Consider the following 57,249-nt stretch of genomic DNA (forward strand, 5'->3'; position numbering starts at 1 on the left):
TCCCGGCATCCCGCTGCACACCAACGCATCGGAAAATGACCTGCGGACTTTCGTCACGAAACGAAAAATCTCCGGCGGTACGATGAGCCGCGACGGCCGGGTCGCGCGAGACATCATGCTCGGTCTGATGAAGACCTGCCAGAAGCTCGGGCTTTCTTTCTACCGCTATCTGGGAGACCGGCTTGGCCTGGGTAATGGAGATCGTCCCATCCCGCCTCTCTCGGCCACCATCCTCGCTCGGGCTTGAATGCTGTAACCGCCAGGGCTCACCAGCATTCAACGCTTTTGCCTGTCAAACCGGCAACGCCACCGAATGTGCCCCACTTACCCCGTTCACTCGCCAGCATTTCGTTTTTTTAATTTATTAACCATATGAATTAATGATGTTCTTGGGCCAAGATGAATTGATTTCGTCTTTAGCTTCCGTTGTCCGTACAGCATTTAGCCGCATGTCTAACCATCGATAAGTATCAAGTATCGATAGTGATGGTTTTGGAGTCGCAAAACCGGTAAAGTCGGGGCAATTCACAGCGCCAGAGAGCGCCATGCCAAAACCCAAAGCCCTGCCCTCCCCCGCCGATCCGGTGCTGCGCGGCTGAGATGAGGTTATTCAGGTATCGATAGTCAGCCATCTCTTGGCACCTTTCTTGCCATCTCAGGCTGGAATCGCTATATTTGGCAGTATCTCGATAGAGGAAAGCCGATGTCTGAAACACAACTCTCCGTCCGCAGCACAAAGGCGAGGGACCTGGCCCATGCGATGGCGCGCCGCACCGGTCAGCCAATCAATAAACTCGTCGAGCAAGCGCTCGAGCGCTACGATCTGGAGCTGCGCCAACAGTCTACCCGGACGCCGATCGATGTCCTATCGGACTTGATGGCCGAGGGCCGGCGTGCTGTACCAACCGGCACGACATCCGCGCATGACGATTTCTACGACGAATATGGTTTGCCACGATGATCGCTGTCGATACGTCGGTCATTCTGGCGATGGCCTTGGGAGAGCCGGAGGCCGAACGGTTCATATCGTTGGTGGGTCGGGAGGCACTTGCGATCGGCTGGCCGACCCTGCTCGAGGCTCGAATGGTGCTGACAGGAAGAGGGTTTTCAAACGCTTCGGACATAGTTGATCAGTTTGTCCGGCTGCCGAACGTAACCACGATTGCTTTCGATGAGAAGCATTATCGCGAAGCGGAACGAGCGTTCGATCGATTCGGTAAAGGTCGCCATCCAGCCACGCTTAATATGGGCGACTGCTTTTCCTACGCCGTTGCCGCGGTCGGCAAGGCCCCTCTCCTCTTCAAGGGGAACGACTTCGGGCGGACCGACGTGAAATGCCATCCCGCGTCGGCAACCCAATGACACGCAAAGCCATCACCCGACCCGGCCCTACCGATCCGGTGCAGCGTCGTGCCGAAGAACTCGATGCGCTCGACGCGATCCTTCCCTTCGATCGCCGCGACCAGCTGGCAACGCTGCTAACTGACGACGATGTCGCCACACTCAAGCATCTGGCAAAAGAGGGCATGGGCGACAACACGCTCAGGGCACTCGCTTCCGATCTCGGCTATCTCGAGGCCTGGTGCGGGCTTGCTACTGGTGCTCCCCTCCCCTGGCCGGCGCCCGAAAGCTTGGCTCTCAAATTCGTCGCCCATCATCTCTGGGATCCGGGCGAGCGAGCCGAGGATCCGAACCATGGCATGCCGGCCGACGTCGAGGCGGTATTGCGCGCCAAGGGGCTGCTCAGAGTCGATGGCCCGCATGCGCCAGACACTGTGCGCAGGCGCCTGACCTCCTGGTCGATCCTGACGCGCTGGCGTGGCCTGACCGGCGCGTTCTCGACGCCATCGCTGAAGACCGCGTTGCGGCTGGCCGTGCGCGCTGCGCCGCGGCAACGTCGCCGCAAGAGCAAAAAGGCAGTGACCGGCGACATCCTGGCGAAACTGCTGGCAACCTGCGCCGGTGATCGTCTGGTCGACCTGCGCGATCGCGCCTTGCTGCTGACGGCCTTTGCCTCCGGTGGGCGTCGGCGCTCCGAAATTGCCGCCCTGCGGATCGAGGATTTGGTTGACGAGGAACCAGTGCATGCAGACCCAAGAAACGCCGCCTCCCCTCTCCTGCCGTGTCTGACCATCAATCTCGGCCGGACGAAAACAACGACCGTCGAAGACAGGGCCAATGCCGTCCTGATCGGGCGCCCGGTCGATGCTCTGAAGCGATGGATTGAGGAGGCCAAGATCGACATGGGACCGGTGTTCCGGCGCATCGATCAATGGGGCAATATCGACAAGTGGGCGTTGACGCCGCAATCGGTCAATCTCGTGCTGAAGACGCGTTGCAAGCAGGCTGGTCTGGATCCAGAGGCGTTTTCGGCGCATGGATTGCGCTCTGGCTATCTCACCGAAGCGGCCAATCGCGGCATACCGCTGCAGGAGGCGATGCAGCAATCCCTGCATAAGTCGGTGACGCAGGCGGCAAGCTATTACAACAATGCCGAACGGAAGAATGGGCGCGCGGCGCGGCTGGTAATTTAGATCAGAAAGTTGGAGAGTAAGAGAACTTTTCGGGTACTCATGCTGCAGAGCGCGTGTCGGCGGCGTCCTGATTGTCTTTCGCCATGCTGCCGTACCACTTCCCGAATGCCGACCGCAGGGGCCGTCCAGGGTCAGGGTGCTGGTTTGCAAAAGGAGATGCGCGCGGGTCCGGCTCCATTGCATCTGCTGCTGTCTTTCCGCGCAGCGCCTACTGATGACGGCGTTGACATGGCGCCGACGAAGGCCGAGGTTATCCGCTCTCCGGATTGGTGCCGGCCCCCCCGCGGTTGATCAGGCGCGGCGACACAAGCTGGAATTCGCCGATCGCCATCGGGAATTTGTGCATGTCTGGGTTGGACCGACTTCAAAACTGAATAAAACTTGGGTGCAAGGTCATTGCCAAGACTTATCGCGGCTCAGATCATGCGGGATAGCACTGTGATGCCGCGCATCAGCACCCTTTGCGAGGCCGCTAATTTATCGACCGGAGGGATATCAGGCGAGGACCAGATGCAAATCATGCGAGAAAATCCTCGCGTATCCTTTGATGAGTCATCAGGAAACACGAGGACTTGCTCAGTGGAAGCATCTATTTGTCGCTGGCTTTGATCCAAGACTTATCGGTCGGCGGGGGCAACGGTCCTCCAGGTTTGCCGGTTTGGCCCCAAGCGGTCATCTTGGGGTAGCTCGGACCGATTATTTTTTTGTAGGCTTCGATAAAGCTCAAACCGCCGACACCCGGATCCGCAGATTCACAGGCGTAAACATAAACGCCCCCCGAATAGCCATTCGGAAAGATATGCAGATTGGTGTTAAGATCACGCGCCGTGAGATAAAAAGCGTTAGCCTTGCTCCCGATGACCGGCTGTCTCTCATCCCCCACGGCCAAGCCGTGGGCGACGATAAATAGATCCTCCGTAACGCCCAAGGTGGGAAGTGGCTTGTGAAATACCTTGTACCAGTCGCCGAACACGCCGCCATGCCTTTCAGCTGCGGTGCGGGCAATGTCTTCGACCATAGGATCGTCTGTGCAGGCTGCAATAATCATTGGTAGGCTCCTTTTAGTTTGGAGGGTTGATGTTTGGCAGGACCGGTTCAGCGAATGACGCGCAGGTAGTAGGGTTGGTTTTTCGGAGGGCTGAAACGGTCAAAAACCTGCGCGAGCTCGGATAGCATCTGCTTCGTCGAAAGGTTCAACGATGCAGAAAACAGACTTGAGGTGATCCCGAAATTATCCGGTTCCGCTCCATTGGTGATGGAAAGACACGTCAAGCGCATGTGGATCTGGATGGGTTCTGCTTGATCCACGATAAGGCAATTGAACGACGACGGCCTGCCGTAGGTGTTCAGATAGGATGTGATCGACGTCGTCAGATCGATCGGTGCCTGTTCGCTGTTGTAGGGACCTGAGCAAATCTCAGCAATTGTGGTCGCGAGGCTATCGAGCCGCAAAGTTTGGTTCAGCTTTTGCGATGCGCTGGCGCCTGCCACTAGGTTGGGTACCATTTGTACCGCGTCTTGCCAGGCCTTGGCGTCAAGGATATGCGCCGGGCCTTGCTCTAGTTTCAGGATCAAACCAGCGCAAATCCTCTCTGCGATGAGGGCGCTATCGGACCTGGGGCCGACTACTATAAAAAGACCCGACGCTGTTTTCGCGAAAGGGTTCATATTGGTCTCCTTTTGGAAGAAGGGTTGATATCGGCAGCCACCGCAATGGAGCATCGCTCTTCAAAGTGAAATACAGCGCTGCTCCGTACATTGGTGGAGCGACGAATGCCGCTCCACGCCTTCTGGGGTGGCAATTTCACTTCCCGTGCTAATGGTTATGGTTTCAAACCTGCGGCTTGATGTCCTTTTCGGGCGTTGAGCCGCCGTTGAAGAAGTTTTTGGCCTTTTTGAATTGCTCGGTCGAATTCTTGTTCACGAGGCTCTGGAAATTTTCGTGGTCGGGTCCGCCCGCGCGGATGCGACGCGTCTGAACAAGGTTAGTGACTTCCGTATAGGCCATGTCGACATCGACGTATTTCGTTGATGAGCACGACGATTTCAGCTCGAGGAAATACTGCTTGAATTCGATCTGCCGCAAGACGATAGCGCCATAGTCGTAGTATCCACCCGCACCATTATCGACGAGGTAGCTTTGATACGTGCAGGTCAGAGCCTTGTACTGCTGTGCCTTGCTGTTTGCGCTGAAGGTCAGATCGCCCATCTGTGTGAGGAAGGCGCCGAAGTCGGTCAACAACGATGCGCCGTCCGTGATGATCGCCTTGGCGATCAAGGAGAGAAACGTGCCGGAGACAGAGGCGCCAACAAATTTATTCGAATAGGTTTTGTTTTTCTGCCCTCCGACCGACAGGTCCGGGATCTCACTCACGACATCCGACCAGGTGTTTATGTCGAGTTTTTTGGAGTCGATATCCGGGTAATTGGTGTGCATGTAGTCGTGAATGAGCCCCCCATGGCCAGCAGGTTGTCCTGATTTTCGTTCATGATGTTGCTGAAAACCGGATTATCGGTTTTCTGCCCAATGAGGTGGAACTGCACTGTACCTTCGCTGTTGGCGATGGTGTCGTTGCTAGGCGGCTCAGCATTGGCCTGTGCCAGGATGAGAGGCTTGGCTGCGAAAAAAGTATGCGCGAGGTCGTAGCTCTTGTTCGAATTGCTCTGTTCATATTCCTGGATATTCACTGCGGATGCGTTCGACATGCTATCCTCCTGCTCTAAGATATGAGCGTTGCTCCGAGAGCCGCTAGGCCCGAGGCGGAAAGCTTATAGGTGCGCATAGACAATTCCGCTCTCATAAGATGTATAACAGCAGCGTTCGCGCCGTACCTTTGCGTCAGACAGGCTTTTCTTTGCGCAATACCATTTTGCGATAGCCTAGCGGCGAATGACCATGAATCGCCTTAAACGCGGTCGAGAAATTATTGCTATTCTCGTAGCCTAGTGATTCCGCGATAGTCGCGACGCTTTCGTACCCGGCATGCAAGCGTTTTGCCGCCTCGGCCATTCGGTATTGCCGTAACCAAGTCATAGGCCCACAACCAAAGATGGCCTCGAAGCGATCGACAAGCGTCGTCCGGTTGGTGCCAACCATTCGTGCCAGCTCACTCAAAGTGGTCTGCTGATTTACCCGTCGCACCAGGAGACCGCATGACTTTTGTACGAGGGGATCGTTTGTGAAATACAACCCAGCGGAGTTTCGATCAATTTGAGCGAGGCAACCGGCGAGCCTACTCACCACTTCTTGCTCGATCAGCGGCCACAGCAAATAATCGAAATAGCCATTCGCGAAAATGGCGGCCCGGTAGAGGCTGCTTTCGGAGACGAGAGCCAGTTGCACGAGCTGGGGAGACAGTTTCTCAAAGAGCTTGCGTTTGTCGTACTCGGGAGATCGACAATCGACGATAACGATCCCCGCCGCATGGCCTGGCCGCAAGGATCGGTGGTCGAGAACATCGACCTGCTTCAGCGAAACTGCCATTCGTGCTAAGGATCTGGCCGCCGCCGCATCCGAACCGAGATAGGCAGCCAGAATTGGAGTATGCACCGCAGGAACACCCTAAGTGACGCTGGTGCCGGGATTTCCAAAACTCGCCCCGACGTCTCATCGAGGTGGCATAATTGCAATCAACGAATCCATAAAGAAATGCTAAATCAATCTAAGATGAATAAATGAATACACTCCCTTCCCTACTGCCCCACGTTGAATGACGGTGCTAGCCATAGTTGCCCGATTTGGGTCGGAACAATATCTGCTCGAAATCTTGCGCCAAGAAGAACAATGCGAAAGCAACGTGGCGGCCGCTTCCAATTTTCGTGCGCGGACTGCTACCGAGGCATGGCTCCAGCCTGCGCGATTGCGATCCATACAGAAGCCAAAAGCTGTATTTCGGAGGGATCGCCCAGGGTAGCCAGAGCCTCACGCAATAGAGGCTGAGCAATTATCGCCTGGCCCGATCAGTTAGCCACTTGCTCGACGTCATTGAAGACCTCGAGAAATGGGGCGAACATTTTCCGCTCCCTACGCGACCCGATCGACACGTACACGCCGCAGGGCATGTTTTCGCTGCGGGTGCTCAGCGCCGTCCCCCAACTCGAACGAGCCCTGATCGCGGAACGCACCAAGTCCGGCATGCAGGCCGCCAAGGCACGCGGCAGGCTTGCTGGCAATCGCGGGCTTCGGGAACGCCGGCCGGAGACGGTGCGTGCGGTCTCGGCCGCCCGTGGCCGCGTCTATCTGGATGAACTAATCTCGTCGGCGCAGACATAGCTGCAACCGTACGGCAGCTACGCCCACAGCATAGTTTGGACGATGTCGTGCGGATCCTCAATCGAAAAGGCCACGACTGGACAGTCAACCGATTGCGCCGGGCGGTCCAGCGGATGGTGCGCGAAAAACTCGTAGAGCCGGAGTTGATCAAGCCCTCCCCTCGCCGCCTGCCCGAGGATCATCTGATGCGGTTGGTTGCCGGCATTGCCATTGCCGATCCTGATCTGTCGCTTCGCGATATTGCGGCCCAATTGGACCAGATGCGTGAGCGACCGCCACGGGGTGGCGGTAAATGGCAGCCGTCTTCTGTCAGGGCGCTATTGGATGAAGCGCGGCACTTCGGGCTCATTCGCTCTTGAGAGCCTAAACATGAGGCAGCGGAGTTGCGAAGGTTCATTTGCTGGGCCCCCGCATTTGTACGAGCAACTTGCGAGACGCATAATGTGTCGATATATCTCGATTCTATCGACATGAATTGACGATGTGTCGATGCCGACGACATATCCACCGACATGTCGCTTACGCGAGGATCGATCGACATGCCGTTTCAGCCGAACCGCCCTTACAACGACCTCCCATCCTTACCTCCGCGAGAGGACGTGGAGACGAAAGCCGTGCTGAAAGCCTGCATCGCGGCGCGCGCAGCGGTGGCGGAGCTGCGCGTCTCCGGCCAGCTCATTCCCAACCAGGCGGTCCTGATCAATTCTATTCCGCTACTCGAGGCGCAGGCGAGCTCCGAGATCGAGAACATCGTCACCACGACCGACAGGTTGTTCCGCTTTGCGAACGAGGTCAGCAGCCAGGCTGATCCGGCAACCAAGGAAGCGCTGCGATATCGTACCGCGCTCAGTGAAGGCTTTCAGACGCTCAAACAGCGTCCGGTATCGACCTCCACGGCAATCGCCGTATGCAGGACCATCAAGGGCATCGAGCTGGATATCCGCGCAACGCCGGGAACAGCGCTGATGAACGATGCGACCGGCGCCGTTATCTACACCCCGCCAGAGGGCCAAGCATTACTGCGGGACAAGCTGTCGAACTGGGAACGATACATTCACGAGGAAGAGGATATCGATCCTCTGATCCGGCTTGCCGTGATGCACTACCAATTCGAAGCCATCCATCCTTTCATCGACGGCAACGGCCGAACGGGACGAGTGCTGAACCTGCTCTACCTCGTCGACAAGGGCCTGCTGGATATCCCAGTCCTCTATCTCAGCCGTTACATCATCGGCAACAAGCGTGCATACTATGATCGCCTCCTCGCCGTGACAACAGACTCCGCTTGGGAGGACTGGGTCCTCTATATGCTTGAGGCAATCCGAGAGACCGCCGACTGGTCGACAGCGCGCATTCGTTCCATCCGGGATCTGCTCGATCAAACTGCAGAGCGGATCAGGCGAGATTTGCCGAAGATTTACTCCCGGGAACTGGCCGAGGTGATCTTCGTGAACCCCTATTGCCGTATCGGCGATCTGGTGGCCGCTGGCATTGCGAAACGGCAGGCCGCATCGGTTTATCTGAAATCCCTTGCGGAGTTGGGCCTGCTGCAGGAGATAAAAGCCGGACGGGAAAACCTCTATATCAATCCTGCCTTGCTCGCTCTTCTCAGCGATCGCCCACGATGAAGCGTGTTCGATGAACCGCTGGCATTTCCGAACCAAATCTAGCTTACGGTTCCATATAAAGGTCTAGAAAGAAGGCTAACTTGCCTGCCCGTCTGGGCGTCTATGCGCGCGGCAATGTCATTTGTATCGTTGAGAAGAGCAACGAAGGCAGGTTTAGACATGAGATGTTGATCTATAGGCCGGAAAGAGCGGCTGCCCTCGACCCAGACATCTCCCGAGCGCAACAGAGCAAGCGTTGCGATCTCATAGAGACGTCGATCTGGCTTTCCATTTTCGCAGATCAGCTCGCGCTCCGATTTCGCCAGATGGCCAACAGGAACGCGATCCGGCAACACGCGCCGCCCTTCCGCATAAAGTTGCCTCAGCGGCAAGCAATGGATCGTGCCGGCGCTGCGAGAGAACTTGAACGGCTGCAGGAACGCGCCGGCATATTTGCGGACGGTAGCATGTTGCTCGGCCGCCATCGCCAAAGGCGACACATCGTTACCGTATCGAACTCAGCGGCGAAAGCATGCACCAACAGTGCGCGATGACGTGTGCTGAAACCGCACCGACTTGACCTCAAACTCCATTCCCTCCAAAGATCAAATCGACCCTTAGGCAAGCGAAAGTGTCCGGCTTCATGTCGGAATAACCGTCCGGCATCACTGGAATACGCATCTGACGGCAGACCACCACTTTCCCCCCCGTTCGTGGGCGAGCGGATCAGCATCGCGCGTCGGTTTCAGAAGGCTTCATAAATGGCACATTACGAATTCCTCAACGCATCTGAGCGGCCTCGTATGCCTTCGGGTGAAGCTGGCGAGTAGCGGAAGTTCTGGCGTGACGGCGGCAGCGAGCTGGAAGCCAAAAACGCGATTCCGCTGTTGTGGTGGTGCCTGATCGGGGAAGCCGACATTGTCCGTGCTCGGATCCTCGACAATTTTGACATTGATGATCCGGATGGAGAGCGTGAGAATTTCAAGGTCGAATCCAGCTACTCCGAGGACACAACCTATCCTTACCTGGTGACGAGCCGCGAGCAGGCGCTCGTCCGGCTGAGCCGGCGGCGCGTACCCGTGCTGAGGGGTATCGGTGAGAAATACGCTCCCATCTATGATGGCTTTGTCGCGTTGATGGAGCGCGATTTTGGACCCTTCATCCTCGTCCGAACGGCTGGCCTTCCCGATCCTGAGGATGCAGAGTCGTGGCTAAGAGAAACCGCCGGCTCCATGGATCGCCTCGACAACGGTCCGGGGCCGATTTTCGAGACCATGGTGGCAGATTTCAAAACCTGGCAAAATGCCGACCCGATCTGGCTCCTTAGCGGCGCGGGCGCAGATGCCTGGCCAACACCTGCGCTTGCCTCGACATTCCCAAACGGTCGAAAGCCAGCGCGGGATGATGCGTCTGATGCCTCCTCCTCTGACGGCTATGCCTCAAGTAACCCCGCACGTTCCAGCATGCCGCCCAAGTTCGTGGTGGAATGGATCGGGCCTTTGTTTGTGGGCGGCTGCACCGTCATCGTTTATCTATGGACGCGATCCATCGCGCTAGGCGCACTCGCCTTCGCGGTGTCAGTGGCCTTGTTTGCTTTGCTGGTTACGAAGTTCAATCGCTAGCCCGGGAGCTTCCAGACCCGCGCAACATTGATCTTCCGGGCACGATAAAACCGGCATGTGGGGAGTATAAGACAATGAAACTAAACCATCGGCTCTTGATAGCCATCGGTATCGTGTTGCTCGCGGTGGGCGCATTTATGAGCTTTGGCGGGGGACCGCCCAAGGCCGACCCTACAATGGTTGCGCAGTGCCGAGAAAGGATGAAGGATCATGGGACAGAAATGCTTGACCGCTGCCAGGACGCGGCGTTCGCGACGGCGATGACGGCGACCGATGCCAACCAGGCCGCCGCCGCCATCAGCGCGAGCAACAACCACGAAATTGGCGGAAAGACGATCGGCATGTTTCTGCTGGGCATTGGCCTCGTCTTCACGCTGGTGGGCGCATTGGCGTGGCGAAAACAACTGCGGCAAACTGATGTTTGATCGGGTCGGGAACGGCGCCCCACGCGCGATGTCTGACGGGAGCGCGGGGCAGCCTAGCCAGGACGGACGGTCAGATTATTCATCGGCAAATCGCTTTGGCGCATGGACGAGGTCGCTTCGCCCCTGGCAGACCGTCCTGCTGATCTTCTTCGGGGTGATGCCGCTCGCCGCGATCATGCTGGCGATGTAGATAGGGCTTGCGTTCGCGCTCAACCGGGATCCTGCGCATCCGGTGTCGGCCGAGGCGGCGTTGAACCTGTTGCTCGTCGTGTTCGTGGCGGTGCCGGGTGTCTTCTTCATGCACCGCGCGCAGTATCGCTAGTTCTGGCATCTTGACCGGGCTCGCGCGACCGGCCGACTGAAGCTGAGCGACAGAGATCTGGAATAAGGATCGGAGCCCAGCGAGCCCGCGCCAAAGATCGCATGGTCAGGTTACCTGTGCTGCGCACCAGGCGAAAACGTAACAGCTGTTACTTTCATTGGTGGCGACTTAGAACGCTAGCAATGCGATGTAGTAGCTCAAGACGGGGCGTCGTTCATTTTGGCCAGGCGTTGAAAAAGTAACAGCTGTTACTATTGACCAGCCTCCCCCGACGCGCCGTAGAAACTGCCTGCCAGCCCGAACAATGACCGCTCGAGATTCAGCTTCCCCTCGACCGCACGATCAATCATGGCTCGGAAGTAGCCGGCAGGCCTGGATATCTGCTCTGGGTCACGGAGTGACTTTTCAAGTACTATCGCCAAGATAGCGCTGGCGCCATATAGGCCGACCTTGGCCCGACCATCGGCCCACCCCGCCTCGGAAAGACCGATCATCCGTCGCAGGGTTTCACCGGCGCGACCCAGCGAGGACCAGTTATCAAACCGCGTACTGATCATGACCTGCGCTTCCCGGCAGCCCACCTGCAGCAGCCCAATAGATACCGACCCCAAGATTTCACCCTGAATCGTATCCGGATCGCGCCCTTCCCGGGCACCCAAATTACTTTGCTTAGTTCCATCGTCTGCCGCAGGCTTTTTCTCAAAAGCCATTTCGGCAGCTTTGCTGCCGTTATGAAATTTATGTGCCCGCTCGTTAGAGCGGGTCCGTTGATCGTTACTTATATAAAGGGATTCTTGGGTTGTATAAGTATTAGGCGTGACGCTGATGTCACCCTCGCATGACAAATTATGTTCGAATCGATCGATCGTTGTCTCAACCACGATCTCAGCATGCAGTTCTCTCAACGCTTGCGCGCGAGGCTCCAAGTCCAGGCCCGAGGCCTGCACCTTAGCTACCCGGTCTCTCCAAGTTGCACTGTTCTCCGGAAATGCCTTGCTCAAGTCTTGGACGGCGCGTGCGAGACGAGAAATATCTCTTTTCGCCGCAAGTTCTCTGTTGAGCTTCACCTGGTATTGCTCGACGGCCGCCTTGATCTCCTCGGCACGAACACGGGACGGTGTAAAATCGATGCCGTAGCCAACAGAAATGTCACCTTGCTTGTCGCGATATACAAACCGGCGACCCGTCGCGCTGTCGCGATAGGCAGCGATGCCAACTTCGACCAGTCGTCGAATGCAGCGCATCACCGTTCGCTCGGATCGCATGGTATATTCGGCGAGCTTCGCATTCGAGATCGCGACGATCGGGCGTCCAGCGCCTTTCCAGTCATCTGCACGCGATAGTCCAAGGAGAATATCCATGACATGGTAAGCCGTACCGTCGATGCCCAGCACCGGTGCGGCGCGTTTCAACAACAGTGCGATCTCACTTTTTGTGACGTCGGGAACATCATTGGCCATCGCAAGCCTTGCGCTGGCAACGATGCCTGGTGTCACGCGTCTGAAGGACGCGACGGATGTAATATCGGTCATAGGTTTCCCGCTGCGGTCCTAGGAGCCACAGTTCCAAAGATTGTTTTGGGGAAGCCAAGCAGAAGCTGGACGCAAAAAATCGATCCCTGGGTTTACAGAGACTTGATTAAGCGTCACGACCGGCCTAGAATCAGATTGCTAGAACTGATGTTGGCGGTGCGAATTTCGTTCCGTTGGCTATTGAATTAAGGGTCTGTCGATTGGCGTCGATGGACCCTTTTTCGATTTCGTCATCATCTCATCATCGCTCTCCTCCACGCTGGGTCGATTGGAACTCTTCGACCAACTCTGGCAGTTTCTGAACAAGCCATGCCGAGAGCCCTGGAATTCGATCGTCTGGAACAGCAAATTTGGTCGCAGCGCCAGATCGCCTGGCAACGATGATGTGACCACCAGCGACCTCGATCTCCGTGATATCGGGCTCAGACTTGATCGGCCGGCCCAAGACATCCAGGACCAATCCAAATCGCTGGTCGCTGTCGCTGGTCTCCCATTCCGACGAACGAACGAGGCTCTCAACAGCCTTGCTCTGCTCGGGAGAAAGACGGCCATCCTTTATCAGCGAGCCGAGCTTTTCCCACTTCGGGCGACCGATTGCGGACGCAGGACCAATCAGACGGACAAGATCGACGGGCACCGATGCCGCGGCATTGGTGAGGATTGAGATATAGGCCATTTTCTGGCCGTCCTTCCGCCCGAGAGCTTCGGAAATCAGCTCCCTGGAATAACCCCGTGCCTTGAGCGCCAGTGCGAAAAGAGCTTGCTCGATAAAGGACAGGTTGAGGCGTTCTGAATTCTCGATCCCCTGCGATTTGACGAGTTCCTCGTCTGACAGTGCGCGAACGATCGCTTTGACCGGACGCTTGAGGATCTGGCAGGCTCGAAGCCGTCTATGGCCGTAGGCAGCCTGATAGTACCCGGGCTTGTCGGGGAGGGGGCGCACAAGGATCGGGAGTTTCTGACCGGCTTCCTTGATCCCCTCGACGAATGCCTGAAAGCTTCGGTCACCTTCAATGTCCAGGCGATCGTTGACGAATGACGGGATAACGCGCTCCGGGTCGAGCTCAACGATCACCTCCGATGAGAGGAGTTGGTCGTGAAGGCGCCTGTTTTCTTCTTCGATGGACACGAAAGCCCGATCCATCGACTTGACCGCCACCGATCCCACGCGCCGCTTGTCTGCGTCTGCAACAGAGGGCGCTGCAGATTTTGCAAGGTGGTCCGGGTTCACACCAGCGAAAAGGCTTTTCATTCGTTGGTTTCGTTCGCGAGGATTGGTCATTGTCTCCCCCAAACTTGTTTGATGTGGTCAAGAATTTCGCCGTTGACAGCATCGACGGACTCGAGCGCCCGATTCAATGTGTCGCGCCCGACGCTTCCACGCGACATCTCGTAGAGGCTCTTCTTTTTCAGGCCGGCGCTCGCGATCGCTGTTGTCTCCACAACAGCAGGCGCAAGCACATCATCCTTGAACAACGATCTGAGAAGAGTAACGACGTTGATTTGCGGACCGTCGTTCGGGTTATGTCTAGTCAACACGTAGCGGATGAAGTCATGACTGAGCACGCCGCCCCGCTCTTCGATGACATGCATCAGGTCGCTCATCATGGCGAGGAACTGGTTCATGCTCGCCACATCGATCATAGCAGGGTGGATCGTGATCAGTAGACTGGTGGCCGCGCAGAGGGCGCCTAGGGTCAAATAGCCAAGCTGCGGCGGGGCATCGATCAGAACCACGTCGTAGTTTTCTTCGACCTCACAAATGACTGAGCTTAGGCGCCTGAAGAAAATTCCGTCACCACGACCGTGTCCAGCGGCGATGGCTTGAGGCGTCTCATGTTCATACTCCATGAGTTCGAGATTTGCAGGGATCAGATCAATCCCATCGAAGTAGGTCTTTCGAATAACTTCGTGGATGGGTCGCCGCTGCTCGTCGTAACGGATGGCTGCATAAACGGTCTCGTTCTCGTCGACATCGAATTCAGGCTGATAGCCGAACATCGCGGAGAGGGAGGCCTGTGGGTCGAGATCGATTGCAAGGACCCTTAGTCCCTGAATTGCAAGGTAATGCGCTAAATGCACGGTGGTGGTCGTTTTGGCCGAACCGCCTTTGAAGTTTGCGACAGTGATGACCTGCAGTTTGTCACCCTTGCGACGGCGCGGCAGAAAATCCAGCGCTTCAGACGGACGGCGACGTGCTAGATGCTCGCGAATCTGATTAATCTGCGGAAGTGTATAAATCCGCCGCCCGTTGTCCTGCCGATCGGGGATGGCACTTTCACCATCCAGCGACATCTGCCGCAGTGTGGATTCAGCAATGCCGAGCAGGGAAGCAACATCGCGGGACGTGTAGGTCTTCAGTGTTTTCGCCGCCTCGGGTTCGTAAAGACGTTCACGAATCGATTGCAGTTGCGCAGAAAGCAATTGAGATTGCCTACTGATCTTGTCGGCTGATGATTCAGCTGCATCGTTCGTAGTGATTTTCGTCTTCATTTTACCTCACGACGGTTTTTAACCGATCGTCGCTTATTTTCCGTCGAGCAACAGTTACCCGATTCCCTTTCCTCGTCAAACTTTACTTGGTTAACAGATGGTTAAGGCGCGAGTGGCAGTTTTGCTCTTCAGGCCGATTTATCTATTGCAATCCGCTAGATAGGCTATGCCCTGGAAGTTGCGGCAGTTGGCGCGAAATGCAGATTTGCACGTCTTCCTTAACCTTTGGCGTCCATCGAACGCTCACATTCCAACGCATATCGCCGAGTTAGTAGAATCACCTCAGGTGCAAATCTGCACGTAGGCACACGCTGAGCGAGGTGATTTCTGTCCGCATGACCTGTTTACGCGGAGATCATGATGCAAATACTGACCGTCTCGCCTGACCAATACGAACGTTTTCGAAACCCCCTGAAACAGATGCACCGTCTTCGCGCTGCAGTGTTCGGCGACCGTCTCGAATGGGACGTGTCTATCGCGGCAGGCGAAGAGCGTGACCAATATGATGACTGCAAGCCGACCTACCTCTTGGCGATCACCAAGAGCGGACTGGTCGCCGGTTGCGTCCGTCTTCTTCCGGCTTGCGGGCCGACGATGCTCGCACAGACTTTTCCTCAACTGCTTAAATCCGGCTCGCTCTCGGTACACCCCGGAATGGTCGAGAGCTCGCGCTTCTGCGTCGACACCTCCCTTGTCTCGGGGAGGGAGGGAGGTCAACTGCATCTCGCGACGCTTACCCTATTCGCTGGCATTATCGAATGGTCGATCGCGAACGGCTACAGTGAAATCGTAACGGCGACCGATCTCCGTTTTGAGCGCATTCTGAAGCGGGCCGGATGGCCAATGCGCCGGCTCGGCGAAGCTTCCGCGATCGGCAACACCATCGCTGTTGCCGGAAGCCTGCCGGCAGATCGCCTCAGCTTCGAACGGGTTTGCCCTCACGACTATCACTCGATCCACCAGCTCGGCGGGGCACGGATCAGGAGCGTCGCGTGACCCAGCTGCGCTCCCATCCCCGTCTCGTCCGCAAACTCCAGGATGCCCTGGGCGATCAGCTCTGCGTCGCTCTCGACGACGCAACAGTCGTCGAAATCATGCTTAACCCGGATGGGAAGCTCTTCATCGAGCGCCTTGGCCATGGAGTCATGGCGGCCGGCGCACTGACGTCGTCCGCCGCAGAAGTAATTATTGGCAGCGTCGCTCACGCTCTGCGCTCGGAAGCAGACCCCGAGCAGCCAATCATTTCCGGCGAGCTGCCGATCGGCGGACATCGTTTCGAGGGCCTCCTGCCGCCTGTCGTCTCGGGACCGACATTTACGATCCGGCGACGCGCCTCGCGCCTTATCCCATTCGATGAGTATGTGCGATCGAAGGTGATGACCGAAGCGCAGGCTTCGGTGCTGCGCAGCGCCATCGCCTCTCGAATGAACATCGTGATTTCCGGCGGAACGGGATCCGGCAAGACAACGCTTGCCAACGCAGTCATCGCCGAAATCATCGCGAGCGCACCGGACGATCGTATCGTCATTCTCGAGGACACAGCAGAAATCCAATGCGCCGCAGAGAATGCGGTATCGCTCCATACCAGTGACACCATCGACATGGCCCGACTGCTCAAAAGCACGATGCGACTGCGGCCTGACCGCATTATCGTCGGTGAGGTCCGCGACGGTGCGGCGCTGACGCTGCTTAAGGCATGGAACACCGGTCATCCGGGCGGGGTCACGACCATTCATTCCAATACGGCGATGTCGGCGCTTCGCAGGCTGGAGCAACTGACGGCGGAAGCCAGCCACCAGCCCATGCAGGAGGTGATCGGCGAAGCCGTGGATCTGGTGGTTTCCATAGAGCGAACAGGGAAGGGGAGGCGGGTCCGCGAGATCATCAACGTCGAAGGCTACGCCAATGCCCGCTACCGCACCGAACATTACGCACAAATTGATGAGGACAGCCATGTCGCGTGACTATCAACGTTTCCTGGCCGGCGGCGCGCTGGTCTTGCTTTTCTCCAACACGCTAGTCGCTCCGGCACTTGCCTCATCGGGTGGCGGGGGTCTCCCGTGGGAATCTCCGCTCCAGCAGATTCAGCAGTCGATAACCGGTCCGGTCGCCGGCTTTATTGCACTCGCAGCCGTTGCCATCGCCGGCGCCATGCTGATCTTCGGCGGCGAGCTCAACGATTTTGCCAGAAGGCTTTGCTATGTCGCGCTTGTCGGCGGCGTTCTTCTCGGTGCGACCCAGATCGTGGCGCTGTTCGGCGCAACAGGCGCTTCGATCGGCGAGAACACCGCACAACCTGCTCCAGGCACTGCTGAACAAATGACGTTGCGCGGGCCGAAAGGGGAGGGCGCTCATGGTTGATCCCAGCTCCAATCTCGCCCGCTCACGGGTGCATCGGGCGCTGTCACGGCCTAGCCTCCTGATGGGCGCCGACCGCGAGTTGGTGCTCCTCACAGCGCTCGCGGCTGTGATCCTCATCTTCGTGGTTCTGACCTGGTATGCCGCACTGTTCGGCGCCGCCATCTGGCTGGTCGCGGTCGCAGCCCTTCGCATGATGGCGAAAGCCGATCCGCTTATGCGCCGTGTCTATATCAGGCACATTTCCTATCGGACCTACTACAGGCCGACCTCCACACCGTGGCGACGGTATTGACGATGGTCGCACTGAAGCCTTTTCGTTATTCCGGCCCATCCTTTGCAGACCTCGTTCCCTATGCGGGCCTGGTCGATAACGGCGTGGTCCTGCTGAAAGATGGCTCCCTCATGGCCGGCTGGTATTTCGCGGGGCCGGACAGCGAAAGCTCGACCGACGCCGAGCGCAACGACGTCAGCCGGCAGATCAACACGATCCTGTCGCGGCTCGGCACGGGCTGGATGATCCAGGTGGAAGCCGTCCGCGTGCCGACGATCGACTATCCGGCGGAAGACGTCTGCCACTTTCCTGATCCGGTGACGCGCGCCATCGATGCGGAACGGCGATCTCATTTCGAGCGTGAGAGCGGACATTTCGAAAGCCGGCACGCGCTGATCTTGACATGGAGGCCGCCGGAGCCGCGGCGATCCGGGCTTGCGCGCTATGTGTATGCCGACGCGGGGAGCCGATCAGCCACTTATGCTGAAGCGGCGCTGGAAACCTTCCGTACCTCGATCCGCGAGGTCGAGCAGTATCTCGCCAACGTCATCTCAATACGCCGCATGGTGACGCACGAAACCGAGGACCGCGGTGGTTTTCGGATCGCTCGCTATGACGAGTTGTTTCAGTTCGTCCGTTTCTGCATCACTGGCGAAAACCATCCAGTCCGTCTGCCTGACATCCCGATGTATCTCGACTGGCTGGCGACGGCTGAGCTGCAGCATGGGCTCGCCCCCAAAGTCGAGAACAGGTTTCTCGGCGTGATCGCGATCGACGGGCTGCCGGGGGAAAGCTGGCCGGGCATTCTCAATTCCCTCGACCTGATGCCACTGACCTATCGTTGGTCAAGCCGCTTTATCTTTCTCGACGAGCAGGAGGCAAGGGCGAAGCTCGAACGCACGAGAAAGAAGTGGCAGCAGAAGGTACGGCCCTTCTTCGACCAGTTGTTTCAGACACAAAGCCGGTCGATCGACCAGGATGCGATGCTGATGGTAGCGGAGACAGAGGATGCGATCGCGGAAGCATCCTCCCAGCTCGTCGCGTATGGCTATTACACACCCGTCATCGTCCTGTTCGATGACGATAGCACCCGGCTTCAGGAAAAGTGCGAGGCCGTGCGCCGACTGATCCAGGCCGAAGGATTTGGGGGGCGGATCGAAACCCTGAATGCCACCGACGCTTTTCTCGGATCACTTCCCGGCAACTGGTACGCCAATATCCGCGAGCCGCTAATCAACACGCGCAATCTCGCCGATCTCATCCCGCTGAACTCAGTCTGGTCCGGCAGTCCGACGGCACCTTGCCCGTTCTATCCGCCCGGCTCGCCGCCGCTGATGCAGGTCGCCAGCGGCTCCTCGCCCTTCCGGCTGAACCTTCACGTCGACGATGTCGGCCATACGCTGGTGTTTGGGCCCACCGGTTCTGGCAAATCGACCTTGCTTGCGCTGATCTCGGCACAGTTTCGACGTTATGCCGATGCGCAGATCTTCGCGTTCGACAAAGGTCGTTCGATGCTGCCGCTGACGCTGGCCGCCGGCGGCGATCATTACGAGATCGGCGGCGAGAGCGACGCGAAGGGGAGGGCACTTGCCTTTTGCCCACTGTCGGATCTCTCGACCGATGCCGACCGGGCCTGGGCGACCGAATGGATCGAGACGTTGGTGGCGCTGCAGGGTGTGGCGATCACGCCCGACCACCGCAATGTCATATCCCGCCAGATCGGTTTGATGGCGGAGGCGCGCGGCCGCTCGCTCTCGGATTTCGTCTCCGGCGTTCAGATGCGCGAGATCAAGGAGGCGTTGCATCACTATACGGTCGACGGACCGATGGGGCAGCTGCTCGACGCAGAGGAAGACGGGCTTGCGCTCGGTTCGTTCCAGACCTTCGAGGTCGAGGAGTTGATGAACATGGGCGAGCGCAATCTCGTGCCCGTACTCACCTATCTCTTCCGGAGGATCGAGAAACGCCTGACCGGAGCCCCCAGCCTCATCATTCTCGATGAGGCGTGGATCATGCTCGGGCACCCGGTCTTCCGCGACAAAATCCGCGAATGGCTGAAGGTGTTGCGAAAGGCCAACTGCGCCGTGGTGCTTGCCACGCAGTCGATCTCGGATGCGGAGCGTTCGGGGATCGTCGACGTTCTGAAGGAAAGCTGCCCGACGAAGATTTGCCTGCCCAATGGGGCTGCGCGCGAGACCGGCACGCGTGAGTTCTATGAGCGTATCGGTTTCAACGAGCGGCAGATCGAAATCGTCGCGACCGCACTTGCGAAGCGCGAATACTACGTTGCCTCGCCCGAGGGGCGGCGGCTCTTTGACATGACGCTCGGACCGGTGGCGCTTTCCTTTGTCGGGGCCTCCAGCAAGGACGATCTCGCCCGGGTCCGCGCTCTCGAAACGCAACATGGGGCCGGATGGCCTCTCCATTGGCTCGAACAGAGAGGGATCGCTCATGCAGCGACGTATTTTTCCGCGAGCAAGGCCTGACGCCATGCGCCTGGCTCCTTTCGCAATGATCCTCGTACTTGCCGGCGCGGTATCGCCTGTAAACGCGGGCGGCGTGACCGGACAGGCGACCGAGTGGACGCAGCTTGCCAACAACACTGAGCTGATCAGTCTCGTCGGCAAGTCGGCCGAACAGGTCAACAACCAGATCACCCAGATTAGCCAACTCGCCGAGCAGATTCAGAACCAGCTGAATATCTACAGCAACATGCTGCAGAACACCGCACAATTGCCAAACCACATCTGGGGACAAGTCGAGGGCGATTTGAACAAGCTCAAGAGCGTGGTTTCTCAGGGGCAGGGCGTCGCCTTCTCGATGGGCAATATCGACGATGTGCTGAAGCAGCGGTTTCAGAGTTTTGCCGATTTCAAATCGAACCTGCCGGACGGGGCATCCTTCTCGTCGACCTATCAGAACTGGTCAATCACCAACCGGGATACGATCGCCGGGACCTTGAAGGCCGCAAACCTGACGGCAGAACAGTTCTCCTCCGAGGAGTCCACCATGTCCTCGCTCCGGTCGATGTCGGAACGCGCTGACGGCCAGATGAAGGCACTGCAGGTCGGCCATGAGATCGCGGCGCAGGAAGTCGCCCAAATGCAGAAGCTGCGCGGTCTCGTCTCCCAGCAGATGACGATGATGGGTACCTGGTACCAATCCGAGCAGGCTGAGAAGGATCTCGCACAGGCGCGCCGCGAGGAGTTCTTCAAGGCGACGACACCGTCGATGTCGGGGGGGACAGGAGATGAAGCCCAGATGGTAGTCTCGAAGCTATTTCTCGTCGTCGTCGTTTTCGCCACTGCAGCCACCACCGGAGGAGCGGTGTGGCTCCTTACTCAATCCAACGATACGTCACAGTCAGCCGCCGGGATCGCAGCGTCCAGATGTCCGCCCAGCGACGAAGCCCGCAAGCGCGTGGAGGAATTCTTCGGCGGCCAGAAAAATTACGACCTGACAGGCGGCCAGGAGATGAAACCACGATGGTAGTCGACAGGACTTCAGGTGCGCGGCTTCTGCCGATCGCGCTGGCGCTTGGCGTTTTGGTCATAGCAAGTCCGGCGCTGGCTCAGGATGGCAGCGTGCTGAATACGCTGGAGAACCAGATCGTCACGGCAGCGAAGGGCTGGGAGGACACGATCAGCCGCGCCGCGCGCTCGCTGTTCTGGATCCTCGCCGGTATCGAGGTCGGTATTGCCGCCGTGTGGTTGGCAATTCAGGCTGCCTCGCTCGACGCCTGGTTCGCCGAGCTTGTCAGACGGATCATGTTCATCGGCTTCTTTGCCTTCGTCCTCGAGCGCGGCCCGGCGCTGGCGAAGGCCATCGTCGACAGCCTGTTCCAGATCGGAGCCGGCGGCGGCTCCGCTTCGCCGGCTAACGTCTTCAATGCCGGCCTGACTGTCGCTTCGAAAATGTCGGAGAAAATCAGCTTCGGCCTGTTCCAGGACAATGCGCTGGCGCTTTCGGCAGCACTGGCGATGATCGTCAGCGTCATTGCCTTCTCGCTGGTCGCTGCAATCTTCATCTCCGTGCTCGTCGAGATGTATGTCGGCCTGCTCGCCGGCATGATTCTCCTGGGCCTTGGCGGCTCGAGCTACACCAAGGACTTCGCCATCCGTTACCTGATCTATTCATTCTCGGTCGGAATGAAACTGATGGCGCTGGTGATGATTGCGCGCATCGGCTCCGAGGTCTTGATCGGCATGGCGAACGATGCCTCGGTTGGCGACCAGTATCAGACGGCGCTTGCTATCGCCGGCATCGCCGTCGTGGTGTTCGTCATTTCAATGTATGTGCCGAACATCATCCAGGGGGTTATCCAGGGTGCCTCCGTCACGGGTGGCATGGAAACGATCCGGCATGGGTCGCAGGCCGCCAACTTCGCGATCGGCACGGCGGTCGGAACCGGAACCCTTGCGTGGGGTGGTGCCAAGGCCGGAGCCTCCGCATATTCCGATGCTCGCAGCACCGGATCTTCGATGGCGGGCGCTGCCCTGAAAGGGATGGCGAGCGGAGGCGCTGCCGCCGCAAGTGCGGTGGCGGCTGCCGCGCGCGATCAAGCGATGGACGGCCGCGGCACATACGGAACCTCAACACTTGGCCTTGCCAACGCCAAACTCGATGAAGCCAACCGGGCCTCAGCGCATAGGGGCTCTGCAGGAGCAGGAAAAATGGGATCCGGGAAATGAGGATCTGCAAAATCAATCGGCGAGGTCCGCATGTCCCAGCGTGATGGTCCAGACAATCCCTATATCGCGGCCCGCCAGGAGTGGAGCGAGCGATACGGTTCCTATGTGAAAGCCGCCGCGGCGTGGCGTATCGTCGGCATCGTCGGAATGCTGATGGCGGTGATCGGGTTCTCCTATGCCCTGTTCCAGAGCACGCAGGTCAAGCTGGTTCCCTATATCGTCGAGGTCGACAAACTCGGCACGGCGGCGAATGCCGGTTTCCCGCAGCAGATCGAGTATGCCGATCCGCGTGTCGTGCGTGCGACGCTCGGCAGTTTCGTCTCGAACTTCAGGAGCGTCACGCCGGATGCCGTCGTCCAGAAGCAATATATCGATCGCACCTACGCGCTTTTGAGGACGTCGGATCCGGCAACCGAGAAGATCAATGCCTGGTTCCGATCCAACTCCCCCTTCGACAAGGCGAGGGGCGCAACGGTTGCGATTGAGGTCAACAACATCGTCGCGCTGTCGAACCAGTCATACCAGATCGACTGGACGGAATTCGAGCGCGACCGCAAGGGGAGCGAACTCGGCCAGCCGCGCCGCTTCCGTGGCATCGCCACCGTGACGCTGACACCGCCACAGGATGAGGGCGTCATTCGCCTCAATCCTATCGGTCTCTATCTCCGCGACTTCGACTGGACAGCCCAACTTTGAAAGGCATGGCCCGTATATGATCATCAGAACAAAACCCATTCCCGCCGTGCTTCCGATCGCCGCCGCACTCATGCTTGCCGCATCGCAGCTGTCCCCGGCCCAGGCAACCGCGCAAGACGTCAGTCCCAATGAAGCGAAGGGAATTGGGATCTCCGGGCAATGGCGTGGCGGGCGTGGCGTTGTTACTAGGGGCAGCGACGGCAAGGTCATTTTCCTGTTTGGCGAGGTACAGCCCTCTGTGGTGTGCTCGCCGCTGCAGGTCTGTGACATCGAGCTTCAGGCAGGCGAGGTGGTCCGCGACGTATTGGTCGGCGACACCGTCCGATGGAAGGTCGAGCCGGCCACCTCCGGCGCCGTCGGCGGTCAGGTAATCCATTTGATCATCAAGCCGGCAGAGTCGAACCTGGTTACCTCGATGGTCGTGACGACATCGAGGCGAACGTATCATATTCAACTCAAGTCGACGCCGACCCAGTACATGGCACGCGTCGGTTTCGAATATCCAGAGGATGTTTCGACCAAGCTCGCTGACGTCAACGCCCGGCTGGAGGCGAGCACCATCCCTGGCGCCGGCGTACCCGCCGAGCAACTGAACTTCGCCTATTCGCTTTCGGGCAGCGCCCGCTGGCGGCCGACGCGGGTCTATAGCGACGGCATGAAAACCTACATCCAGTTTCCGCGCTCGATCGCAGGCCAGGATGCCCCGGTGCTGTTCGTTGTCTCCGGCGGGCAGAACCGAATCGTCAACTATCGCATGAAGGACAATATGATGGTGGTCGACTATCAGGTGGACAAGGCTGTGCTGGTCTCCGGGGTCGGCTGGCACCAGGAGAAGATCACGATCAACCGGGGAGGCCGGTAATGGGGCTGGCGTCATTCTGCTCGACTGCGGCGATGTGCATTCTTACCCTCACGCTGGCAGGCTGCCAGACGACCGGCCCGGGCGCACTTGTTATTAGCAACGCCCCGACCGAAATCTCCGGGCCGGCGGCAAGCGCTATCGCCGGCGACATGGTGAGCAGGCTTGTCGAGCAGATCGGGCCCGGTACAGCAACCATCTCGTTGAAGAAGGATGCTTCGCCCTTCGGCGAGGCGTTGGAAGCATCGCTCAAAGGCTGGGGCTACACCGTTGTCACGGGTCAGAAGACGGACGACAAGGCGAAGACGATCGCGCTGGCCTATGTGATTTCGCCATTCGACGGGCAGATCCTGGCGCGGCTATCGACAGCGAGCGTTGAGATCGGCCGGGCCTATAGTGCAAGCGCAACTGGGGCGGCGCCGGCGAGCCCGCTTTCCGTCATGCAACGCGGGTAGGGGAGGGAACCATGGCTCAATCCCTGAAGCTCGGCGGTGTGCCGGAGGAGGCAAGCGGATCCAGTATCCGGCGGGTCAACCGTTTGCCGGTCATCGTTGTGATCCTACTTGTCATCGCCTTTCTCGCGGTGATTATCTACGGCCTTGCGTCGCGCGGGCTCTACTTCCGGGGCAATCCCGGCCTTGACCAAACATCGGGCAATCCCGCCTCGAGCTATGCCGACCAACTGAAGCGCGGCGTCAGCGACGGTATCATCGGTGAACCTGCTCAGGCCCAGGCATTTCAGCCGACGCCGGTTGAGACGAAAATGGAAACGGCATCCAATCCGTTTGCCGCAGAGAGACGTCAGCCCCCACAGGAAGAAAAATCCCAGCTTGAGCCTGAGGCCGTCTGGAAAGCGCGTCTGCAGCGTGAACAGCAGGAGCAATATCTGCGCGAACGCCATCGGGAGCGGATGGCGCGACTTCAGGCCAGCGACGCGGCCTATGATGCGCCGCTCGTCATCGACAAAGGCAAGATCGATGCGCAGACAAAGGCAGCCACCGATACGACGACGACGAGCCTTGCGGCGAACGCCGCTCAGCCGGGATCGGCGACAGACCTCTATGCGGCCGCACTACAGGCGGGTCTCGGCGGTCAGAACCTCGATCCCAACGGCCAGCGCACCAAGGAAGGCTTCTTCAACGCCGACATCAAGGAACTCGGTTATCTGCCGAACAGGGTTGTGCCACAGCGGTCTCCCTTTGAACTCAAGCGCGGCTCGGTCATTCCGGCAACGCTGATCACCGGCATCAATTCCGATCTTCCCGGCCGCATCACGGCTCAAGTCAGTCAAAACGTCTTTGACTCAGCCACCGGCCTCCGCCTGCTGATCCCACAGGGAACGAAGCTGTTTGGGCGGTACGACAGCAAAGTGTCCTTCGGGCAGTCCAGGGCACTCGTTGTTTGGACGGACATCATCTTTCCGAACGGCTCCACGCTGCAGATTGGCGGCATGGCGGGAACGGACGCGCAGGGTTACGGCGGCTTCAATGACAAGGTGAACAACCATTATTTCAGGACTTTCGGGTCGGCGATCCTGGTCGCGCTTGTTGGAACCGGGATCGATATGGCTGTCCCGCAGAGCTCTACACTAGCAACGCAAGACACGGCCTCTGACGCGGCTCGGCGCAATTTCGCCGACACCTTCGGTCGGGTCGCCGAGCGGACGATCGACAGGAATCTCGACGTCCAGCCAACGCTGGAGATCCGGCCCGGATACAAGTTCAACGTCCTGGTCGACCAGGACATTATCTTTCCCCGTGCATATCAAAAAACTGACTAATTCCTGAGACCGCAATCGCCTATGTCGGAAGGCCCGCTTTTCCCAACGCCTCGACATAGCTATTCTGATCGTCCAACCGCCCGAACGTTGGCAATACATCGCAAGGTTTGCATGCAAGGCTGAAATGCGCTCCAGCACGTGGTGGGCACGCTTGCAGATGAAACGCTGGCGCAAACGGCCAGCCGTCTGTGAGGTGCTGAAGGAAGTGTCGACGCAGCACAAATTTGAACCTGTCCCATACGCTAAGACATACGGTTCGTGGTAGGCTTCGTCTCAGTGCGGTGCAACCGAATTGCCGTCGCATCCATCGGCGGCTACTGCCGCCGGAGACAATGCAGTCCAGCAATGTGAAAGGAACTCAGATGCAGACATATGAGCCAGCGGATTTCCTATCAAAACTTGCAGCAAACGGCTTGCCCAGACTGTCCACCCCTTCGGATCTTTCGATCGTCGGGCTGGTGAAGTCGGACACGGCATCCCCATTGACCGTCCAGTTCTCTTACTCGCCCGCATGCGAGCGATGGTTGTCGATCCCGATCGAGATCGTCGAGAGCATTGACCATATCAAGACCATTGCCTGCAAAGACCATGAGCACCCCCTCGTCCGCGTCAAGATCACGCGGCCAGATCAAGACCGGAAAGACTTGACTTTCCTATATGATCTGGTGACCGAGACGCAGACGACGTTGGCCCTGATGCACAAGGCGGCCAGCGCAAAGAGACGCCTGACGTCTACTCAAGCCAGCAGACTTACCGATTTCTGCTTCATTTGGGACGATCCGGCCGGCGTCATGGTTTGTTGCTTCCACGGCGACGACCTAGAGTGTACGGGGATCGTCTAACGGCAAGGACATTGCCGGGGCACACATCTCCTCAGACGAGAAAATGACCTCACCGAGGAAACCAAACTAGGGAGTGCGTGCGCCAATGCGAGTGCAGTCAGGGTAGCATTTGGCTTTTCTGTCGCGTTGCGTACAGTGAGTGCAGAGGTTGGACATTGTCGCCAGCGATCAAAGCCCATAGGGAGGCCAGGGTTGGTGACACTTGGCGAACTGATGTCGCCCGAGAGTTCTGTGGATGTGGTCACTTCATCGGGGCGAGAGCTAACGCTCCAAACTGGGCCGCTTAAATCGCTCGACCGACTGCGGTAGTGCTTAGGGCAATCTTCAAAGAGAAGACCCGCAGTTGATAGATCAAACTTCGGTTTGCGGTTGTGACTGCCTATTTCCATGAGCGGGTCCATGAGCGGCGCTACTCCAGCCATTTGGAAGCCTGTTTCAGACCACCAAAGGGGTAGATGTGGATTTGAGCGAGCGCGGAACCGGGGGAGGCGATAAAATAATGTCACCGGGGCCGATCACGACGGAGCTGGCGCCGGAGGTCTTGGCAAAGGTTGGGATGGACGCGATCGGCGCCGGGGCTGCCTTCCTGGCGTACTCGGAGTCAAGCGTGATGACCGGCGTCGAAGTCTGGCCTACTGCCGGTTTTTCGGACACGAGGTTAAGGTGTTCCTCCTGAAACCGGAGAGCATTGATGCAAAGTGTAGAAAAAAGAAGCGACAAACGCGGAAGGGGGGCCGCCTGAGCCGACCCTGCAAGCTGTCCGTCGAGCCGTCATCGCCGCACTCGCTAGATCGACAACCCCGATCCGATATCCGCATTGCCAGCGCCCAATTGCTAGCCCGAAATAAAATCTGCCAAAGTAGTGTTAGCCAAAATCTATATCGAAACTGGACTGCTCATCCGCGTTCGCCAAGACTTTCGCGTTGGATAGTGTGTGGGCTAATCAACTCAGGCTTTACCATTTCGAGCACCGGATCACTGGTTCGAGAATCCAGAAGCGCGAATGCCTTTCCGATGAGTTCTCGTGGATTCTGCATGACCATATGCAGCGGGAATTGCAGAAAAGCACCGAACGGATCATAATCGTAGCAGCCAATCACGCTTTCAGCGAACGCGTCCGGCGGCAGGTTGACAAGATGGCTCAGGGCGCCCTCCAGAACTGGGATCGAATTGATGAACAATCCGGCCGGTAGGCCGCCAATGGTGTGAATCAGCTTTTCGAGTTCTTCGGCTGCTCTGGCGGGTACATAGCCGCAGTTGATGATTTGGTCGGGGGAGACGCCGCTGGTACGATCCATCACGACCCGATGGAACGCCTCGACACGCCTGGAGGTCGCATAAAACTGTGGGTTCCCGCCAAGAAAGTAGATGCGGTCGCGGAGCGGGTTACCTGTGGCCGGCATGAGATCGAGGATTGTGGTCGTCAGTTGCTCCGCGCCATACGTGTTGTCGCTGACGACGGAAGGGGAATTGGCCGACGGTAAATCCACGAAGACATGCGGCAGCGAGGCGCGACGACAAATGCTGCTCAATTCCTCGGGAGCCGTCGCACCGGCAATCAGTAGGGCGTCGATTGAATAGGCAAGGAGATCTTCGACGGACTGAATTTCTTCGTCAGGTTCTCGCCGTGTGGAGATGATTACCGGGCATAGGCCGCGGGCGCGAACTTCCGACGCGAAATGCTGGCTGAGGGACGAGAAGAAGCGGTTGTCATGCACCGGGAGCAACATACCGATCAGCCCAGAGCGGGACTTTCGCAACCCCTGGGCCTGAAGGTTGGGCGCGTAACCGAGTTCGGCGGCTGCTTCCCTGATGCGTGCGACAGTCTCCGGTTTAATGCGGCGACCTTTCGCATGGCCACTTAATGCGGAACTGACTGTCGATGGAGCAGCCCCACTCCGCTGTGCGACGTCGTAGATGGTTGGTTTTGTCGGCTCCCGAGCCATATAGCAACCTTTTATAGCTCGCCTGAAAATACCCTCTTGACAACGATGCCCCATTTGAGAGAGCTTTGCAATATCGATTTTGCAGAGGAGGAGCTGCATGACCCGAGCACCGGAAGCGGTTGCTACGGTCGTCCATCGTCATGGGCGGCCATATTTTTTGCAGAACATGCAAAATCGATTTTGCAGCTCGCCATAACGGCGACCAACTGGGAGGACAGACATGATCCGCAAACTCATTTCGGCATTGGCAGGAACGACCTTGGCTGTGGCTCTGACGGCCGCCGCCTACGCGAATGAAAAGCCCACAATGGGTATCGTCGTTAAGATCGGCGGCGTTCCGTGGTTCAATGCAATGGATATCGGCATCAAGGAAAAGTCCGCTGAACTCGGCGTAGATGCCTTCATGGTCGGGCCGACGTCGACCGATCCCTCGCTCCAGGTCCGCGCCGTCGAGGACCTGATCGCCAAGGGTGTCGACGTCATCGGTATCGTTCCGAACGACGAATCCGCTGTCGAGCCGGTGCTGGAGAAGGCACGGGCCGCCGGCATCAAGGTCATCGCGCACGAGGGGCCAGGCCTCAAGAATGTGGATTGGGATTTCGAGCTGGCCTCGGTGAAGGGCTTCGGCGAAGCGCATGCGGAACTCCTTGCCCAAAAGCTCGGCGGCAAGGGGAAATATGCGCTGTATGTGGGCTCGCTGACGGTACCACTCCACAATGCCTGGGCTGATGCCGCCGTCGCCTATCTCAAGGCGAAGTATCCCGAAATGGAACTCGTCGGTGATCGCTACGGCGTTGCCGAGAGCGTGGACGACAGCCGCAAGACGGCTCTCGATATTCTCGCGGCGCATTCCGATCTCAAGGGCTTTCTGACATTCGGGAGCCAGGGTCCGATTGGCGTTGGCCGCGCGCTGATTGAGCGCCGGCTTGAGGGCAAGATCGCTGTCGTCGGGACGTTTTCGCCGGGCCAAGGCAAAAAACTCGTCAAGGACAACGTCATTTCCGGTGGCTTCATGTGGAACCCCGCTGAAGCCGGCCGCGTCTTCGTGACGCTTGGCAAGATGTTGGCCGAGGGCACGAAAGTCAAAGATGGCACGAACGTTCCAGGGCTCGGCGTCGTTCATCCGAATGAAGCTGAGCGCGACATCATCACCGACAACCTTCTGCCGATCAACGCAGAAACCGTCGACAAACTGGCCGATCTGGGTCTGTGAACGTAGAGCTCGAAACCGGTTGCCGATTTCGAGCTCACTCCTTTCCTCCAGGACATACTGACGGGCGCAGCGTTCGATGCGCATGTCCGGAGCGAACAGGGGCGGGTCAAACTGCGACGATTGGCCGGGTCGCCATTTGCGGCCCCACAAAACCCGTGTGCATTCCGGATTCCCCGAGCACCAGCAAGCAGGACATACGAAATGAACGATGTGACTACCAACCTTTATCAAACGGCTCTTTCGGAACTCGCCACGGTGTTCGACCGGTTGGACGATGCCAAGGTCGACGACGTGATCGAGGCGATTGCCTCAGCCGGGTCGACGGTGGTTTTCGGCGGCGGCCGCGAGCGGCTTCAAATCATGGGCTTCGCCATGCGGCTGTACCATATGGGCGTGCAAGTTGCTGTCGAAGGCGACATGACCACGCCGCCCGTCGGTTCGGGCGACGTCTTCCTCGTCACTGTCGGCCCCGGAGAGATTTCCACCGCGCTGGCGCTGATCGATGTTGCTCGTAACGCCGGCGCCAAGGTGATCGTCATCACTGCGCAGCCCGAGGGTCGCGCTCCGCAAATGGCCGATCTCGTCCTGCACCTGCCGGCTCAGACCATGGCCGACGATCAAGGCGCTTCGCGCAGTTCCGTCCTACCCATGGGGTCGCTCTACGAAGGAGCGCTGTTCGTGCTGTTTGAGGTAATGATCCTCAAGCTGCGCGATCGTCTTCAGGTGTCGCCCGACGCGATGCGCCACCGGCACACGAATCTCGAATAGGCGGTATATTTCCATGCACATATCCGAGCCGCGGGAACATCCTTCATGTGCCCTTCGCCTTCGCCATATCTCGAAGTTCTTTGCAGGGGTCCACGCTCTCGATGATGTGTCCTTCGAAGTCCGTCCCGGCGAGGTGCATTGCCTTGCCGGGGAAAACGGCTGCGGCAAGAGCACGCTGATCAAGATCATCACCGGTGTCTACAAGCCAGAGGCGGGAGCAGAAATCACCATCTTCGGCGAGTGCCTGCACTCGATTACGCCGACTGTCGCCCGTGACCGAGGTATCGCCGTTATATGGCAGGATTTGGCGCTCTTCCCGGAAATGACGGTTGCCGAGAACATCGCTTTCGACCGTCTAGTCGGTAATAGGCCCACGCTGGCGCGGCATAGAGAGTTACGCTCCGCCGCCGCCGCGTCCTTACCAAACTCGACATCAAACTCGATCTCGATATGCGCCTGCGCGAACTGCCGATCGCCCAGCGGCAGATCGTGGCCATTGCTAGGGCTCTGGCAGGCGACGCGCGGCTCATCTTCATGGACGAGCCGACCGCGTCTCTGACGCAACATGAAACGGACAGGCTTCTCGCCATCGTGCGCGGACTGTCCGCCAGCGGCGTCGCGGTCGTTTTCGTCAGCCACCGCCTAGCGGAAGTGCTGGAGATCTGCGAGCGCGTCACCGTCGTTCGGGATGGACGGCTGGTCGGTGTGTTCGATACCATCGGCATGACCCAGTCGCGCCTGACTGAACTGATGACCGGCAGATTGCTGACGGATGAGGTCCGCGCCCGCGACATGCAGGCCGAGCGTGCAGTTCTAGAGGTGCAGGCTCTCACCCGCCACGGCGAGTTCGAGGATATCAGCCTCACAGTTCGCGCCGGGGAGATCGTAGGCCTAACCGGCCTAATTGGTGCCGGGCGCACCGAACTTGCTCATGCTCTATTCGGCATGGCGCGCGCCGACGCGGGCAAGATTCGTCTAAATGGCCGAGTGCTTCATCTGCAGAACAACAGGCAGGCTGTTCGCGAGGGGATAGCGTATGTATCCGAAGATCGGCTGGCCCTCGGCCTTGTTCAACCGCAGTCGATCGCCGACAACATGGTTCTGTCCATCTTGCCACGGCTCAGCGACCGGGCAGGGCTCTTGTCTGTGGGTCGTATGAAAGCCCTTGTCGACGACTGGGTGCGAAAGTTCGCCATCAAGATCGGAAAACCGACCGACCCCGTTTCCACGCTGTCGGGCGGCAATCAGCAGCGCGTCGTGCTGGCCAAGTGGTTGGCGACCGACCCACAGCTGCTGATCCTCGACAGTCCGACGGTAGGCGTGGATGTGGGCGCGCGCGCAGGGATCTTCGACATCGTGCGAAAGCTGGCCGATGCGGGGCTGGCAATCCTGCTGATCTCTGATGAGGCGCCAGAAGTCTACTTTAATTCCGATCGCATCCTGCACATGGCGCACGGCCGTCTCGTCGCTGAATACGACCCGCGCAATCTCACACTCGAACAGTTGGAGGCAGCGATCTATGCGTAATCTGGTTCGCACCTACGCGACGGAAACTCGCCTTTCCATCGTCCTCGCCCTGTTGTGCGCCGGTCTCGGGATCGCCTCCGGCGACTTCTTGACCCTTGCTAACATTACGTCCCTTTTCAACAACAATTCCGTCAACCTGATCTGGGCGGTGGGCTTGCTTGTCGTGCTCATTGCCGGCGGTATCGACATATCCTTCGCGGTCGCGGCCTCGGTCGTTCAATATATCGCGGTCTATTTTTTCGCAGCGATCGGCGGTGGAAATTGGGCGATCGGCTTTGCTTTCGCCGGTCTGGCGGGCATTGCACTCGGCTGCATCAATGCCGCTCTAATCCATGGTTTCCGGCTGATATCCATCGTGGCGACCATCGCGACGTTCAATGCCTTCTTCGGTCTCTTGATGTTCATTACCGGCGGCGTCTTTATCTACGACCTTCCAGACTGGTGGACATCGCGCATCATCGTTTTCGAACATCAGGCCGCAAACGGTACCTGGTCTGAACTTTCGCTTCCCGTGGCGGTCATGGCCGCCTGCGTCGCGGCGACCTGGCTGCTGATCAAGCACACCAATATCGGCCGCCAGCTTTATGCCTTCGGTGATAATCCCGAGGGGGCAAGGCGTGCTGGCGTCAACATCGGTCTGATGCAGTTCGTTGCATTCGGATGGATGGGCCTGATGGCAGGGATCGGCGGGCTGATGCAGGTCAATATTGTGCAGGAAGTGGTGCCCAATGCCCTGATCGGACGCGAACTGGACGTCCTTGCGGCCGTTGTTCTTGGCGGCGCGCGTCTCGGCGGCGGGCGCGGAACTGTGCTGGGATGCGTGCTTGGCGTGCTCCTCGTCGCCGTGACCCAGAACGGGCTCAATCTGCTTGGCGTGTCGCCTTACGCATTCAAGATGATCATCGGCGCGATGATCCTAATTGCGATCTCAAGCTCGAGCCTTTCCTTGAGACTTCGCGTAAAGCGAGAGATCTGATATGGCGAATTTGATTCAGGAAGTGAAGCGCAGGTTCGGTCCCGAGGTTCCCCCTCTTCTCGGAATTCTGCTGCTGGTCGTGATCATATTCGGCATCGCGTCGCCACGATTTCTGAGCGGGGCCAATCTCGGCTCGATGGCATTCCAGTTGCCCGAACTTGGTCTGCTGACGCTTGCGATGATGATCCCGATTATTTCGGGAGGTCTCAATCTTGCGATCATCTACACCGCCAACATGGCCGGCCTGACGCTGGCCTGGGTGTTGATTCACTTCGGAGGGCCGGATGCCGGCATGGGCGCGTTCGCGCTTGGCGTGATCACCGCGATCGCGGTCGGCGCGCTTGCCGGTGCCATCATGGGACTGGTGATTGCCTATATCGGCGCTCATCCTATCCTCGTATCGCTCGCGATGATGATTTTCCTGCGGGGGCTAGGCGAGTTCCTGACGCGTGGAAGCGACATCTCCGGTTTCCCGAGCTTCATAGCCCCGATTGGCCACGGGTCTCTGTTGGGCGTGCCTATTCCTATGCTGATCTTTCTTGCCGCAGCTCTAGTCTGGCACATCATGCTAACGCGCACGCGGCACGGCCTGTCGGTCTATATGATCGGATCGAACATCCGGGCGACGGAGTACTCGGGCGTCTCCACCAAGCGCACACTGACCCTGATCTACATGATGTCGGGCGTCATTTGTGCAATTGCCGGTATCTTGATGCTGACGCGATTTAATTCCGTTCGCGTCGGCCACGGCGAAGCACTTCTTTTGATCACAGTGCTGGCTTGCTTTCTGGGCGGCGTCGATCCCTTTGGCGGTTTTGGGCGGGTCGTAGCGGTTGTGATCGCACTGTTGATTTTGCAGGTGCTGTCGTCAGGCCTCAACCTGCTTGACGCCAATCAGCATCTCTCCACTGCGGTCTGGGGTCTGGTCCTTATTGGGGTCACAGTTGTTCGCGCCATCCTTCCATGGATGCAGCACCGGAAAAAAGGAGGGGTGTAGGCAATGGAAGGGTTTGGTGTACACGTCCATGTGGAAGATAAATTGGGATCGCGAAGGCGCCGAGAAAGCCATCGTTGCGGCAGCCGGAGACAAGATGGATTTCTTTGAAATAGCGTTGTTGAACGCTCGGGCGGTCGACGCGGAACTTATCCTGATCGTGTCGCTGTCGCCCTGAAAGCCAGATTGTCTGCGAACATCATCGTATCACAGACCGTTCTCTTGACCGCCCGGGGTTGAGCATTTGCGACTGGCGACACTATCCGGCGGTCGTGCAACGTAAGCCCGGGCCTCTTCGCAAATGGACTCCGTTCGCCGAGCTACTGGACGCATTCCGGTCCCTCGAGCAACAATCCGCCGCCACAGGCGGCGGAGTCCACTCCGGCGGGCAGCTGGCCTACTCTTTCACACAGTGATAGCTGGCGGCATCATTTATGTCGCCTTGCCCAAAATATTTCGGCCAGGAGGGAAACTCACACAGTGGCCGGGTTCGTCCCCGGGTTGGGCTCTTCGTCCTATCGGCGGCGATCTGTGCTTTGGGAGGAACGCCGTCCTCGACCCACCGGTCAAGCGCACCGAGATTGTCCCAGGCAGGGGCCATGTTTCCGGAAGGCGACGCCACCGCCGCCACTATTGTTGGATCGTCATAGCCCTTATTGGAAGACTCTCAATCTAACGCAACATAACCGAACAAATCGTCCTCTGCCGAACCGCTATATTCAAGGCAATCTTAATTGCAGAGGTTGGCGACATGTTCCCTACGGCTGTCCAATTCAGACAGGCAAAGATCTTGCTTTACTTGAACCATCCGGCAGCGCTGGGGATCAATGCCATTCTCATGTGGCTCGGTCTGGAAGCAACACCGGCGCTTGGGTTCACAGACTTTCGAAACAAATCTGCCCTGGGTGATTACGAGTTGATCGTTACCGACAGCGTTAAAATCAGGCGTATCCGGGACGTTTCGCGTGCTTCGGTAATAAATGTCGATGACTTCATATTCCGTGAACCGGCAGTGGGTTTGTTCCGGAGAAAGCAGAGACGCTTTGATGCGTCGGCATTCATCAGCCGCGTCCAATACGTGCTCGATATGCCAAGTGAAAGTCGGCGCCGTTCTCCTGATCGGGATCGAGGAGTGATCAGTTTCCGCCCATCGCGGCCTAGCGCGGAGCAGCATGAATGCCTCCTTGCTGCTCGAAATATTTAGAATAACAAAAAGGGTAACTCTCAATGCCGCATTTGCAGGACCTCATTCGTACGACCGCTGCTGTCATGGTGTGCCTCGCGCTCAATAGCTGTGATGAAAAACCATCGGCGCGCGAGGCAACACAGTCTCAGACGGTGGTTGCCACCGTGAAGGTTCAGGCCGAAACCCTGCCATTGGTAAGCGAACTGCCCGGCCGCATTGCGCCCATGATGACGGCAGATGTTCGCCCGCGCGTCACTGGAATGGTTCTGAAACGTGTCTTTGAGCAGGGCTCGACCGTCAAGCAAGGTGATGTGCTCTATCTGATTGATCGCGAGCCTTTTGAAGCGAAGGTTCAATCAGCGCAGGCGACCCTTGATTCCGCCGTCGCGGCGCAGTTGCTGGCGCGCCAGCAGGCGGAGCGGCAGACGCAGCTGCAGCAGAAAGGCGTTGCCAGCAGCCAGGACAGCGAGAGTGCCGTCGCAAAATTGGCTCAAAGCGACGCTGACGTGGCGCGGGCTCATGCCGACCTGAAAACGGCGCAGCTGGATCTCCAATACACTGAAGTTCGCGCGCCGATCTCGGGCGCGATCGGTCGTGCGCTCGTCACCGAGGGAACACTGGTCAGCCCAACTTCGGATGTGCTGGCGACCATTCAACGGATCGACCCGGTCTATGCGGACTTCACGCAACCGGCAAGCACTCTGATCACCCTTAAGAATGCAGTCGTGCAAGGCAAGCTTCAGGCAGACGCATCAGGCAGCGCTGTCCTGCGATTGATCTCGGAGGACGGCAGTCAGTACCCTCGTGAGGGCAAGCTTCTGTTCTCGGAGGCAACCGTCAATTCCGCGACTGGCCAGGTCATATTGCGGGGCGAATTCCCCCAATCCGGATCGCAATCTCCTGCCGGGTATGTATGTGAGAACCCGCATCGAGCAGGGTTCGCTCAAGGACGCGCTCGCGGTTCCGCAGCAGGCGGTGCAACGCGATACCGCGGGCCAGGCGCAGCTCTATGTTGTCGATGCTGCTGGCAAAGTCCAAACACGCCCGGTTTCACTGGGCTGGGAGCTGGATGGCAGATGGATCGTGCTCAGGGGAGTTGCGCCCGGCGACGAAGTGATCGTTGAGGGCTTCCAGAAGATCGCTCCTGGTTCCGCGGTCAAAACAGAGCCGTGGGTCAATCCGGCCGCCGCTCAAGCCGACAACTCCAGGAAGGGCTGACCCACGACATGGCTGCATTTTTTATCGACCGCCCGGTCTTTGCCTGGGTCCTCGCGATTGCCATCATGGTGGCTGGCGCAATCTCGCTTATGGTGCTGCCCATATCGCAGTATCCGAATGTCGCTCCTCCGCAGATCAAAATCTCGGCGACCTATCCCGGCGCCTCTCCGGATGGCACCTATGAAGGTGTGACCCGCCTGATCGAAGACGAGATGAACGGCATTCCCGGCATGCTCTATTACGAATCCACATCCGACGCGGCCGGGTCCGTCAGCATCACGACGACGTTCGAGCCGGGCACGAATACCGAAACTGCCGCCGTCGAGGTGCAAAACCGGGTGCGTCGGGTCGAAGCGCGGCTTCCGGCATCCATCGTGCAGCAGGGGATCAGTGTAGACGCCGGCGGCGGCGGCACCTTGCTGGTCGTTGCGTTGACCTCCAAGGACGGCTCGAAGGATGGAATCGCGCTCGGCGACTACATGAACCGGAATGTTGCCAATGAGCTCAGGCGCATTCCCGGTGCTGGCAACGTGCAACTGTTCGGTAGCCAGCGTGGAATGCGTATCTGGCTTGATCCGGATAAGTTGCTCGGCCTCAATCTATCACCATCCGATGTCACCAACGCGATCCGGTCGCAAAACGCGCAGGTCGCTGCCGGACGTATCGGCGGTGCACCAAGCGATGCGACCCAGAGAACCACGGGTTCGATCCTGATCAAGGGCCAACTTTCTTCGCCGGAAGAGTTCGGTGCGGTTGTCCTTCGCGCGCAGCAGGACGGTTCCACCGTGCGCCTGCGCGATGTCGCGCGTATTGAAGTGGGCGCACAGGCTTACAATCTCTCGACCCGCATCAATGGCAAGCCGGCAGCAGGGGCCTCGATCGAGCTTGCGCCGGGAGGCAATGCACTCACCACCGCAAAGGCCATCCGGGACAGGCTTGCAGAGCTCGCTCCGTCATTTCCCACGGACGTCGAATATTCAATTCCCTATGATACAACGCCGTTTGTGAACACCTCGATCAAAAAGGTGCTGTACACATTGCTGGAGGCAATGGTGCTGGTGTTTGTGGTGATGTTTCTGTTTCTACAGAACATCCGCTACACGATCATCCCAACATTGGTCGTGCCAATCGCCCTTCTTGGCACCTGCGCGGTCATGCTTGTCCTCGGCTTTTCCATCAATGTCCTCACCATGTTTGGCATGGTTCTCGCGATCGGCATTCTTGTCGATGACGCCATCGTTGTGGTCGAAAACGTCGAACGGATCATGATGGAGGAGGGGCTGCCGCCGAAGGAGGCTACCCGGAAAGCGATGACGCAGATCACAGGCGCCGTCATCGGGATCACGCTGGTGCTGACATCGGTTTTCGTGCCGATGGCATTCTTCCCCGGAGCTGTCGGCGTGATCTATAAGCAGTTCGCGCTGACGATGGTGGCGTCGATCCTGTTCTCGGCATTCCTTGCTTTGTCCCTCACACCCGCCTTATGTGCGACCTTTCTGAAGCCCATCGCGAAAGGACATGGCCATTCCAGGAAAGGTTTCTTCGGATGGTTCAACAGGAGCTTCGATAGCTCTGCCCGGCACTATAGCGGCTGGGTCGGGCGCCTGATCCACAAAAGCGGACGGGTAATGGTCGTCTATCTCGCCGTCGCCGCCGCCACCGCCTATATGTTCCTGCAGCTTCCGTCGGCGTTTCTGCCGGAAGAAGATCAGGGGACATTGCTGGCGCAGGTGCAGGCGCCTGCGGATGCCACCTCCGCACGAACACTGGAATCCGTGCAAGGTGTCGAGAAGATCGTATTGAGCGATCCAGCGGTCGATCGCGTCGTGGCGATCAATGGCTTTAGCTTCGCGGGCAGCGGCGAAAACGCCGCCCTTGCATTCATCACCCTCAAGGACTGGAGCGAGCGCGGGGCCGAAAATACCGCTCAGGCGATAGCGAGCAAACTCAATGGCGGCTTTCAGGTGGTCAAGGACGCTGTTGCTTTCGCGGTGTCGCCGCCGGCAATTTCCGGCCTGGGCACCACGAATGGGTTTGCTTTCCGGCTTCAGGACAGAGCCAATAGAGGCACGCAGGCGTTGAACGCCGCGCGCGACCAGTTTCTTGCTGCCGCCTCTAAAAGTCCGATCCTGACCGGCGTCCGGGTCGAGGGTCTTGCCGACGCTCCACAGATGGTGCTGGCCATCGACCGCGAAAAAGCCAATACATTTGGCGTTTCCTTCGCCGACATCAGCCAGACGGTCGCGACGAACTTCGGCTCCTCCTATGTGAACGACTTTCCCAATGCCGGACGCATGCAACGCGTGACCGTACAGGCGGATGCGGACAAACGTGGCCAGATCGCGGATTTGATGAAACTGACAGTGCGCAATTCCGCCGGTGGGATGGTGCCGATGTCGGCTTTCACCAGATACGAATGGACCAAGGGAACGACCCAGCTCGTGGGTTACAATGGTTTCCCGGCAATCCGGTTCAGCGGACAGGCAAAGCAGGGCTATTCTTCCGGCGACGCCATCCATGAGGTCGAGCGGATCGCGTCGGAGCTTCCGGCTGGTTTCGGATACGAGTGGACCGGCCAGACGCTCCAGGAGATCCAATCTGGCTCACAGGTGCCTATGCTGCTTGGTCTTTCCTGCCTTCTCGTCTTCCTTTGCCTTGCTGCCTTGTATGAAAGCTGGTCCATTCCGATCTCCGTGATGCTTGTCATACCGCTTGGCATCATCGGATCCGTGGTGGCCGTCATGTTGCGCGACATGCCAAACGACGTCTACTTTAAGGTCGGTCTGATCACGATCATTGGATTGTCCGCGAAAAACGCGATTCTGATCATCGAATTTGCGAAGGAGCTGAGAGCGGAGGGCACGCCATTGTTCGAGGCGGCGGTAGAGGCAGCCCATCTTCGTTTTCGTCCTATCCTCATGACCTCTCTTGCCTTCACGCTCGGCGTGGTGCCGCTCGTCATTGCAAGTGGCGCCGGATCGGGAAGCCAGACGGCGATCGGCACGGGCGTCATGGGGGGCATGATCTCAGCCACCGTGCTTGCGGTCTTCTTCGTGCCGGTTTTCTTCGTCTTCGTCGCGAAGCTGACACAGCGGTGAAAAGAGCCCGAGGAAACGGCCGGCAAAGTACCTCCGTCCCAGATGTGAGAGATTTCCACCCATGAGCACGATGCACAGGCATGCCTGTGCATCGTGCTGCCGTCTAGCCGCATGCTTCTGGCCCAAACCTACGCTAGGCAGCCGTCTGATTGTGACCGGTTCGAGGCACGCAGTAACATCTCTCAATATAACAAGACCCAACACAATAATCAGGTCTGCCATACATCTCTCGACACGAAGGTTCGATCGCAGTGCCACCAATCATGGATGCTGGGATCGAACGCTGGCAATGATTTCAGGGAGTTTGGTCGAATACCTTCCGTCAAACTGACAGTCCTCTCGTTCAGGACGACGTACAACCATCAGCGATGCTCTTGGTCGGATACAACTCCTGAACAGGATGGGGAAGCCTGACCCCGAAGGCTTCCCCATCACCTGCAAATGCCCGCCCAAGCTCTGTTACGGCAAACCTGCTGATGCAGTGCTTGTGGTCGAGCTTTCGTTTGAGATCGGGGATCCGATTTCCACCTTTCGTACCTCCAGCGAGGATAGCTAATTGCTTCTAACAGCCCTTCACAATCGCTCCCGGATCGAGCCTCTTCTGCAGTCTGAAGCTGCCGAATGCGGACTTGCCTGCCTGGCGATGGTGGCGGGCTATCATGGCCATCGGGTGACGCTGCCCGAACTCAGGCGACGCCATGCCGTGTCCTCGAAAGGCACGACGCTGAAGAGCCTCATCTCGGTTGCCGACGATCTCGGTTTTACCAGCCGGCCCCTGAAGCTGGAGATGGAGGATATCCGCAAGCTGAAGATGCCCTGTATTCTGCACTGGGACATGTCGCACTATGTCGTCTTGAGCCGGGTAACACCAAGCCGGATCGAGGTGCATGATCCGGCCAGCGGCCAGCGGCGCTTGTCTCATGCCGAAGCATCCAGGCACTTTACCGGTGTGGCGCTGGAGCTGACGCCGGCCGCCACCTTCCGCAAGCGCAAGGTGGTCGAGCGGGTGCGTCTGGCCGACCTGTGGTCCCGGAGCGCCGGCTTCATTCCGAGCCTGCTGCAAATCCTTGCCCTCTCCGCCCTACTGCAATTCTTTGCCCTGCTGTCACCGCTCGTCAACCAGATGATCGTCGACGAGGCGATATCCAAGGGTGATCTCAGCCTTCTGAACGTGATTGTCGTCGGTGCCGGATTGCTGCTGCTCATCCAGAGTGCCACGACGCTGTTGCGCGGTTACGTGCAGATGCATTTCAGCACGCTTCTGACCTTCCAGATGCGCGGAAACCTGTTGCGCCATGCGCTGCGCCTGCCGGTGCCGTGGTTCGAAAAGCGGCGTCTCGGCGATATTCTGTCCCGTTTCAATTCCCTGCAGCCGGTGCAGGATCTATTGACGGGCGGCCTCGTCTCCGGTGCCCTGGACGGGCTCATGGCGGTCATCACCCTGGCGGTGATGCTGATCTACGCACCTTATCTGGCAAGCGTGGTGCTGGTATCGCTGGCGCTTGTCGTGTGCGTCCGGTTGGGCACCTTCCCCTGGCTAAGGAGCCTGACCAATGAGGGCATCCAGTATCAGGCCAAGGTGGACGGCGTTTTCCTCGAAACCATCCGCGGTGCGCGTGCCTTCAAGCTGTTCGGCCGGGAACTGGAGCGCCACGGCGTCTGGCAGAACGCCTATGCCGACAGCATCAACAACAATGTTCGCATTCAGAAAGTCAGCCTCAAGGGAACCGCTGGCCTTTCCTTCCTGACGGGAGCGGAGATGCTGCTGGTGTTCTATCTGGGCGCCAGCGCCATTATCCGGGGTGAGATGACGCTCGGCATGCTGCTGGCGTTCCTGTCCTATCGCAGCCAGTTCAGCACCGCCGCCCTGTCACTCGTCGATCAATATTTCAAGTTCCGCATGACGGGCCTGCATCTGGAGCGCCTGGCCGATGCCGTGCACCAGGATCCCGAGCATGACCTGGACGCCGAGGCGCGCAAGGATCGTCCGCTTGCCGGAGCGCTGGCCGTGCGCAACCTCTCTTTCCGCTATGCCGAGCGCGAAGCGTGGGTACTGAAGGATGTATCACTGGCGATCAAGCCGGGGCAGTCCGTTGTGTTTGTCGGCCCTTCGGGCGGCGGCAAGTCCACGCTCCTGAAGCTGCTGATGGGCCTCTATCCGCCGAACGAGGGTGAAGTGCTCGTGGACGATCTGCCATTCAACGCTCTGGGGATGCGGGCCTACCGCGCGCAGATCGGCGTGGTGATGCAGGACGATCAGCTTTTCGCCGGCACGATCGCCGACAATATCGCCTTCTTCGATCCCGACATGGATCTGGCGCGCGTCGAAGCGGTCGCGGGGCTTGTCGGCCTTCATGACGAAATCCTGCGCATGCCGATGGGCTACATGACCCTGGTGGGCGATCTCGGATCCACCCTGTCGGGCGGCCAACAGCAGCGCGCGCTGCTGGCGCGGGCGCTCTACCGCCGTCCTTCCATTTTGTTCCTCGACGAGGGGACGGCCAATCTCGACGTCCTCGCGGAACGTCGCGTCATGCAGGCGCTGAGCAGGCTCGGCATTACCCAGGTGATGGTCGCCCATCGTCCCGGAGCCATCGAGGGCGCGGCACGCGTCTTCGCCGTGGAGAATGGCCATGTGCGTGAGCTGATACGCGATGTGCCTGCACAGCCTTTGCAGGTGGTGCCATGAGCGAGGCATTGTTCCGCACCGAAGCCATAGAGCACCGCCGCCGGCTTCGTGGCGAGGTGATGATCGCGCAGCCGGTGAGCCACGGTGTCATGACGGCAATCCTCGGCGTCTTCGTGGTTGTCGGCGCGACCTATCTCATGACCGGAACCTATGCCCGCAAGGAGACAGTGCAGGGCTACGTTGCCCCGACCGGCGGCCTGGCGCAGCTATACGCCACTAAGGGCGGTATCGTGACCAAGGTGCTCGTCCGCGAAGGGGACGTGGTGGCTCAGGGCCAGCCGATGGTGGAGCTGTCGCTGGAAACGACCGGTGCCGATGGTCAGGTTGGCGAAAAGCTGCGTTTAGAGACCCAAGCCCGTATCCAGTCGATCGACACACAGGTGACGGCGGCAAAAGCCCGTTTCGACGAGGAGGCGCGGCGCCTTTCGGCTCGCGTCGAAGGACTTGGCGGGGAACTGGCGAGCCAGGAGCAACGCCTGGAATCGGAGCGCCGTCTGCAAGCCCTGCAAACGGACGATGCCGGACGCTACGCGCAGCTTCAGATCAAGGGCAGCGGCACGCGCTTCGAGCTGTCGCGCCGCCAGCAGCAGATACTGGCGCAGGAAAGCGTCATCCACGAGCTAGAGCGGCAGAAGGAACAGCGGCAGGGTGACCTCAACGATGCCCGGTCGCAACTGGCGGGCCTGCCGGCGGAGCGGGATGACAAGCTGGCGCAACTGCAGGGCCTTCGCAGCGAGTTGGAGCAATCCCTGGCGCAATTGCAGGTCAACCGCGCCTACATCATGGTCGCGCCGGTGGCCGGCCGGGTCGCGGCATTGCAGGCGCAGCCGGGGCAGACGGCCGTGGCGCAATCGCCGCTGGCAGCCCTGGTGCCGGCCGGCAGCAATCTCGAGGCCAACCTGCTGGTGCCGCCGCGCGCGGCCGGCCTGATCCAGCCGGGGCAGGAGGTCCGGCTCCGGGTCGACGCCTTCCCGTATCAGCGTTTCGGCGTGGTGTCGGGCCATGTCGTGCAGGTGTCCCGCGCCACCTATCGCGAGGGTGAGCTTCTGGCTCCCATCGCGTTCAAAGATCCCGTCTACCGCGTGACTGTCAGTCTGGAGCGCACCAGCATCGCCGCCTATGGCGAAGAGCGTCCGCTGACCCCCGGTATGACCCTCATCGGCGATGTCATTACGGATCGCCGGCACTTCACCGACTGGGTATTGGACCCCTTAAAGGCCATAGGCAGCCGGTGACAACAAGAAGAGGGGAGGACCATCCCGGTCAATCCCTCACCCCTAAACCCAATAGGAGACTAACATGAGCAACATCACTGAAATCAACACCGACATGCTCGATCTCGTCAGCGGCGGCGCTTCCACGGTCGCTTCGACGGTCACCATTGGTGCCGATGGCGCCGTCAGCGGCAGCTACACGTTCGGCAGCCGCTCGGGCACTTTCTCGGCAACGCTGCCGGCAGAAGTCGTGCAGAAGGCTGGGACGTTCTCGTTCAGCAACGCCTCCGGCTCGTTCAGCTTTGACAGCTCGTTCGCCGGCTAATCCGATCTAGTCGGACGTGAATTCCGGCAGCCGGTTTCCGGCTGCCGGTCTTATAATCGAATAGTTGCCTTTGTTAAAAGCCGTGTATCTTTGATATCTGCGATTCATCTCGCAGACATGGTCCTGCTTGGCAGTCGACGCAACTTTGTTGCGTTCCGAAGCGCGAAATTGCCGCCACTAAAATGAATATTGACTCATAATTCACAATATGAACTACTGCTCACTTCAGTGGTGCTTTTGGGAGGAAGCAACGCCGAAACAGTCGCCTGCTGTCCGGAGGAACTATCTCATTAGCAGCAGGAGGAAGATGGCAGACTACTTGCGTCGCGCAAGGAGTAGATGATTTCTAACATAGCACCGATCAAACCCGGCGCGAGTGCCACCTCGCCTGGTCCGTCGAGATCCTTTGGAGGAGGAGCGATGTTCAATCTGTCACGGTTTCTGACACAAAATGCCAGAGCGGCGCCTGAGGCAGAGGCCTTGGTGTACGAGGATATTCGCCTTGACTGGAAAAACCTCGAGGCCCGCGTCGGCCATCTCGCCTGGTGCTTGAGGCAGCGTGGGCTCGGCGAGGGGTCGATTGTCGCTTTGCTGATGAAAAACAGCCTAGCTTATGTCGAGTTGATCTATGCCATCGGGCATATAGGGGCCATTATTCTGCCGTTGAACTTCCGGCTTTCTGCGGATGAAGTCAGATACATAACATTGCATGCCGGCGCTCAGCTTGTCGTTGCTGACGATATCTTTGTGGAAGCAACCGAAGGAACCAAGTTACCGGTCATTACGCTAGATGAGACCGCACGCTCCAATATCGGAGCGATGCTGGATTCGTCCAAGCAAGGGCATCGGGCAGCAGACATCATGCCACGCCTGCGCGATGATGTGTTCCGGCTCATGTATACCTCTGGGACGACGTCTCGGCCCAAGGGAGTGGTCCATACCTACGATAACTACTATTGGAAGTGCTATGATCACATCCTTACATTGGGTCTCAATCGGAATACCCGGCTGCTCATTGTCGGTCCGATGTATCATGTCGGCGGCTGTGATCTTCCAGGGCTTGCCGTTCATCTCGCGGCTGGGACGATCGTGATCCAGCGCGATTTCGAACCCGAGAAACTATTGGAGACGATCGCGCGCGAACGCATTGACGGCATTTGGCTGGCACCGGTTATGACAAACGATCTTCTCGCCTTGCCTGACGAAAATCTGCCAAACCGTAGTTCACTACGCTGGTGTATTGCAGGCGGTGAGCGCACGCCGGAATCGCGCATACGCGCTTTCTTAAGTCGTTTCCCGGAAGCACGCTACATCGATGCCTATGGGATGACGGAAACCTGTTCAGGCGATACGATGATGGATCCAGGGCGTGAATTGGAAAAGATCGGTTCGGTTGGCCGTCCGTTGCGTTTCGTTGAAATCGAGATCCGCGACGAGTGCGGCAAGCCCCTGTCTTCCGGGGAAGAAGGCGAAATCTGTATACGCGGACCTAAAGTTATGCGGGAATACTGGCGAGATCCGGATAATACCGCAGCAGCCTTTTATTCCGACGGTTATATGCGCTCAGGTGATGTCGGTTATATGGACAGAGAAGGCTTCCTCTTCATCACCGACAGGCAAAAGGATATGATCATTTCGGGAGGCGAGAACATCGCCTCCTCGGAGGTGGAACGGGTGATTTATAGTCATTCGGCCGTCAAGGAAGCAGCCGTCTTTGCCCGTCCCCATCCACGCTGGGGAGAGATTGCGGTCGCTGCAATCGTGTTGGTTGAGGCTCACAGCCTCAGTTTCGATGAGCTGCTGAATTATTGTCAAAAGTCACTGGCGAAGTTTAAATGCCCCAAAGACCTGGTCGTCATGTCCGAACTACCTCGCAATCCTTCCGGAAAAGTGCTCAAACGCGTACTGAGGGATATGGATCGACAGGGCCAGTTTGGAGCCGCGCCATCTATCGATCCATAGGATTAGGACAGGAGAATAACCAGAGAGATGCTGAATCGACGTGTCAGACATCGGCTCTCGCGTGACGAGAAGGCTAGGCTTACGCGCGAAAGCCTTCTGTCCGCAGGATGTAAGGTTGTGGCTGCGGAGGGATATGCCTCCGCTTCCATCGCGAAAATCGCCGATACTGCCGGCGTGGCTCACGGTACCTTCTACAACTATTTTGTCGATCGTCAGGCGCTGTTCGATGAACTCCTGCCCTATGAAGGTATGCGTATGCTGGGGACCCTCGAAAAGGCGGCACGCAAAGCACGGCCTGGGGTGGCGCGTGAGTTGGCTCGGTTCAATGCTTTTCTTTGCTATGTCGCAGAGAATAATGGTTTCTATCGTATTCTCTATGAGGCCGAGGTTTTCGCGCCGGATGCCCATCGTATTCACATGGCCAATATCGTCTCGGGTTATCGCCGTTCGATAAAACGCGGTATCGCCGGTGGATACATCGCGCTTTTGACCGATGACAGGATTGACTGCATTATCCATCAGCTCCTCGGCATGCGCGCCTATGCCGCGATGCAGATTCATTACGAAAAAGACATATCTCGCAGAGCCGGTGTCATTGAGAACTCTGTATACATCTACGAGCGCATTATCCGGACAGGTTTATTGATGGGTTGAACGCCGCGACCGGCAGGAACGTGTTGCCGCGCTCGACGTCGCCTCGATCTCGGAAATCACCGACGTGGTTACTTGCACCCGACACCTTCGAGCGTCCAATTCACGCCGGCAACGCCATTCAGACGGTGGAGTGGAGCGATGCGAGGCTGGTGATCACGGTTCGCCCGGCATGAAGGACAGTCAGGTCATCGTCGCCCTCAACAAGGACGAAGAGGCCCCGATCTTCCAGATCGCCGATTACGGCCTCGTCGCCGATCTTCTCAAGGCCGCGCCGGAACTCGAAAAGGCGCAGTCTTCGAGAGGGCAATAGCAATCCGCTAACACAAGAGGGTGCTAGAAGCAGAATGGGTAGCGCAAGCCGCTTGGTTTGGCGCCGCACACCGGCCAGCCTTCTCCGACCATGCCAGTGTAAACATACACGGTCTTGACTGGCTCAAAGCCAATCTGCAGGTTTGGACTTGCTTCGGGTGGCAAGGCCAGTCGAAGGAAATAGCCAGCAAGGGCTGCCACATGTAAGCCCACGTAGAGGAAGGCCGGCGCCTTCAAGGGAAGGCGTTGCACCCAATCCCATTGACCTACCAGGGCTCGCTGGATCCACGGTGTCAGCAGCAGTATGCCGAAGAATTGTTGGATCAAGATGCGCGGCATCAGATTCCGGATGTCAAATCCTGCCCTCCAGAAAGCCCAGAACAGGCTCATGGCCAAACCGGCGGCAAATATCCAAGCACCCAACCTCCTGCGTCGGTATAATAGAACCGCCGAAGCAACAAATACTGCGCCGACTACTGCGTAGTAGAGTATCCCTTCGATAGAGGCCAGCCAGCCGCCAAGGATCAGCATTGCCAAGCCGAAAGCGCCCAAGGCCACTGAGTAGCCACTGAGTAGACGTGTATCCAGGCTAGGTATTTCTTGTTGCTCGGAACTAACCATGCGACTTCCTCCTAATTTCCCTTGTCATTTCTCGGGGAGCGGCGGAGATCGTAAGTCGAATATCCAGGTTCTGGCTTTGTATCGGCTTGTAACCCCGCATAACTTGCTTGCCCTCGCTGAAAACAGTTGCGGGGAGACAAGACTTCACCGTCTCGCCAGCTCCTCGAGACTGGCGGCAATCACACCCGGGTTCAGAGCCCAGGGCGGCCTGGCGCTCTTTTGAATGGAGCTCAAGTCTTCTTGTGGGCTAAGCACGCTGGCTCGTCGGGGTATCGTGCTCGCCCGCAGGGCTTCGTGTCAGAAGAGATAGCGCCCGCCATTGACGCTGATTGTCTGGCCGGTCACGTAACTGGCCTCCCTGGAGGCCAAGTATGCCACGGCATAGGCAATGTCCTCCGGCTGCCCGGCCCGCTTCATCGGCATCGTCTTTGCGGCAGCCTCCACATCAATAGGGCCCTCTCGCACGAGCGGCGTGTCGATGAAACCCGGCGGGACGTTGTTGACCGTGATCCCTTTGTCGGCGAACTCAATAGCAAGAGCCTTGGTGAACCCAATGACGCCCCCTTTCGAGGCCGCATAATGCGCCATGGCCGGAGCTCCGGATTGCGCTGACGACGACGAGATGTTGATGATCCGTCCCCAGCCCGCCTCGAGCATGTCGGAGACAAACTCTTTGGTCACGAGGAATGGCCCCTTCAGGTTGACGCCGATGATCCGATCCCACGTTTCTTCAGTCATCTGCGTGAAGGGCACATAGCTACTGATCCCGGCATTGTTGACGAGGATCGTGACCGGACCAAGCTCCTTGCGCGTACGCGTGGCGGAGGCGACCACGGTCTCGGCATCAGCCGAATCGCCTGGCATCGCGATCGCCTTGCCGCCTGCCTTGCGGATCTCGGTGGCTGTTTGTTCGGCACCTTCGGCGTTCAGGTCCCATACCGCGACCGCGGCGCCTCGTGCCGCAAGCACCAAGGCAATCGCACGACCGATGCCGCGGCCACTGCCCGTAACGACCGCATTCTGTCCTTCCAATGATGTAGCCATCTTTTCCTCCTTAAATAGCTATGTCTAAGCTCGGCTCTTATGTCAGGCGCCCAATGCCTCGCGAGCCGCGGTGCGGGCCGCCACGGCTGCAGGGAAGCCGGCATAGCCGGAGGAGTGGTAAATCACCTCGGCGATCTCGTCCTTGGTAAGGCCGTTCGTGAGCGCAATCTTCACGTGGGTCCGCAATTCAGTCTCAGCGTTGAGCGCAATAAGAATACCCAGTGTGACTAAGCTGCGGTCGCGCCGACTAAGCCCATCGCGTGCCCACAGCGCACCCCAGACGCTTATGAGGCCGATTTCGACGAGATCCTCCCCGAGCCGGCCATCGCGCAGGTCGATATCACCTTCGGGGAAAACTCCGGGCAGCGCCTCGCGCAACGCCGCAATGCCGGCAGCACGCAAATCGGGCGATCCGTTCGCGCCCAAAGACGTCTTATTTTCCGCAGACATGCCTTTTCCTCCCAGTTTTAAGCGGTCCGCATTCACAGAGCCATCAAACCGCATTATCCCATTGTTTTTACATAGAAACACAAGCCGTCTCTGATCTTCTCGGCATTTCTCCCGCGAAGAGTCTGGGCGATGAAGTCAAAAGAAATCTCCCGGTCAAACCCCGGTAAAAGGAGACGTCCGACCTTGTTTTCGTTGCCTGGCTCCCTCTCTGCGAACAGCCTCTCGGCTGGTCACCAGGTAACCGGCAGCTCGTAGATGCCGTAGGCGAGCGAGTCATGTTTGAACCGCAACTCTTCGAATGGGACGGCCAATTTCAGTGTCGGTACGCGGCGAAGCAACGTCGGATACACAACTTGGAGCTCGATGCGGGCGAGCTGCTGTCCAATACATTGGTGCGGCCCCCATCCGAACGCGTGGTGATGGCGCGCCTCGCGGACGAGATCGAGCTTGTCCGGATTGGGGAAGGCCACGGGGTCGAAGTTTGCCGCCGGCAACGGTGCAATGATGCCGTCGCCCGCGCGGATGGTCACGCCGGCGATCTCGATATCCTCGAGTGCAATGCGCCTCTGCAGGAGGTGCGGGATGGTGAGATAACGCAGCAGTTCCTCAACCGAACTCGCGACCACCTGCGGGTCGTCGGTGTCGCGCAGAAGGGCGAGTTGGTCAGGATTTTGCAGCAACAGGGCAGTCGCTAGCGTAATCATGTTGGCGCTTGTCTCATGACCAGCGATGAGGAGGATCACCCCTAACAGCGTTGCGTGATCAAGCGTCAGGTCGCCGGCCTTGACGCGAGCGCCCAGGTCAGAGACGACATCCTCCTCCGGACGATCCATTTTCGCCTGGATCAGGCCTGATATATAAACGCCAAGCGCTCGGGTCGATGCGTTGTTTTCCTCGGCGGTCTTTTCGCGCGCATTGGCGACCTTGGCGTGAGCCTCGAAGAACTCATGGTCTTCGTAGGGTACACCGAGCAGATCGCAGATCATCAGTGATGGCAAGGGTACCGACAGTGCCTCAACAAGGTCCGTCGGCTTTGGGCCGGCAAGCATCTTGTCGATGAGCTCGTCGGTAACTTTCTGGATCTGCGGCCGGATCTTCTCCATCCGATGGCGTGTAAACGAATTCGTGAGCATGCGCCGAATTCGCGTGTGCTCTTCGCCATCGGTGTCGAAGATCGTCTTCGGTCTGTCGTGAATAGTCTCCGCTTGTGCCTGGGTCGGATGCGGGAAATTAGTCAAGTGGTCGTTCGCGCTGACCCGCGGATCGGCCATAATCTGACGTTGTGCCGCATGCGACAGGATCAACCAAGGGGTTCGGCCGTCCCATGTCTGTACACGAGTCAATGTGACTCCGGCGTCATTCAGGGCGCGCAGCTCGGGCGATGGTAAAAAGGGGGACGCAGGATCCCTTGGAGTCGGGTATGCGAGGATTTTCTCGGCGGCATCGGTCATTAATATCTCTCCTCATTCGCGTGACGGGGAATGCCGTCGTTGTCATTCCTCAATGCGGATTGCGAGCGCCGGGCAGACTGCGGCGGCCTGACGAGCGTTTTTTTCTTCCTCTGGCGGAGGGTTTTCGTTCACGAGTATGACGATGCCGTCCTCCTCTCGTTGATCGAAAACGTTGGGCGCGTAGAACACACACTGCCCCGCGGCGACACACTTCTCCTGGTCAATGATAATTTTCACTTCAAGCTCCTCCCCGGTTTCATTTCGAACTCCTCCCAGATGTTCAATAACTCGTTTCACGAATGTCCATGGCGTCGGCCACTGCCTGCCGATGCAACCGCACCTGCTTTGGCATGTTCCAGCCGAGGACGCCGGTGACGACACCGCCCCTCGTATATCGCGCCACGAATCGGCGTGCCGACAGATCACCCTCGACGATCTCAACGTCTGTATTGGTCGCAATCACGCCAAATACCTGAATCTTGACGTCGAACTGATCCGTCCAGAAATACGGCACCGGCGCGTACGGTGTATCGTTGCCAAGAATGGCAGAGGCAACTGCCTCGGCCTGTTCGGTGGCGTTGGTCCGGTTCTCGAACCGCATGAGGCGCCCTAGCTTCTCGTGGTAGAAACGTGCGACGTCGCCGACCGCATAGATCCCTACTGCCGCGCGGCAGTAGGAGTCACACACAATGCCGTTGTCGATAGACAACCCGCTTCCCTTGAGCCATTCGGTTGCGGGCGATGCGCCGATCGCGATCACCACCAAATCGGCCGGCAGTTCGCTGCCGTTGATCAGTCGCACGCCTGAAACACGTCCGCCTTCGCCGACCAGATCTGCAACACCGCTACCAAGACATAGTCGGACGCCGCGTTCGGCATGCACGTCTGCGAGCAGCCTTGAGGCAAGCGGTCCGACCTGGGCGGCCATTGGTGCGGTAAGCGGTCCTGCCAGAGTTACCTCCAGTCCCAGCATGCGGGAGGTGGCCGCAATCTCAGAGCCGAGTACACCCTCTCCGACCACAACGAGCCGCGAGGATCTTAACAACTCACGCCGAAGCATCAGCGTATCGTCGAGCGTGCGCAGCACATGCACACCACCGAGGACCTCCTGTCCAGGCAGTAACCGTGCTCGGGCTCCCGTCGCGATCACGATCGCATCTGCTGCGAGGATACGCCCCGACGCGGTAAGCACTGTGCGCGTTTTCGATTCAAGACCAACCGCCGCATCACCCAGGATGAGGGCGGCATCGAGTGCCGACAGTGCCTCCCCGTTCCGCAGCGCCACTCTGCTCGGCTCCCATGCGCCACTGAGCACCTGCTTCGATAACGGTGGTCGATCGTACGGCGCATGCGGTTCATCGCCGATCAGGGTGAGCCGTCCTCTGTAGCCACCGCGTCGCAGCGCCTCCGCCGTGCACAAACCGGCAGCCGATGCGCCTACGATTAGCGTATGATGTTGAGTGATCATCGCATTATCTCATCGGTTGCCGTAGCGAATGCCGTTGACATGGACGAGCGAATTCCAAACTGACTAACAGCTTTGCTGTCGTCTTCATGGACGGTGCACTTCATGAGTATCCTCCAAAGCATTTGCCTCCCGTGCTAGCGAGTAATGGCCAGCGCACATGCCTTAGACCGCAGAACAACAAATAATGAATGCCGAGTCAAGAATCGTTTTGTTAAGTTATATTCGCGCGATCATGTGCTCGAAAAGGTAGCATTTTTGAATGGTGGGGAGCCGCACTTAATGAATGCGGGGACGAATTTCGTACGAGGTATTTGATAAAATTGAACTTTATGTGCGGTCACCCTCGGATAGTGCTCGAATTCCATTGTCACGTGGGAATCTACCATCGGGGGCTACGATCAGCGTGGCGATTACCCAATAGCCTCCGTTCGAGCTGCAAGAGACATTCAATCTGTCGGAACATGTGAATAAAACGACTATTGACTCGCCGTTCATTATTTGCTGTTGTTGTGGCAGCAAATTGCGGAGATCGCGGCTTGCTTGCCCGGGAGGAGGGTACATGGCTGGAAGATATCCGGCGTCGGTCCTGGCTGTGACCGGCTCCGTTGGAACACTGCCCACCAACCCGTGCCGGATGGTTGCCACCAATTCGCTGCAAGCCCTCGCGTGCCCGCTGAGCAACCACGAGCGACATAGCGCTATCTTCCGTTCCTTGCTCAATATGGGCTTTCATGTGACTTCTTTTGTGTCCGTAGGAATACGGGCTTGGAAGGCGTTGCTCTTGTCAGGCGGCTGGTGCGTCCCGCTCTCCATTGGCCGTTTCACAGTGAAAAAGCCGGCTGTAGTGCTCTTGGATGAGCGATCGGGCCGAATTATGCTCCTGGCCGCTCGAAACATCCGCGGCTTCATCTCTCTGTTTCGCCTTGAAATCTCGAAAGGGGTGGTGATCGCTGACAAGCGGTACGTCGTCGATCACGATGCGACCGAAACTCTTCGGCACAATAACGAAACCCACGGTAAATATCTCAGCATTTGAGGCATGGCTACACAGTTGTGTAGCCGAGCTATCGAAGTGAGCGACAGGTCAAAAAATGAATACTGAATCAGATATCATTAATTTCCGAAAGCCCGCCCAGAAGCGTGCGGGCAAACACAGCGCTGACACAAGCAGGCAAGTGGTCAAAACCGATACTCTCCAGGGCATCTATCGCATGATGCTCCTGATCAGGCGCGCGGAGGAGACGCTGCAAAAGCTCTTCCTCGACGGAAAGGTTCCGGGATTTCTTCATCTCTCGATCGGGCAAGAGGCGGTGGCCGCAGCGGTTTCCAGTTGCCTGGGAGCAAGAGACACCGTTTCGTCGAACCATCGCGGCCACGGCCATACGATTGCCAAGGGCGTGGCGCTGGAAGGCTTTTTCGCAGAAATCCTCGGGAAAGCGACGGGCCTGTGCAAGGGACGCGGCGGTTCGATGCATGTAGCCGACCTGAAAATTGGAATGCTGGGCGCGAACGGAATCGTTGGCGCAGGAATTCCGATTACCACCGGCAGCGCTCTTGCGCTGAAATTGCAGGGCGAGGGACACATCGCCGCCGTGTATTTCGGTGACGGGGCGCTGGCAGAGGGAGTGGTCCACGAATGTTTCAACATTGCTAAACTCTGGTCGCTGCCGGTGCTGTTCGTCTGCGAGAACAATGGCTGGTCAGAATTCAGCCCAACTGATCGGCAACTGGCCACGAGCCTCCGACAGATGGCCACCGCCTATGGCATTTCTTATGATGAAGTGGACGGCAATGATGCGCGTGACGTGCGTGCTTCCGCCGAGGCGGCGATTAGTGGCATGCGATCCGAGGCACGGCCGGCGATCCTCGAATGCCGCACCACGCGCGTAAGAGGGCATTTCGAAGGCGACAAGCAGGATTATCGTCACGCCGACGAGGCTGCCGAAATGGCTGCCCGGGATCCGCTACTCGTGACGCGGCGTCAACTCAAGAGCGAAGGCGTAGCCGACGACTGGTTTGCCGGATTGGCCGAAACGGTCGAGGCTGAGATCGATACGGCGCTGGCTGCCGCGTTCGCCGCGCCGGAGCCCAACCCCAACGACATTCTCGCCGATGTCTACACAGTTTCGGGGGGACGGCATGGCTGAGGTCCGTTTTCTAAAGGCTGTCAACCAGGCATTGCACGACGCGATGCGTGATGATCCGACGGTGATCTTGATTGGAGAGGACATAGCTTCCGCTGGCGGATCGTTCAAGGCAACGAAAGGGCTCCTTGACACCTATGGTTCGTCGCGCGTGTTCGACGCGCCGATTGCCGAGGCGGCGATTGCCGGCATTGCTGTCGGCGCGGCGCTCACCGGAGCAAAGCCCGTCGCCGAGATCATGTTCATGGATTTCGTAACGCTAACTATGGACATGCTGGTCAACCAGGCCGCAAAGGCACGCTCCATGTTCGGCGGCCAGGGGTCAGTGCCGATGGTGCTGCGCACACAGCATGGCGGTGGCCTATCAGCGGGTCCACAGCATTCCCAATGCCTTGAGGCATGGTTCGCGCATATTCCCGGACTGAAAGTGGTCGTCCCGGCAACGCCCGCCGATGCCTATAGCCTGTTGAGAGCCGCGATCGACGATCCCGACCCTGTGATCGTGGTCGAACACAAGGCGCTCTACGCGATAAAGGGCGACCTGCCCGATGAGCCGGAGCGGGTTGAGATCGGCAAGGGGCGAATCGCAAGGCCTGGCAAAGACGCCACGGTTGTCGCCTATGGCGCCATGGTCACCGTGGCGCTGGAGGCGGCGGAGGAGCTGGCCAATGGCGGTCCGGACGTCGAGGTGATCGACCTGCGCTCGATTCAGCCTTGGGATGAGGCGCTTGTGCTCGACAGCCTCAGCCGCACCCACCGTCTCGTGATCACGCACGAAGCGGTCGAGGCCTTCGGCGTCGGCGCCGAGATCGCCGCTCGCATGGCGGATATCGGTTTTGACGAGCTGGATGCCCCGATCGTTCGTGTCGCCGCGCCCTTCGCGCCAGTGCCATTCAGCCCGGCCCTGGAGAAGCACTACCGCCCCGCAGTTAAGGACATCGTCGCGGCCTTGCGCCGTGTCTGTGCATGAAGTGGAACATATGATGACGACTTCACCTATCAAGCTCACCGTGGAAGACAATGTTGCGACATTGACGATCAACCGGCCCAAGACTCTGAACGCGCTCAACACAGAGGTAATCGATGCCTTCAACATTGCGCTTGACCAGATCGAGTCCGATCCGGAAATCCGGGTTGTAATCTTCACAGGCGAGGGCCGCGCCTTTATTGCGGGCGGCGATATCGCCGACCTGAACTCGCGGCAAGGCCTCGATCATTATGGTCAATTTGCTGAAGACATCCATCGCCTGTTCCGGCGCATCGAAGTCCTCGACAAGCCGACCATCGGCGCCGTCAACGGCTACGCGCTTGGCGGTGGGACGGAGCTCCTGTTGACGCTCGATATCCGGCTTCTTTCTAGCCAGGCGATGCTTGGCCTGCCGGAAATCAATCTGGGGCTGTTTCCGGGGGCAGGGGGCACGCAGAGGATCATCCGGCAGATTCCGTCCTGTTGTGCACGCGAACTCATGTATCTGGGCGACATGATCTCGGCCGAGGAGGCGGTGCGAATCGGCCTTGCCAACCGCGTCGTTCCGCATGATGCCCTCTTGGACGAGGCGCGTGTACTGGCCGCACGCCTGGCGGATAAATCGCCTCTCGTGTTGAAATTCTTGAAACGGACGCTGATCGACGGTGCGGATATGCCGCTCTCGGCCGCGTTGCGTCATGAGCAGGCGATGATCGGCCTGGTGCTGGACAGCCGTGACGCCCATGAAGGATGCACAGCTTTTCTTGAAAAGCGTCCCGCACGCTTCACAGGGGAGTAAGCGCCCATGGCTGAGCTGCTCATGCCGAAATTCGGTCTGACCATGACGGAAGGTCAGATCACCGAATGGCAAAGAAAGCCGGGCGAGCGGTTCTCCAAGGGTGAGGTGCTGTTTGTCGTTGAAACGGAGAAAGTTGCCAACGAGGTGGAGGCGGAAGCCGACGGTCAGTTGCTCGAACTACTGGCCGGAGAAGGCGAGATCGTTGCCGTTGGCCTGCCGATTGCACTGGTATCGTATGATGGTGTTTCGAACGAGCCGGCACTTGCATTGGTGACGACGCCACCTCCCGCCGCGGCGATATTCGATGCGCCCGCTGCGCGCAAGCTGATGCGGGAACATGGACTATCTCCCTCCGAAATCTCCGGCAGCGGGCGGGGTGGACGCATCATGAAAAGCGATGTGCTGCGCATTGTTGCCACGCCACTTGCACGCCGCGCTGCCCAGCAAAACGATGTCGATCTGCATGAACTGACGGGCACCGGTCCCAATGGCCGTATCAAGGTTGTCGATGTCGAGCGCGTGCTGGCTTACCAGACGGACGAGGCTACCGAACAACCAGCAATCGCCAAGCCGGCTCTCGGCCCCGTTCTGCAGAAGCCCGATTTCGTTCGTCTGGCAACGGCACGACGGGTACAGGGCGCAAAACGCGACATTCCGCATTTCTACCTGACCCGGATGGTCAACGTGCAGGCGCTCGGCCAGTTGCGCGATAAGCTGAATGCCGACGGCGGCGAACGGACGCGGATTTCGGTGACCCATATGTTGGTCAAGGCGCTTGGCCTTGCGCTCGTGGAAATGCCGGGGGTGAACCGCATCTGGACGGACGATGGCATCCTTTCCTTCGTTTCCGCCGATATCGGAATGGTGACCGAAACTCCGCAGGGCCTGCGCATTCCGATGTTCAGGGATGCGGGGCACGTGGCGCTCGACGGCATTGCCCGAACGGGAACCGATCTTGCCGCTCGCGCTCGCGCCGGCCAACTCACCCCAACCGATGTCGGCGGCGGCGTGATGTCGATTTCGAATGTCGGCATGTTCGGCGCAACGAGCCTTACGCCGATCATCAGTCCACCGCAGGCGATGATCCTGGGCGTGGGAGCTGAACAGCAGGTGTTCCGACCGGATGGCACGGGCCAGCCAAGTCTTTGCCAGGAGATTTGCCTGACACTCGCGGCGGATCATCGCATCATCGATGGCGCTGACGCCGCGCGCTTCCTTCAATTTGTATCGCGCAATCTCGAGGAGCCGCTCCGGCTCTTGCGAGCGCCGATCAGCACGAATGCCTGAGAGAAAGAGATTGCAATGAATTTCGATCTTACCGACGAACAATTGATGATAATCGCCACCGCGCGGCAGATCGGCGAACGATTTGGCACTGAATACTGGCGCGTCAAGGATGCTGCGAAGGAATATCCGTTCGAGTGCTGGCAGGCGATCTGCGATGCCGGCCTGACGGGGGCCATGCTGCCCGAGGAATACGGCGGAGCGGGGCTCGGACTGGTCGACATGGCGCTCATGATCGAGGAGTTGTGCAAGGCCGGGGCCGGCGCGACATTGGCCCAGATGTTCATGCTCAATCCTGTTTTCGGTGGTGTAGCCATCAATAAATATGGCAGCCCCTCCATGAAGAGGGAATGGCTTCCGAAACTCTGCTCGGGCGAAATGACATTCTGCATGGCGTTGACGGAGCCAGATGCAGGGACCAACTCGCTCAGTTTGAAAACCACGGCGCGCCGCAACGGTCCGGTCTGGCGCATCAATGGCCAGAAGATCTGGATTACCGGTGTTCCACAGTCTGAAAAGATGCTTGTGGTCACACGCACCACGCCGGAAGCGGAGGCGCCTCGCAAGACCTTCGGCATCACTCTTTTCATGATCGACACGAAGCGTACCGGCCTTTCGCACACGCCGATCGAGA

The 57,249-nt window shown here is 58.6% G+C and carries 54 protein-coding genes and 8 pseudogenes (2 of these 62 only partly in view); 43 read left to right on the forward strand and 19 right to left on the reverse strand.

Features of this window, described 5'->3' with window-relative positions; translation table 11 throughout:
- The 4 genes from HB780_RS00620 to HB780_RS00635 form a co-directional block, all read left to right on the forward strand.
- On the forward strand, positions 1-247 hold the 3' end of the coding sequence (locus HB780_RS00620) for an IS66 family transposase (RefSeq protein WP_183686308.1). 1,427 nt of this gene lie to the left of the window's left edge; 247 of the gene's 1,674 nt are visible here — the last part of the coding sequence; its start codon lies beyond the left edge, outside the window; the stop codon is at positions 245-247.
- Positions 248-703: 456 nt separating this feature from the next.
- Positions 704-961 (forward strand): type II toxin-antitoxin system VapB family antitoxin, encoded by a 258-nt coding sequence (locus tag HB780_RS00625; RefSeq protein WP_183686310.1) that lies wholly within the window; start codon positions 704-706, stop codon positions 959-961.
- Positions 958-1,362 carry a type II toxin-antitoxin system VapC family toxin gene (locus tag HB780_RS00630; RefSeq protein WP_183686311.1) on the forward strand — a complete coding sequence of 135 codons (405 nt, stop codon included), beginning with the start codon at positions 958-960 and terminating at the stop codon, positions 1,360-1,362. Before HB780_RS00625 ends, HB780_RS00630 begins: the two co-directional genes overlap by 4 nt.
- A complete protein-coding gene (locus tag HB780_RS00635) occupies positions 1,359-2,534 on the forward strand; it encodes a site-specific integrase (RefSeq protein WP_183686313.1) in 1,176 nt (391 codons plus the stop codon). Before HB780_RS00630 ends, HB780_RS00635 begins: the two co-directional genes overlap by 4 nt.
- Positions 2,535-2,571: 37 nt before the next feature.
- On the opposite strand, the pseudogene HB780_RS32715 reads toward HB780_RS00635, so the two are convergent.
- From HB780_RS32715 to HB780_RS00655, 6 genes and pseudogenes are all read right to left on the reverse strand, one after another.
- A pseudogene (locus tag HB780_RS32715) lies at positions 2,572-2,815 on the reverse strand (ISKra4 family transposase); the annotation flags it as partial.
- Positions 2,816-3,123: 308 nt separating this feature from the next.
- Positions 3,124-3,582: a hypothetical protein gene (locus HB780_RS00640; RefSeq protein WP_183686315.1), complete on the reverse strand. Its 459-nt coding sequence runs from the start codon at positions 3,580-3,582 to the stop codon at positions 3,124-3,126.
- Between the two features lie 47 nt (positions 3,583-3,629).
- Entirely contained in the window at positions 3,630-4,202 is a 573-nt protein-coding gene (locus HB780_RS00645; RefSeq protein ID WP_183686317.1) for a glutamate acetyltransferase, read from the reverse strand.
- Between the two features lie 163 nt (positions 4,203-4,365).
- Positions 4,366-4,908, reverse strand: a complete 543-nt coding sequence (locus HB780_RS32720; protein WP_286202830.1) for a hypothetical protein — start codon at positions 4,906-4,908, stop codon at positions 4,366-4,368.
- A gap of 17 nt (positions 4,909-4,925) precedes the next feature.
- Positions 4,926-5,240, reverse strand: coding sequence for a hypothetical protein (locus HB780_RS32725; protein WP_286202831.1), 315 nt, complete (start codon positions 5,238-5,240; stop codon positions 4,926-4,928).
- A gap of 133 nt (positions 5,241-5,373) precedes the next feature.
- Complete coding sequence (locus tag HB780_RS00655; protein WP_183686319.1) at positions 5,374-6,084, reverse strand: helix-turn-helix domain-containing protein; 711 nt, start codon at positions 6,082-6,084, stop codon at positions 5,374-5,376.
- Between the two features lie 398 nt (positions 6,085-6,482).
- Between HB780_RS00655 and HB780_RS00660 the strand changes: the two are divergent.
- Together HB780_RS00660 and fic are read left to right on the forward strand one after the other, a co-directional pair.
- A pseudogene (locus HB780_RS00660) lies at positions 6,483-7,166 on the forward strand (recombinase family protein); the annotation flags it as partial.
- A gap of 180 nt (positions 7,167-7,346) precedes the next feature.
- Positions 7,347-8,435, forward strand: coding sequence for a protein adenylyltransferase Fic (gene fic, locus HB780_RS00665; protein ID WP_183686321.1), 1,089 nt, complete (start codon positions 7,347-7,349; stop codon positions 8,433-8,435).
- Positions 8,436-8,569: 134 nt separating this feature from the next.
- Here the strand turns inward: fic and HB780_RS00670 are convergent.
- Positions 8,570-8,920: pseudogene (locus tag HB780_RS00670) on the reverse strand (Tn3 family transposase); the annotation flags it as partial.
- A gap of 381 nt (positions 8,921-9,301) precedes the next feature.
- Here HB780_RS00670 and HB780_RS00675 point away from each other — a divergent pair.
- Both HB780_RS00675 and HB780_RS00680 read left to right on the forward strand, forming a co-directional pair.
- Positions 9,302-10,036 carry a hypothetical protein gene (locus HB780_RS00675; RefSeq protein WP_183686323.1) on the forward strand — a complete coding sequence of 245 codons (735 nt, stop codon included), beginning with the start codon at positions 9,302-9,304 and terminating at the stop codon, positions 10,034-10,036.
- A gap of 74 nt (positions 10,037-10,110) precedes the next feature.
- Positions 10,111-10,461, forward strand: a complete 351-nt coding sequence (locus HB780_RS00680) for a hypothetical protein (protein ID WP_183686325.1) — start codon at positions 10,111-10,113, stop codon at positions 10,459-10,461.
- A 75-nt stretch (positions 10,462-10,536) separates the two neighbouring features.
- Here the strand turns inward: HB780_RS00680 and HB780_RS00685 are convergent, their stop codons facing one another.
- The 4 genes from HB780_RS00685 to repA all read right to left on the reverse strand — a co-directional run bounded on the left by HB780_RS00685 (position 10,537) and on the right by repA (position 14,808).
- The gene (locus HB780_RS00685) at positions 10,537-10,761 is read right to left on the reverse strand and encodes a hypothetical protein (RefSeq protein WP_183686327.1); all 225 of its coding nucleotides are present in this window, start codon (positions 10,759-10,761) and stop codon (positions 10,537-10,539) included.
- A 273-nt stretch (positions 10,762-11,034) separates the two neighbouring features.
- Entirely contained in the window at positions 11,035-12,315 is a 1,281-nt protein-coding gene (gene repC / locus HB780_RS00690; protein ID WP_183686329.1) for a plasmid replication protein RepC, read from the reverse strand.
- 241 nt (positions 12,316-12,556) lie between these two features.
- Entirely contained in the window at positions 12,557-13,567 is a 1,011-nt protein-coding gene (gene repB / locus HB780_RS00695) for a plasmid partitioning protein RepB (RefSeq protein ID WP_286202833.1), read from the reverse strand.
- 26 nt (positions 13,568-13,593) lie between these two features.
- A complete protein-coding gene (gene repA / locus HB780_RS00700) occupies positions 13,594-14,808 on the reverse strand; it encodes a plasmid partitioning protein RepA (protein WP_183686333.1) in 1,215 nt (404 codons plus the stop codon).
- 360 nt (positions 14,809-15,168) lie between these two features.
- Between repA and HB780_RS00705 the strand changes: the two genes are divergently transcribed.
- From HB780_RS00705 to HB780_RS00765, 13 genes and pseudogenes are all read left to right on the forward strand, one after another.
- On the forward strand, positions 15,169-15,804 hold the full coding sequence (locus tag HB780_RS00705) for an acyl-homoserine-lactone synthase (protein WP_183686411.1): 636 nt from the start codon (positions 15,169-15,171) through the stop codon (positions 15,802-15,804).
- The gene (gene trbB / locus HB780_RS00710; protein WP_183686335.1) at positions 15,801-16,772 is read left to right on the forward strand and encodes a P-type conjugative transfer ATPase TrbB; all 972 of its coding nucleotides are present in this window, start codon (positions 15,801-15,803) and stop codon (positions 16,770-16,772) included. Before HB780_RS00705 ends, trbB begins: the two co-directional genes overlap by 4 nt.
- Entirely contained in the window at positions 16,762-17,169 is a 408-nt protein-coding gene (trbC, locus tag HB780_RS00715; RefSeq protein WP_183686337.1) for a conjugal transfer pilin TrbC, read from the forward strand. The genes trbB and trbC overlap by 11 nt, the downstream gene beginning before the upstream one ends.
- Positions 17,162-17,461 carry a conjugal transfer protein TrbD gene (locus HB780_RS00720; RefSeq protein ID WP_183686339.1) on the forward strand — a complete coding sequence of 100 codons (300 nt, stop codon included), beginning with the start codon at positions 17,162-17,164 and terminating at the stop codon, positions 17,459-17,461. Before trbC ends, HB780_RS00720 begins: the two co-directional genes overlap by 8 nt.
- A gap of 2 nt (positions 17,462-17,463) precedes the next feature.
- Complete coding sequence (locus HB780_RS00725) at positions 17,464-19,926, forward strand: conjugal transfer protein TrbE (protein ID WP_183686413.1); 2,463 nt, start codon at positions 17,464-17,466, stop codon at positions 19,924-19,926.
- A 25-nt stretch (positions 19,927-19,951) separates the two neighbouring features.
- Positions 19,952-20,708, forward strand: a pseudogene (trbJ, locus tag HB780_RS00730) (P-type conjugative transfer protein TrbJ).
- On the forward strand, positions 20,702-20,932 hold the full coding sequence (gene trbK, locus HB780_RS00735; protein WP_183686342.1) for an entry exclusion protein TrbK: 231 nt from the start codon (positions 20,702-20,704) through the stop codon (positions 20,930-20,932). The pseudogene trbJ and the gene trbK overlap by 7 nt, the downstream one beginning before the upstream one ends.
- Positions 20,926-22,131: a P-type conjugative transfer protein TrbL gene (gene trbL / locus HB780_RS00740; protein WP_183686344.1), complete on the forward strand. Its 1,206-nt coding sequence runs from the start codon at positions 20,926-20,928 to the stop codon at positions 22,129-22,131. The genes trbK and trbL overlap by 7 nt, the downstream gene beginning before the upstream one ends.
- Before the next feature lie 30 nt (positions 22,132-22,161).
- On the forward strand, positions 22,162-22,827 hold the full coding sequence (locus HB780_RS00745) for a conjugal transfer protein TrbF (protein WP_183686346.1): 666 nt from the start codon (positions 22,162-22,164) through the stop codon (positions 22,825-22,827).
- A gap of 16 nt (positions 22,828-22,843) precedes the next feature.
- Positions 22,844-23,689 (forward strand): P-type conjugative transfer protein TrbG, encoded by an 846-nt coding sequence (trbG, locus tag HB780_RS00750; protein WP_183686348.1) that lies wholly within the window; start codon positions 22,844-22,846, stop codon positions 23,687-23,689.
- Complete coding sequence (gene trbH, locus HB780_RS00755; RefSeq protein WP_183686350.1) at positions 23,689-24,141, forward strand: conjugal transfer protein TrbH; 453 nt, start codon at positions 23,689-23,691, stop codon at positions 24,139-24,141. Before trbG ends, trbH begins: the two co-directional genes overlap by 1 nt.
- An 11-nt stretch (positions 24,142-24,152) precedes the next feature.
- Complete coding sequence (trbI, locus tag HB780_RS00760) at positions 24,153-25,466, forward strand: IncP-type conjugal transfer protein TrbI (RefSeq protein ID WP_183686352.1); 1,314 nt, start codon at positions 24,153-24,155, stop codon at positions 25,464-25,466.
- A gap of 332 nt (positions 25,467-25,798) precedes the next feature.
- Positions 25,799-26,308 carry a hypothetical protein gene (locus HB780_RS00765; RefSeq protein ID WP_183686354.1) on the forward strand — a complete coding sequence of 170 codons (510 nt, stop codon included), beginning with the start codon at positions 25,799-25,801 and terminating at the stop codon, positions 26,306-26,308.
- A gap of 896 nt (positions 26,309-27,204) precedes the next feature.
- Here HB780_RS00765 and HB780_RS00770 read toward each other — a convergent pair.
- Positions 27,205-28,353: a LacI family DNA-binding transcriptional regulator gene (locus HB780_RS00770; protein ID WP_286202834.1), complete on the reverse strand. Its 1,149-nt coding sequence runs from the start codon at positions 28,351-28,353 to the stop codon at positions 27,205-27,207.
- Positions 28,354-28,477: 124 nt separating this feature from the next.
- On the opposite strand from HB780_RS00770, the gene HB780_RS00775 reads away from it, so the two are divergent.
- The 6 genes and pseudogenes from HB780_RS00775 to HB780_RS00800 all read left to right on the forward strand — a co-directional run.
- Positions 28,478-29,467 (forward strand): substrate-binding domain-containing protein, encoded by a 990-nt coding sequence (locus HB780_RS00775; protein WP_435693846.1) that lies wholly within the window; start codon positions 28,478-28,480, stop codon positions 29,465-29,467.
- A gap of 201 nt (positions 29,468-29,668) precedes the next feature.
- Positions 29,669-30,235: an SIS domain-containing protein gene (locus HB780_RS00780; RefSeq protein WP_183686358.1), complete on the forward strand. Its 567-nt coding sequence runs from the start codon at positions 29,669-29,671 to the stop codon at positions 30,233-30,235.
- 13 nt (positions 30,236-30,248) lie between these two features.
- Positions 30,249-31,762: pseudogene (locus HB780_RS00785) on the forward strand (sugar ABC transporter ATP-binding protein).
- The gene (locus HB780_RS00790; RefSeq protein WP_183686360.1) at positions 31,755-32,738 is read left to right on the forward strand and encodes an ABC transporter permease; all 984 of its coding nucleotides are present in this window, start codon (positions 31,755-31,757) and stop codon (positions 32,736-32,738) included. Before HB780_RS00785 ends, HB780_RS00790 begins: the two are co-directional and overlap by 8 nt.
- Position 32,739: 1 nt before the next feature.
- Entirely contained in the window at positions 32,740-33,735 is a 996-nt protein-coding gene (locus tag HB780_RS00795; protein WP_183686362.1) for an ABC transporter permease, read from the forward strand.
- Between the two features lie 3 nt (positions 33,736-33,738).
- A pseudogene (locus HB780_RS00800) lies at positions 33,739-33,880 on the forward strand (sugar phosphate isomerase/epimerase); the annotation flags it as partial.
- 249 nt (positions 33,881-34,129) lie between these two features.
- On the opposite strand, the gene HB780_RS00805 reads toward HB780_RS00800, so the two are convergent.
- Positions 34,130-34,333: a tannase/feruloyl esterase family alpha/beta hydrolase gene (locus HB780_RS00805; protein WP_183686364.1), complete on the reverse strand. Its 204-nt coding sequence runs from the start codon at positions 34,331-34,333 to the stop codon at positions 34,130-34,132.
- 189 nt (positions 34,334-34,522) lie between these two features.
- Between HB780_RS00805 and HB780_RS00810 the strand changes: the two genes are divergently transcribed.
- From HB780_RS00810 to HB780_RS00850, 10 genes and pseudogenes are all read left to right on the forward strand, one after another.
- The gene (locus HB780_RS00810) at positions 34,523-34,936 is read left to right on the forward strand and encodes a hypothetical protein (RefSeq protein WP_183686366.1); all 414 of its coding nucleotides are present in this window, start codon (positions 34,523-34,525) and stop codon (positions 34,934-34,936) included.
- A 65-nt stretch (positions 34,937-35,001) separates the two neighbouring features.
- Positions 35,002-35,742 (forward strand): annotated as a pseudogene (locus HB780_RS00815) (efflux RND transporter periplasmic adaptor subunit); the annotation flags it as partial.
- 85 nt (positions 35,743-35,827) lie between these two features.
- Positions 35,828-36,136 carry an efflux RND transporter periplasmic adaptor subunit gene (locus tag HB780_RS33290; protein WP_353622941.1) on the forward strand — a complete coding sequence of 103 codons (309 nt, stop codon included), beginning with the start codon at positions 35,828-35,830 and terminating at the stop codon, positions 36,134-36,136.
- Between the two features lie 8 nt (positions 36,137-36,144).
- On the forward strand, positions 36,145-39,234 hold the full coding sequence (locus HB780_RS00820) for an efflux RND transporter permease subunit (RefSeq protein ID WP_183686370.1): 3,090 nt from the start codon (positions 36,145-36,147) through the stop codon (positions 39,232-39,234).
- A gap of 556 nt (positions 39,235-39,790) precedes the next feature.
- Positions 39,791-41,923, forward strand: a complete 2,133-nt coding sequence (locus tag HB780_RS00825; protein ID WP_183686372.1) for a peptidase domain-containing ABC transporter — start codon at positions 39,791-39,793, stop codon at positions 41,921-41,923.
- Positions 41,920-43,158, forward strand: coding sequence for an HlyD family secretion protein (locus HB780_RS00830; RefSeq protein ID WP_183686374.1), 1,239 nt, complete (start codon positions 41,920-41,922; stop codon positions 43,156-43,158). Before HB780_RS00825 ends, HB780_RS00830 begins: the two co-directional genes overlap by 4 nt.
- A gap of 64 nt (positions 43,159-43,222) precedes the next feature.
- A complete protein-coding gene (locus tag HB780_RS00835) occupies positions 43,223-43,462 on the forward strand; it encodes a Blp family class II bacteriocin (RefSeq protein WP_183686376.1) in 240 nt (79 codons plus the stop codon).
- Between the two features lie 420 nt (positions 43,463-43,882).
- Positions 43,883-45,424, forward strand: a complete 1,542-nt coding sequence (locus HB780_RS00840; RefSeq protein WP_183686378.1) for an AMP-binding protein — start codon at positions 43,883-43,885, stop codon at positions 45,422-45,424.
- A 27-nt stretch (positions 45,425-45,451) separates the two neighbouring features.
- Entirely contained in the window at positions 45,452-46,078 is a 627-nt protein-coding gene (locus tag HB780_RS00845; protein WP_286202835.1) for a TetR/AcrR family transcriptional regulator, read from the forward strand.
- A 166-nt stretch (positions 46,079-46,244) separates the two neighbouring features.
- Positions 46,245-46,388: pseudogene (locus HB780_RS00850) on the forward strand (hypothetical protein); the annotation flags it as partial.
- A 23-nt stretch (positions 46,389-46,411) separates the two neighbouring features.
- Here the strand turns inward: HB780_RS00850 and HB780_RS00855 are convergent.
- From HB780_RS00855 to HB780_RS00875, 6 genes are all read right to left on the reverse strand, one after another.
- The gene (locus HB780_RS00855) at positions 46,412-47,008 is read right to left on the reverse strand and encodes a hypothetical protein (RefSeq protein WP_183686382.1); all 597 of its coding nucleotides are present in this window, start codon (positions 47,006-47,008) and stop codon (positions 46,412-46,414) included.
- A 297-nt stretch (positions 47,009-47,305) separates the two neighbouring features.
- Entirely contained in the window at positions 47,306-48,052 is a 747-nt protein-coding gene (locus HB780_RS00860) for an SDR family NAD(P)-dependent oxidoreductase (RefSeq protein ID WP_286202836.1), read from the reverse strand.
- A gap of 42 nt (positions 48,053-48,094) precedes the next feature.
- A complete protein-coding gene (locus HB780_RS32735; RefSeq protein WP_286202837.1) occupies positions 48,095-48,502 on the reverse strand; it encodes a carboxymuconolactone decarboxylase family protein in 408 nt (135 codons plus the stop codon).
- Positions 48,503-48,732: 230 nt separating this feature from the next.
- Entirely contained in the window at positions 48,733-49,953 is a 1,221-nt protein-coding gene (locus HB780_RS00865) for a cytochrome P450 (protein WP_183686384.1), read from the reverse strand.
- Between the two features lie 42 nt (positions 49,954-49,995).
- Entirely contained in the window at positions 49,996-50,190 is a 195-nt protein-coding gene (locus tag HB780_RS00870) for a ferredoxin (protein WP_183686385.1), read from the reverse strand.
- A 43-nt stretch (positions 50,191-50,233) separates the two neighbouring features.
- Positions 50,234-51,421, reverse strand: coding sequence for an NAD(P)/FAD-dependent oxidoreductase (locus HB780_RS00875; RefSeq protein ID WP_183686388.1), 1,188 nt, complete (start codon positions 51,419-51,421; stop codon positions 50,234-50,236).
- Positions 51,422-51,980: 559 nt separating this feature from the next.
- Here HB780_RS00875 and HB780_RS00880 point away from each other — a divergent pair.
- The 6 genes from HB780_RS00880 to HB780_RS00905 form a co-directional block, all read left to right on the forward strand.
- On the forward strand, positions 51,981-52,457 hold the full coding sequence (locus HB780_RS00880) for a hypothetical protein (RefSeq protein ID WP_183686390.1): 477 nt from the start codon (positions 51,981-51,983) through the stop codon (positions 52,455-52,457).
- 175 nt (positions 52,458-52,632) lie between these two features.
- Complete coding sequence (locus HB780_RS00885; protein ID WP_286202838.1) at positions 52,633-53,568, forward strand: thiamine pyrophosphate-dependent dehydrogenase E1 component subunit alpha; 936 nt, start codon at positions 52,633-52,635, stop codon at positions 53,566-53,568.
- Positions 53,561-54,535: an alpha-ketoacid dehydrogenase subunit beta gene (locus tag HB780_RS00890; RefSeq protein ID WP_183686394.1), complete on the forward strand. Its 975-nt coding sequence runs from the start codon at positions 53,561-53,563 to the stop codon at positions 54,533-54,535. The genes HB780_RS00885 and HB780_RS00890 overlap by 8 nt, the downstream gene beginning before the upstream one ends.
- Before the next feature lie 13 nt (positions 54,536-54,548).
- A complete protein-coding gene (locus HB780_RS00895; protein WP_183685891.1) occupies positions 54,549-55,331 on the forward strand; it encodes an enoyl-CoA hydratase/isomerase family protein in 783 nt (260 codons plus the stop codon).
- 6 nt (positions 55,332-55,337) lie between these two features.
- Complete coding sequence (locus tag HB780_RS00900) at positions 55,338-56,618, forward strand: dihydrolipoamide acetyltransferase family protein (protein WP_183685892.1); 1,281 nt, start codon at positions 55,338-55,340, stop codon at positions 56,616-56,618.
- A 15-nt stretch (positions 56,619-56,633) separates the two neighbouring features.
- Positions 56,634-57,249 carry the 5' portion of an acyl-CoA dehydrogenase family protein gene (locus HB780_RS00905; RefSeq protein WP_183685893.1) on the forward strand. It continues 557 nt past the right edge of the window, so 616 of the gene's 1,173 nt are visible here — the first part of the coding sequence; its start codon is at positions 56,634-56,636; its stop codon lies beyond the right edge, outside the window.

It is taken from the genome of Rhizobium lusitanum, assembly GCF_014189535.1.
Classification (GTDB): Bacteria; Pseudomonadota; Alphaproteobacteria; order Rhizobiales; family Rhizobiaceae; genus Rhizobium; species Rhizobium lusitanum_C.

Bases quoted from the DNA above. Each gene is read 5' to 3' on its own strand.
- trbC (WP_183686337.1), top strand. From the start codon at position 16,762: ATGTCGCGTGACTATCAACGTTTCCTGGCCGGCGGCGCGCTGGTCTTG.
- trbH (WP_183686350.1), top strand. From the start codon at position 23,689: ATGGGGCTGGCGTCATTCTGCTCGACTGCGGCGATGTGCATTCTTACC.
- HB780_RS33290 (WP_353622941.1), top strand. From the start codon at position 35,828: ATGTATGTGAGAACCCGCATCGAGCAGGGTTCGCTCAAGGACGCGCTC.
- HB780_RS00780 (WP_183686358.1), top strand. From the start codon at position 29,669: ATGAACGATGTGACTACCAACCTTTATCAAACGGCTCTTTCGGAACTC.
- HB780_RS00630 (WP_183686311.1), top strand. From the start codon at position 958: ATGATCGCTGTCGATACGTCGGTCATTCTGGCGATGGCCTTGGGAGAG.
- HB780_RS00865 (WP_183686384.1), bottom strand. From the start codon at position 49,953: ATGACCGATGCCGCCGAGAAAATCCTCGCATACCCGACTCCAAGGGAT.
- HB780_RS00840 (WP_183686378.1), top strand. From the start codon at position 43,883: ATGTTCAATCTGTCACGGTTTCTGACACAAAATGCCAGAGCGGCGCCT.
- trbG (WP_183686348.1), top strand. From the start codon at position 22,844: ATGATCATCAGAACAAAACCCATTCCCGCCGTGCTTCCGATCGCCGCC.
- HB780_RS00860 (WP_286202836.1), bottom strand. From the start codon at position 48,052: ATGGCTACATCATTGGAAGGACAGAATGCGGTCGTTACGGGCAGTGGC.
- HB780_RS00640 (WP_183686315.1), bottom strand. From the start codon at position 3,582: ATGATTATTGCAGCCTGCACAGACGATCCTATGGTCGAAGACATTGCC.
- HB780_RS00795 (WP_183686362.1), top strand. From the start codon at position 32,740: ATGGCGAATTTGATTCAGGAAGTGAAGCGCAGGTTCGGTCCCGAGGTT.
- HB780_RS00745 (WP_183686346.1), top strand. From the start codon at position 22,162: ATGTCCCAGCGTGATGGTCCAGACAATCCCTATATCGCGGCCCGCCAG.
- HB780_RS00720 (WP_183686339.1), top strand. From the start codon at position 17,162: ATGGTTGATCCCAGCTCCAATCTCGCCCGCTCACGGGTGCATCGGGCG.
- HB780_RS00820 (WP_183686370.1), top strand. From the start codon at position 36,145: ATGGCTGCATTTTTTATCGACCGCCCGGTCTTTGCCTGGGTCCTCGCG.
- HB780_RS00680 (WP_183686325.1), top strand. From the start codon at position 10,111: ATGAAACTAAACCATCGGCTCTTGATAGCCATCGGTATCGTGTTGCTC.
- repB (WP_286202833.1), bottom strand. From the start codon at position 13,567: ATGAAAAGCCTTTTCGCTGGTGTGAACCCGGACCACCTTGCAAAATCT.
- HB780_RS00875 (WP_183686388.1), bottom strand. From the start codon at position 51,421: ATGATCACTCAACATCATACGCTAATCGTAGGCGCATCGGCTGCCGGT.
- HB780_RS00725 (WP_183686413.1), top strand. From the start codon at position 17,464: ATGGTCGCACTGAAGCCTTTTCGTTATTCCGGCCCATCCTTTGCAGAC.
- HB780_RS32725 (WP_286202831.1), bottom strand. From the start codon at position 5,240: ATGTCGAACGCATCCGCAGTGAATATCCAGGAATATGAACAGAGCAAT.
- trbL (WP_183686344.1), top strand. From the start codon at position 20,926: ATGGTAGTCGACAGGACTTCAGGTGCGCGGCTTCTGCCGATCGCGCTG.
- HB780_RS00895 (WP_183685891.1), top strand. From the start codon at position 54,549: ATGACGACTTCACCTATCAAGCTCACCGTGGAAGACAATGTTGCGACA.
- HB780_RS00855 (WP_183686382.1), bottom strand. From the start codon at position 47,008: ATGGTTAGTTCCGAGCAACAAGAAATACCTAGCCTGGATACACGTCTA.
- HB780_RS00885 (WP_286202838.1), top strand. From the start codon at position 52,633: ATGATGCTCCTGATCAGGCGCGCGGAGGAGACGCTGCAAAAGCTCTTC.
- repC (WP_183686329.1), bottom strand. From the start codon at position 12,315: ATGACCGATATTACATCCGTCGCGTCCTTCAGACGCGTGACACCAGGC.
- HB780_RS00770 (WP_286202834.1), bottom strand. From the start codon at position 28,353: ATGCAGCTCCTCCTCTGCAAAATCGATATTGCAAAGCTCTCTCAAATG.
- HB780_RS00890 (WP_183686394.1), top strand. From the start codon at position 53,561: ATGGCTGAGGTCCGTTTTCTAAAGGCTGTCAACCAGGCATTGCACGAC.
- HB780_RS32735 (WP_286202837.1), bottom strand. From the start codon at position 48,502: ATGTCTGCGGAAAATAAGACGTCTTTGGGCGCGAACGGATCGCCCGAT.
- HB780_RS00765 (WP_183686354.1), top strand. From the start codon at position 25,799: ATGCAGTCCAGCAATGTGAAAGGAACTCAGATGCAGACATATGAGCCA.
- HB780_RS00900 (WP_183685892.1), top strand. From the start codon at position 55,338: ATGGCTGAGCTGCTCATGCCGAAATTCGGTCTGACCATGACGGAAGGT.
- HB780_RS00790 (WP_183686360.1), top strand. From the start codon at position 31,755: ATGCGTAATCTGGTTCGCACCTACGCGACGGAAACTCGCCTTTCCATC.
- HB780_RS00805 (WP_183686364.1), bottom strand. From the start codon at position 34,333: ATGGCCCCTGCCTGGGACAATCTCGGTGCGCTTGACCGGTGGGTCGAG.
- HB780_RS00835 (WP_183686376.1), top strand. From the start codon at position 43,223: ATGAGCAACATCACTGAAATCAACACCGACATGCTCGATCTCGTCAGC.
- HB780_RS00880 (WP_183686390.1), top strand. From the start codon at position 51,981: ATGGCTGGAAGATATCCGGCGTCGGTCCTGGCTGTGACCGGCTCCGTT.
- HB780_RS00705 (WP_183686411.1), top strand. From the start codon at position 15,169: ATGCAAATACTGACCGTCTCGCCTGACCAATACGAACGTTTTCGAAAC.
- fic (WP_183686321.1), top strand. From the start codon at position 7,347: ATGCCGTTTCAGCCGAACCGCCCTTACAACGACCTCCCATCCTTACCT.
- HB780_RS00645 (WP_183686317.1), bottom strand. From the start codon at position 4,202: ATGAACCCTTTCGCGAAAACAGCGTCGGGTCTTTTTATAGTAGTCGGC.
- trbI (WP_183686352.1), top strand. From the start codon at position 24,153: ATGGCTCAATCCCTGAAGCTCGGCGGTGTGCCGGAGGAGGCAAGCGGA.
- repA (WP_183686333.1), bottom strand. From the start codon at position 14,808: ATGAAGACGAAAATCACTACGAACGATGCAGCTGAATCATCAGCCGAC.
- HB780_RS00625 (WP_183686310.1), top strand. From the start codon at position 704: ATGTCTGAAACACAACTCTCCGTCCGCAGCACAAAGGCGAGGGACCTG.
- HB780_RS00845 (WP_286202835.1), top strand. From the start codon at position 45,452: ATGCTGAATCGACGTGTCAGACATCGGCTCTCGCGTGACGAGAAGGCT.
- HB780_RS00830 (WP_183686374.1), top strand. From the start codon at position 41,920: ATGAGCGAGGCATTGTTCCGCACCGAAGCCATAGAGCACCGCCGCCGG.
- HB780_RS00685 (WP_183686327.1), bottom strand. From the start codon at position 10,761: ATGAAGAAGACACCCGGCACCGCCACGAACACGACGAGCAACAGGTTC.
- trbK (WP_183686342.1), top strand. From the start codon at position 20,702: ATGGTAGTCTCGAAGCTATTTCTCGTCGTCGTCGTTTTCGCCACTGCA.
- HB780_RS00635 (WP_183686313.1), top strand. From the start codon at position 1,359: ATGACACGCAAAGCCATCACCCGACCCGGCCCTACCGATCCGGTGCAG.